The sequence below is a fragment of the Candidatus Binatia bacterium genome, assembly GCA_029243485.1.
GTDB lineage: Bacteria > Desulfobacterota > Binatia > UBA12015 > UBA12015 > VGTG01.
Window position 1 is genome coordinate 171,703 of the sequence record JAQWRY010000086.1, and the last position, 57,671, is coordinate 229,373.

Sequence of the window (57,671 nt, forward strand, 5' to 3'; positions counted from 1 at the left end):
ATTGATGAACAGGGTCGGCGTGGACTCGACGCCGGCGTCGAGACCGTCTCGAACGTCTTTCTTCACCGACGCCATGGCGTCGGGCGACGCGACGCACTTGTCGTAGGCGGCCATGTCAAGGCCCGCCTGCTGGGCGAAGGAACTCAAGTCGGCTGTCGCAAGGTCGTCCTGGTTCGTAAAGGCCAGGTAACTGAACGCGGCGTCCTTGCCCTGCCGGCTGGCACACTCGGAGGCCACAGCCACCTGGCACGCCACCACGTGGTTGCGGGATTCGATCGCGGGATTGCAGTCGGCATTCAGCGGGAAGTTCCGGTGAATCACACGCACGTCACCCGGACCCTCTGCGATCACGCTACTCAGGTCGAGAAAGGCTCGCCGGCAATAAGGACACTGGTAATCCGAGAACTCCACGATCGTGATGGGAACCGGAGCCACCGAGGCATGTCGCTCGTCGATTGGAGGGTCCACGACGGGCTGAGAAATGTAGTACGCGTAGAAACGGGGATCGTCCCTCTTGATCCCTTCGACCGTCACCGGCCCCGACGAGGAACCGCCCCCCTGAGCCACCGCAAGCAGGGCGATCCCGACAGCCGTGCCGGCAGCCGCAATGCCCAGGAAGCGTCCGGCCGCGAAACCGCTGCGGTCGCCCGTAGCGAGGATCCGGAAGAGGGCCAGCGCACCGCCGAACAGTGCGAGGCTCACGACATCCAACGAAAGGCACATCGGGCAGAACACCCCGATGGCGAACGTGGAGACTGCGAAGAAGTAGAGCGATACGGCGAGAATCGAGCCGGTCAATGCCAGCAGCGCCGTCGCGGCGGGGAGTCGATCCTTGGCGGGCGACCGCATCACGTAAACGGAAACGGCGGCCGTGCCGAGATAGGCCAGGAGCGCCCAGGCGCCCACCGGGGCCCCGAGGAAATTCGCGTACGAACTCCCCAGAACCATGTCGCAGGACATCCCCTCGGAGATGTCGCAGAAACTGGTGTAGTCGCCCTGGCTTGCTGCCAGTTGTTGGTGGATATAGAGCACCACCGACCCGAGAATCATGCCCACGATCGAGAGGACCAAGGCAAGGGCGGGCAGGGCTCCGGTGGCTGGCGTCGCGGACGAGGAACTAGAGGTGCGACGGGCGTCTGACATGACCTGTGCCGATCGTAGCCACGCCCCAGCTGAGATTCAACGCATCCCCTCCGGGCGGCGCGGCCTGAGTCTGCTGCTGGTTGGAATCGTCCTTCTGGTGGCGGTGCCGCCGGCGAGCGCCCGAGACCTCATCGTCAACGGCGGATTGACCGCCGGGACCAACGACCAGCCCAATGCCTGGAAGCCGGATCTCTGGAGCCCCTCGAAGGGCACCGCGTTCGAGTGGAAGAAGGGCGAGGGCACGCCGGGCATCCTCGTCGTCCGGAATCTCCGCCCGAACGACTCTCGCTGGGTCCAGGACGTCGCCGTCGAGCCCAACCGCTGGTACCGGCTCTCGGGCTTCATCCGGGCCGTAGGGGTCTCGGAGGAGGGCGTCGGCGCCAACCTGGCGCTGATGCGCGGGTTCGACCACAGCGAGGCGCTGAAGGGGGACACCGAATGGACCCCCGTCGGGCTGTGGTTCAAGACCAAAGGCGAGAGGAGCGTAAAGGTTGCCTGCCGCCTCGGCGGCTTCGGCCAGATCTCGGCGGGAGAGGCCTGGTGCACGGGCATCCGTCTCGAGCAGCAGGCCGGGCCTCCGCTGAACGCCAACTACGTCTACGGCCCGATCGAGGAATCCACGGCGCCCGTCGGTTTCCCCACGGCGCTCGGACTCTTTCTGCTGCTGCTCTACGGAATCGGTCATCACGGACGCGTGGGCACCCACGCACCGCGCGGGGAGCGCATGCTCTTCGCCGGGATCCTCTTGGTCGTTCTCGCCGCGAAGATCGCCGCAGCCCCGCACTTCCAATACAAGGTCGACGTCGGGACGTACTCCGCCTGGGCGATGCGGCTCGCCACCGAGGGCCCCGCGCGCTTCTACGCGCCGAACTACTTCGCCGACTACCCGCCGGGCTACATGTACGTCCTGTGGGGTGTCGGCCTGCTCGCGAAGACGCTCGGCATCCCGTCCGGCTCGGACGGCTTCATCATCCTGCTGAAACTCCCGGCCCTGCTTACCGATGCCGCGGTCTCCTGGCTGCTGTACGCGCGTCTGCGCGGGACGGAGAAGAAGCTCGCGTGGAGCGCGGCTCTCGCGTTCACTCTGAACCCCGCACTTCTCTTTAACTCGGCGGTGTGGGGACAAACCGACTCGGTCCTCGCACTCCTCGTGCTCCTCGCGGTCCTCGCGCAGGGCGAGCGGCGCTTCGAACTCTCATGGATCTTCGCGGCGCTTGCCGTGCTCACGAAGCCCCAGGCCCTTCTCCTCGTCCCCCTGCTGCTCTTCTGGCCCCGAGGTTGGTGGAAGAGTGGCCGGCCGCTGTCCTGCCTCCTCGCCGTTCTCGCAGTGGTGTTCACGATCGCGGACCCATTCCGAGGAGATCGGCCATGGATGTGGCTCGTCGACCTCTACTTCGGGACGACAGGGTACTACGCAGAGACCTCGGTCAACGCGATGAACCTCGCGGCGCTCCTCTTCGGGATGCGCCACAACGACGCCGAGATCACACTCGGGATTTCCGCGAACAACTGGGGCTTAGGGATCGGCCTCCTGATCGGCCTCGGATTCTTCGTCGCGTACCTCTTGCGACGCGATCGCCTACTCTACATCAACCTCTTCGCGTCCGCGACGCTCGTTTCCTTCCTGTGCCTCACGCGGATGCACGAACGCTACCTCTACCCGTTCTTCGTCTTCGGAGCGCTGGTCGGCGTGACCGGATCGGTCGGCGTTCTGTACTGGAGCCTGTCGGCGCTTTTCCTTGCCAACGAGCTGATCGTCTACCTGCACCAGCAGACCGCTACCGCCGGGCCGGACTGGCTCTGGCGAACGGTGGCGGCCTTGAACACGGCCTGCATGTTCGCGTGGCTCGGGGTCACGTGGCAGATGGCCCGTGGTCGGCTCACGGCCCCCGGACTCACGGCACTCGAGCAGGACGATGCCGCCTGGCTCCGCTCGCTCTCGATGGACGGTCCGACGAGTCCGATCAACGCACCATCCACGACGACCGAGAAGAAGGAGGGCATCCTCTCCCTTGCGTGGATCCGAGCTGAGTTGGTCTTCCTCCTCGGCCTCACCGCCGTAGCCTTCGGGCTGCGAACTTACGCCATCGATCAGCCCATCGATCTCGTGTTCGATGAGGTCTACTTCGTCGAACAAGCGCGGAACTACTTGAACGGGGTCGACTTCCTCGATCCGCATCCTCCGTTCGCCAAGCTCATGATCGGACTCGGCATCGGGACCGTAGGCGACACGCCGTTCGGCTGGCGCATCATGAACGCGATCGTCGGAACGGTGCTCGTCGTGCTGATGTACATCTTGGCCCGGGAGCTCTTTCAGCGTCGCGTGGCCGCGGCCATGGCCGCCCTGTTCGTCACCATCGACGGCCTCTGCATCGTGGATTCCCGGATCGCCGTCATCGACATCCACTACGTCACATGGGCCGTCGCCGCGTACATCCTGACGATCCGGTTGATTCGGCGGAAGCTGTACCAAGACGTTCCCCGCCTCCTCCTCATCGGGTTGGTGCTCGGGATCTCCGTCGGCTCCAAGCTTTACATCCCATTCTTCAGCTTCCTGTTGGTGCTCGGCGCGTTGACCGTCACGGGACGGAACGAGGCCCTACGACGCCAGGAGTCCGTGGTCCGCTTCCTCCTGAAGCCGGTCCTCATCGTGGGCTGGTTCGCCTTCGGCATCTACGTTCTGACCTACACACCCCACTACCTCTGGGGCTGGTGGCACTCCCCGATCGATCTCGTCAACTACATCTTGGTCGAAGTGCCGAACTACCAATCCGCCGTCGCCGACGCGGCGCACCCGTATTCGTCGAAGTGGTACACGTGGCCGCTTCTTCTCCGGCCTGTCTGGTATTTCTGGAAGGACCCGGGGCCGGCTCCCGGCATGGTCGTCGGGATCTGGGGCTCGGGAAATCCCGCCGTGTGGTGGGCCGCCGTACCGGCCTTGCTGTTCGCATCGTGGCACGCGGTCCGCGAGCGGCGCATGGCGCTCGGCTTCGTCGCCGCCGGCTGGCTCCTCCACCTCGCGCCGTGGGTCGGCATCGGCCGGACGCTCTTCCTGTACCACTACCTTCCCTCGCTCCTCTTCGCGTTCCTCGCGCTCGCGTGGCTTCTGGACCGGCTGTGGAACGGGGAGGGCTCGAAGGTCGAGCGCGGCCTCGCTGGCTCCGCCCTCCTCGCAAGTCTCTTCCCGGTCGTGACCGCGACCACCGGGACGCTCGGCACCATCGTCTTCCTCGCGCTGCTGGTGACCTACTACTTGTTGGTCAACTTAGGACGCGTCGACCCCATTCGGCTCGGTCGCGTCACCGTCGGTGTCTACTGCGTCGCGATTCTCGCGATTTCCTGGTACTTCCTGCCAATCTGGCTCGGGATTCCCGTGACCAAGCAGGCCTGGCAGGCCCGCATGTGGATCTCGGGATCCGGCATCATGAATTGGATCTGATGGGCATGCGAATCGCACTCCTCATTGCCGCGGCGCTTCTCCTCACAGGACTGTGTGCAGGCTCCGCTCACGCCACGCGAGAGTTGGTCCGCAACCCGCTGCTCAGCCAGGGCAAGGACGGCAAGCCGCTCCACTGGAAACCCGAAGGCTACCGCATGGAGCCCACCGTCACGGTCTTCGGTTGGAACGTCGACGACTCGAAGATCGGCGTGATCGAAATCGAGAACAAGGTCGCTAACGATGCACGCTACGTGCAGTCCGTGCCGGTCTCGCCCGACACCTGGTACCACGTGAGCGGCTGGGGCCGGGCCGAAAACGTCGGTGCGACGAGCATGGGGCTGTACCTCTCCGTCCTCGGGACGTTCCACAACTCGCGAGACCTTCGCGGCACACTCGGGTGGCAGCCTCTGAGTTTCTGGGTGAGGACCGGGGGCTTGGAGACGAAGTTGAAGATCTCGTGTCGACTCGGCGGCTACAGCTCGCTGAATACCGGCAAGGGATGGTGCACCGGGATCTCCGTCATGGCCGCCGGAAGTCCCGAGCCGAGCAGGTACGTGTACGGAAGCACAGCGGCCCAGCAGCTCAGCGGGGGCCCCTTCGGAATCCAGGCCATCGCGGTGCTCCTCGTGCTCGGTGCACTGCTGCTGATCTGGCGTTACGTGCTTCCACCGTCGAAGCAGATTCCCGAATGAGACTTGCGACACTCGTCGTGCTCACCTTGGTCGGGGGATGGCTTCGAATGTCGGCCCTCGACTTCGGCCTACCGGACAAGTTTCGTCCCGACGAAGAATACCTCGTCTCTCGCGCCACGGGCTTCCACCAGGACGCGAACCCACACTTCGCGGTGTACCCGGCCGCGCAGATGTACGTCCATCAAGGGGCACTTCGGCTCATCGCGTGGGCCGAAGGCCATCCGGGCGATTTCCGGGGCGCATTTCGCGACGACGGCTTCGCCCGTGTCCACCTCGTGGGACGTCAGCTCTCCGCCGGCTTCGGCACCGCGACGATCCCCGCCATCTACTGGGCGACGCTTCCCGCCTACGGCGGGCCTGCGGCTCTCGCGAGCGCAGCCCTCATGACCTTCGCCACGATTCACGTCCGAGAATCCAAGTACTCGACGACAGACGCGCCCGCCGTCTTCTGGCTGACGCTTTCAATCGGGATGCTCCTACGGGTCGTCGGGCGGGGTCGGCGCCTGGATTCGCTCCTGGCGGGGGTCGCGACCGGGCTGGCAATGGGAACGAAGTACCCGACGGGAGCAATCCTCGCCGGTATGGCACTCGCCCATATTGGTGCACGGCACCGGGAAGGCCGCTCCCTCTGGCGCGTCTTGCGCGACATCCGTCCCTACATCACGCTGGTCACGGCGTTGATCGTGTTCGTCTGCGTGACCCCGTACCTTCTGCTCGACTGGGAGCAGACCCTGAAGGACTTCGCGTATCAGCGAGGGTTCATCGAGAACGGTGTGGGCAACACCTTCTCCGGATGGGGATGGTCCTGGTTCCTCACAAAGGCGATGCCCGATGGAGTCGGCCCCATTCTGGCAGCGGCGCTCTTCGCGTCCGTACTCTGGGTGCTCGTCCGACCGCGCATCGGGACGTGGTCGTTGCTCGGCTTCCTGATCGTCGCGAGCGTCGGCATCACCTCGAGTCGCTACGCGTTCTACCGGTACATCCTCATCCCGCTGCCGGTCCTGATCGTGTTTCTCGGAATCGCGATCGGAGACGTACGCAAGCTCGTGGGACGACACCTGCCTCCTCGGTGGGCGACCGCCGCCGTGTCGGTTTGTGTGGCATTCCTGCTGGTCCCCGTCGGCATCCGCGACTACAAGCTCAACCGGCTCCTCGCGCGGAGGGACACCCGTACGATGGCGCGCGAGTGGATTACCGAGAACATTCCGGAGGGCGCGGCAATCGCGATGACGCACCAGAGGACGCCCTACGGGAAACCTCAGCTGCACGGTAAGTACCGGACGAAACCCTTCGGGAGCCCACAGCTCTCGCGACGACAAGGCGTGCGGTGGGTCCTCTCCGATTCCGACGTCCTCCCGTTCTATTCGCCCGGACCGAATGAGGCGCAACTCGCGGCGCTCGACCGGGAAGCGACGCTCGTGTTCGACGCGAACCCGGTGAAACCGAATACTCCGGAGCCGATCTTCGACCAGGGTGACGCGTTCTACGTGCCGCTTCGACACGCCTCGAGTGTGAAGCGTCCTGGGCCGCGAATCCGTATCTGGGAGATTCGCCCCGCCGCAAAGTAGCCTACTGCAGAACTTGCAGCTGGCCCTCGACGCGACGCCGCCGCGAATGGTGACGCACCGCGGTCTCTTCCGTTCGCTCGAGATAAGACTTGTACAGATCGCGCGCGAGCACCTTCGGACCGGTCACGCCGTCGACCAGGGCCCGCGTCGCGGGCGGTCGCGCAAGGAGCTGGCAGGTGAGCGCCCACGCCTCGGCGCCACCCTGTGTGCTCACGTCCAGCGCCACGAGCGCATCCGCGAGATCCACCAAGGGCGCCGGGTTGTGCGAGTCGAGGGCAACGGCCGCGGCGAGCGGCGGGGCCGCACTCGCCATTCGGCCCGCCTGAAACTCGAGCCGCCCGAGGAGTCGCCACGGCTCAGCATCACATGCGTCGACGATCACCGCATCGCGGAGCAGGCGGCTCGCCCGCTCGTCGGCGAAGGCGCGGCTCTCGTGCAGAGCGACCCGACTCAATCGCCGAACCGTGTCTCGCTGCCAACGCCTGAGGCGGTGTCGTCCCGCCTCCTCGAGCGACTCCGCCAGAGGGCGCCCGAGACACCGGAAACTATCCACTTCGGTCCACCGACCGGCCGGAGAGAGGCGCAGCATACGCCCGGTTCGAGTCGGTTCTGCGAGTCCGGCCGGGGGAAACTCGGTCTCCCAAGACTCGACGAGCTCATCCCGATACGTCTCGTAGCGTGACTCACCGGCGATCTTGGGAGCACACAGGAAACGAGGTCGCTTCTCCGCGAGCCACCAACCGCAGGTCATCGACTCCTTCTCACCATCGAGTTCCGCCAGGATGGCCGGCTCGCCACGCATGGTGTGGACCACCAACGCCTTGCGCGCTGTCATCGGACCCGACACGAAGTCGTGCCGACCGAGGAGCACGCCCGGCTTCTGGGTCACGTCCACCAGCGCCAAGAGAGCGCCGTCGCGCCCCTCACCGAGGGCGATCGGCACGAGTGCCATGAGGTACGGCGAGGCCTCCCCGACCTCGATGAAGACCGCCTCTGAGCCGGGGGGGAGTGCGGCGCGGGCACGGGCGCGACGCACGCTCGGGTCGCGGGGAGGTGGCTTTGGCGCCGACGTGGGGGACGGCGGCCGCTGGGAAACGGCCCGGCCCATTCGCGCGGCTCGTGCCTTCGCCTCGATCGTCGTCGGCGACGCCGTCGGTGCGCAGGCGGCGCAACCGAGGGCCAGCGCGAGGGCAGCGAGGCGGACGAACACTCAGACAGTATACGTCACCGGCGGCTGACTCCGACCCGACCACCGCCGGAACTCCCACCACGCGATCCACCACTGAAACTACGGCTTCCACCCAAACTGGAGCGGCCACCGCTTCGCGCGGTCGAACGGCCCGGCCCCGATGCCGAGCGACCGCTGGACGAGAACGACGACCGCGAGCCACTCGACACGGCGCGCCTGTTGCCCCCGGAGGATCCCCGAGATTGCGTTGTGGAGGCCCCCCGGGGGGGCCTCCGACCGGAGCTCGCGACGCGCGGCGGGGGCGCGGGCCGGGTCGCGCGAGCGGACGAACCCGACCGGGTCACGCGGGGAGACGTCGCCTTGCGGCTCACACGGGCAGGCGAGGCGGACCGACTCACACGGGGAGACACCGACGGCCGCGTTCCCGCACGACCCACAGTATTCGTCCGGGCTCCAGAGCGACCGGCACTGGCGCGTGGCTTCGAGGCCCTCGCCCGTGTCACGGCCTCACGCCCCCCGCCCGACTGGCGTCGGGAAACCGGGGGCCGGCCGATCCCCGAACGTGCTGAGGATGCTCTCGTGGCCCCGGCGCCACTCACCGCCGCGCGCTCGGGTCCGCGGGAGGCACCACGCGACCGGCGCGCGCGGGAAGCGCCGACCGGATTACGCTCCGAGCTTTCCGGAGAGAACGCCGGCCGGCTCGCGACGTAGGGCTCGCTCCGACGGGCAAACCGGCGCGGCGCCGATGGCGGGGCCGCTCGGGCCGCTCGGGTCGTGCGGGCCGGCGGACGCGGCGCGACGCTTGCGCGACCGCCGGCCCGCGTATCCACGCGTGCAGTCGGTGCGCGAGAACGGGAGGGGCGAGAGGACGTCGCCGCAGAACGCACCGATGAGCGACCGGTCTGTCCGCGCGCCGCGAGCTGCGCGCGTTCGTCTTGGCTGCCACTCCGGGTTCGACTCGCGTTCCGCTGCACCCGCGGGGTGCCCCGTGCGCCAGATGACCCCGTGAGTCCCGCGCGCCTCACGCCGGAGCGTTCGCGGCCACTGGGCGGCCTCGCCCCACGCCCCACGGCTTCTCTCGAGGGCTGGACGGCACGTCGGCTCGATCGGTCCGGCGTCACGCCGACCCGACCGCTCACCGCACGAAGACCCCGGCGATCGCGTTCGCCAAGAGGAGCCCTGCGACCACCGCGGCCGAATCCTCCACGCTCCGTTCCCGTGAAGCCACCGGGGTGATGACGATTCACGTGACGAACGTCCTTCACGCGGACGTTGTAGATATTTTTTTGCTTGATAATGACGTTATTGACGACCCGCGGCCCGCCCCATCCACCCCACCAGGCAGAACCGACGCGGACCCCCCCGAAGCCTCCCCACCACGGGTAACAGGGCTCACCCCAACCGAGGGGGACCCAGCCGACGTAGCCGGCGCCGATCCCCACGGACACGGACGCGCCGTAGCCGTACCCGCCGCCGTAGCCGTAGAAGGCGACGAGAGCTGGCGAGTACGCCGGGCGCGCGATCACGGTCCCCGGGGCCCAATACCAGTAGCTGTTCTGCCGTACCCAGCGACCGTAGTGGAACGGCGCCCAGCCCCACGCGGCGTAATCCATCCACGTCCATCCCCACGGCTCCACAAAGACCCAGCGCCCATCACGATACGGCGCCCAACCCGCACTCACGTTGGTGGGGCGCCACATCTGACCGTAGCCACGCTGGTACTCCCAAACCCCGTTCTCATCGAGGTCCTCTACGCCGTAGATGTCCGCGCTGACATGCTGGTAGCTCTGGGACGCGTCGACGCGGTCGTCGCGCGAACGTTCCCACCTGTCGAAGTCGTCTTCCGCGGCATTCGCGATCGGGCGGTAGCGTGCCGGACCGTCCGATGCGCCGACGACCGCGCTCGCGTGAGCGAACAACTCGAAGCGGTCATCGCCCACGTGAGCGATCGCCTCACCACGTCCGACGCGAACCGTCGTGCGTCCGTCGGCCTCGACGTCGACCCGATAGCTCCCCGCGCGCTTCAAGACGATGGCGGCGCCCGGCGTATCGATCTCGACGTGTCTCTGGTTCGGGTCGCTTCGCAGACGGACGATGACGCGCCCCACGCGAACACCCACTTGCGTGGCATCCGCGGCCACCTCCAACAGATCGAGCTGGGTGTCGGCGCCAAGGCGCGCGTACGTGCCCGGAGCCAACTGAATCTCGGCGCGCGCGCCCGCCCCCGAATAAAAGGCGTCCCCGGTGACGAGTGGTGCGTTCACGGCGACGCCGGTCCAATCCTCGCCATCGTGGAGTCGGTACGACGCGGGGCCATCGATCAGGCTGATACGGGCGACCCCTGGGGGATCATCGGCGGCCACGGCCAATGAGGGCGAAAAAAGCGTGAGCGCGAAGGCTGCGAGCAATCCGATCTTTCGACAAGCCAAGGTGATGCCTCCCTGAGTTCGAGCCGTGAAGACTCGCTACCACCTACCCAACACAGCCGTCGGGCGAAGGACTCGAAAGTCACCGAAATACCTAATAAGAAAGGCGTTTCTTCAATTTCCCCGTCTTGACCAGTTCGGGGGGGGGGGGGGGGCGAGTCCTACACGAGCCAGACCACCTGAGCCCGCGCCCGCAACTCACCCGCTATCAGCTCCGCCGGCGCACCCGCACCGGCGAACAGGTCGATCCGTGTGCGACCTCGGATTGCGGCACCCTGGTCCATCGCAACGACGACACGTCGCAAGATGGAACCGTCGGGCATCGGCGCCGTGAGAAACCCGACGGACCCCATTGGCGTCACCTCCGGATCGGTCGCGACGGACCGGAACGGAACGAGGGCCACGCCCATCGCCCCGACCGGGCCACGTTCCGGCGGCGCGTCGACCTCTCGAAAGAAGATGTAGCGGGGATTGGTGTGAAGGATCTCGAAGAGACGGCCTCGATGCTCGCGCAGCCACTTCTTGATCGCCGGAGCCGTCGCCTGCTTCGCAAAGAACTCGCCGCGAGCGACGAGTTCCTTCCCGATCGAATGATACGAGCGGCCATTGTTGGCTGCGTAACCGACACGAGCCGTTTCGCCGTTTCCCAGATCCAACCGGCCGGAGCCCTGCACGTGCAGGAAGAAGCTCTCGACCGGGTCGTCCAGCCAGAACAGCTCGAGGCCCGCGCCCGAAAGCGCTCCCTGGTCGATGTCGCGTCGGGATGCCCTGCGATGCGCATCGTTTCCCGGTGCTCGAAAGAGCGGATACCGGAACCGCGGGCTCCGCTCGCGCCGCGCCGGCAGCACCGGCTCGTAGTAGCCGGTGAGAAGGACGTCCACCGGCTCCGAGCGCGCGCGTTGCGCGAAGACGCTATCGACGGAGCCACCCGCGGCTAATCGACCGATGGCTTCGTCGAGAAGCCGGCAGCGAGCCGAGTCCTCCTGCAGACCGGTGCGCGCCAGTTCCAGCGACGCCAACAGGGATTCGCGATCTCCATCATCCCGAAACGGAGTGCCCGCGTGTGCCACCACGACGACACAGAGCAGCGCAAAGACCGCTGCCAACCCCCTCCGTCCCGTCATCGCGGGCCGAGCGTACCGCCGATGATCAGCCGGCGCGAGGAGCGAAGAACAAGGTGGCAAGACGCGGCATCGGGAAGAACCTCGAGGCGAAAACCTCGAGGTCGACCCGGGGCTGAAGCTGTGGCCACGTCCCGTCGACCTGGAACGGAATCGCCAGTTGGCGGTTCTCATTCAAGAGCTTGCCCGAGACCGGTGCGATCGCCACGAGTTCGGCAGACATCTCGGCGGAAACCACCAGGGTTCCGGTGAAATCGACGACGCCCGTGCTCTCCAAAGAACCAGCTCCGACGATTTCGAAACCTTGTCCGTACGCATGCAGGTCTCGCGCTGAAAGGCCCGATCGGCGAACCGAAACCGCAGTTCGGATCTCGTCAAAAGGAGTATCCGCGGCGGCCAGAACCATGCCCAGATGGGTCGGTGCATCGCCGTCCCCGATCCAGGGCCGAATCGTGTCGGCGATCAGGTTCTTGCCGACGAGCGCGCCCGAGACCACCTGCATCTTGCCGGCACCCGAGACGTTCGAAGCGATCTGATCCCAACCATTGCCTACGGTCCGAAGAGTCCCGTCGTAGGACAACCCGCCGCGAATGGCGCTGCGTGCCGAAGCGAGTGCGCGCAGCGGTACGGCGTCGAGATCGACTTCGCTGAAGCGATACTGCGGCGGCGTACCACCACCCCAGGGGCCGACGGTTCCGACGAGCCCTAGATTCTGTTCCGTGGACTCGATACCCGCGCGTGCGCGGAGAGTCGCCGGGGCGGTCTCGCTGAGACCCTCCAGCACAGCGTCGACGTCGGCCATACGCACTTCGCGCGGACCACCGGCCGCCCGATCTATGATTCGAATGATGCCGTCGGTCACGCGGACCGAGCGAACCGAGTTCTTGGCGGCATCTGCCAGAAGCCCGCTCAACCGCTCCGAGGTCGGCAGAAGCGAGTCGATGTTCACGTCACCGGATGTGCTACGCGTAACGTTGATGACGGGTCGATCGAGCTCGAGATCGCCTCCGAATTCGCCGTCTCGCACAGAAGCGAGGTCCACGACGAACTTGGCGGACGGGGCGGCGATCAACGGATCGCCTCCCGCCGGATCGTCGATGATCAGCCCATCCAGTTCGATTTGAGGACCACCTAGGAACGAGACCGAGACGGCGTTGACCGAAGCCCTGCCGCCCAGGCCGGCTTCGAGACCAGCGAGCATCGAACCTTCGAGGTAGTTCCCGGCACTGCGTCCGGCCAGCAGGGCAGCTATCAGGCCGCCCATCGCAAGCGCCACGCCTGCGGCGATCTTCCAGTAGGACGAAGCCTCTTTGCGGCGTTCACCGTCGACGACGCGCGTCGACAACACGAGTTCCTCGGCGCAATCGGAGCACATGGCGACGTGGCTCTCGAACGCAGCCTCTTCGGAATCACTGAGGAGGTGTTCGATGTAGTTCGCCAACTGGAACTCGTTCGGATGCTCCTCGTAGATCGCGGGGTCCTGGCCGAACTCCGAGGACGTGTCCAGGAACGCATCGCGAACCATGCTGCGAATGGCCGCCAGGCCGGGATCGCCGGTGCGGGCCATCAGAATTCTCCCTCGAAGTGAGCGGTAACCAGTTTCCGAAGCTTCTGGTGCAGTCTCATCTTCCGCACGTATGCGGCATTGGTCGTAATGCCGATCGTGGTAGCGACCTCATCGATTGGAAGTCCCTGGAAGTAGAATAGCTGCACGAACATTTGGTCCTTGGGCGGGAGCTGCGTGACGAGTTCACGCACCTTGGCCGCTCTTTCTGCCGCTTCGACTTGTGGTTCTGGCCCGGGCCGGGAATCCGGCCGGGCTTCTCGGACCCGCCAACTCTCGCCACTTTCCGGATCGTCCAGCGAGATCGTTCGCCCCTCCCGCCGAAGGCGGTCGATGGTGAACCGATTTGCTACTACCCGGAGCCAACTTGCGAGAGAACAGCCGTTCCGCCCCTGATACTGTCTCAACTTGCGAGAATCTTTATCGAATAGGGCCAGAAAGACGTCCTGGCTGAGGTCTTCGATTTCCTCTTTCCTATATGGACGACCGAACTGCTGAAAAATAACGGTTACACCGTAGGAAACGATGCCCGAGTACTTTTCGACCAGCGTAGTGCGCGCATCGGCATCGCCACCGATGCACCCCGCTAGGAGTTCAGCAGTGGAGTCAGCGCTTTTGGCCTTAGGGAGCGCCACGACGCGGTCGTCACATGAGGCTGAGCCACGCATGACCGTGGCGGAAGTTGTAGGCGGACTGCGGGGAAAGGGCAAGGTCAGGTTGTCCTCGTTTTGGATTAGCGCGCCTTTTCGCAGGACTACGACCGGCCAGCTGTTCGAGGGATTCCCGGGTCCGGATTGGATAATCGGCTCTATTCTCGCTAAAAATGCCATGGACGGTTGGGGGCGCCGGGTCTCTTCCGGCTCGTGGCGAACAAGAAGCGGGGACCCTCCGTAAGTATGGACGAAGGGAAGCGTCCGTTTTCGACACTGTGAGCACCATCGCATTCATCTTCTTGGGAATCTGCGGCACGGCCAGCCTGATGGCGGCCGTCTGGATCGTGGCGTACCGCGTCGGCTTCGACGAGGGGCGTCTGACGATCCCGCTCCGGATGATTTCCGCTCTAGCCGAGCACCGCGTAACGTGTCTCGAGGAAGATCCCGCCCGAACCGCACGGGACTTGTCCCAACATCTGGGGCTTCCCGAGGACGAAGCGCGACGGCTGACCGATCGTGCCGAGCAGGCCGGAGCGATGCCCTCGAGCACCCTGCGCTCGGCCTGAGCGCCGACCTCGCCCCGAGCCGTTCCGAAACGGAACAGTCCGGGCCCGCTTGAGGTTCAAGCCCGACCGGCCGAGAAACAGAGCCGTGAAGAAGAACAGGACCTCCCCCCAGACCACCCGTCGCAAGCGATCCCGGCCCGCGAAGAACGCCCCGGAGCCGCCCCCAGGCGACTTCGATGAGCCGAGCCCACCGCGACGAGGAGAGGTCCCCGTCGGGATGGATGCCGAAGGGCCCGCGAGGACGCGGCGTGCCGATGAGCCGCGATCCCGTGAGGACATTGTCCAAGACATCGCAACCGACATCGCCGAGACCGCCCAGAAACTCGTGACGGATCGCACCAGCGTCGCCGACATGAAGCTGATCCACTCGTCTCTGAAGGAATTGCGAAGAGCCTTCCGCGTATTCTCGCATTACGAGGGGATGCGAAAGGTCTCGACGTTCGGTTCGGCCCGCACCCCTCCCGGGTCACCCCAGTACGAGCAAGCCCGCGAGTTCTCACGCCGGATCGCGGACGCCGGCTTCATGGTGATCACCGGCGCCGGCCCCGGAATCATGCGAGCGTGCAACGAAGGGCCGGGGCGCGACCGCAGCTTCGGGATCAACATCCGGCTCCCGTTTGAGCAGTCGGCGAACGACATCATCGACAATGATCCCAAGCTCATCACCTTCAAGTACTTCTTCACGCGCAAACTGATGTTCGTGAAGGAAGCGGACGCGATCGCGCTCTTCCCGGGCGGCTTCGGCACGCACGACGAGGGATTCGAATCGCTGACGCTGCTTCAGACCGGCAAAGCGAGGCCGCTTCCGGTCGTCTTCATCGATGCGCCGGGCGGTACGTACTGGAAGACCTGGAAGCGTTACATCGAACGACACCTCCTGAAGGAGGGGCTGATCTCGAAAGCCGACATGCGCCTGTTCCTCGTGACCGACGACCTCGATGTCGCGATCGAAGAGATCGAACACTTCTATAGCCGCTACCACTCCTCGCGCTTCGTCGGAGATCGATTGGTACTTCGGCTCACCAGCCCACTCTCGAGGGAAACCATCGCCGATCTGAACGACGAGTACGGCGACATTCTCGCGCACGGAAAGATCCACCAGACGAATGCGCTGCCCGAGGAAGCCGCAGAACGCGAGCTCGCAGAACTACCGCGACTCGTCTTTCATTCGGCGAGGCGACACTTCGGCAGGCTCCGGATGCTGATCGACGACGTGAACGACGCTGACTAGGAGCCTGACCCCAGGTCGGTCGCGGCGATCCGGGCGGCGTCAGCTCGTCGTGAGCCAGCTTGGGGCAGGTTCGTAGTTCACTTCCGTCGACCGAGCATCCCACCGGGTACGATCAGCTCGATGATGTTGCCGTCGGGGTCGCGCACGAAGAGTTGGCCGACCTCTTCGCCGAGCCCGAACGCTTCAACCCCGCTTTCGGTCACCGCATCGAGCGTGGCCTGGTAGTCGTCGATCTGGAAGGCCAGATGCGTCGCCGCGGGCGACAGGCTCTTCGGAGGCGTGCTTCGGTCCATCCCCGGAATCTCGCCTATCAAGTGCACCTGGACGTCGCCGAGCTGGTACCAGACTCCCGGGAAGCCGAAGTCGGGACGCTCGGTCTCCTCAAAACCGAGAACGCCTTCGTAGAACGCGCGGGAGCGCTCCAAGTCTGTGATCTGGACGCTCACGTGATGAGCTCGCTTTACAATCGCCATACTCAGTCTCCTGGCCCCTTCGGTGACACCTCGCCGCCCACCCACCACGCGGCGAGCCGCTCGTCCTTCTGGTCCCATGGGTAGAGCCCTTCTTGCAAGTCGGGCGGACGCTCGAACACCCGGGGCGTCTCGCCGCCGAGGCGAGACAGCGAACGAGGCGAGGCAACGATCAAACCACGACCCCCGGCGGCAAACCGCGTGACGTCCGAGACTACTCCAAGTACCGGCAGGGGCTCGGGCGCGTCCAGATAGAACGGGAACAGCGACGGAGCGTGCCGAACGAAGGCCACGCGCCCCGCGTCCAGATCCGCCGACGCGCCGCGCAGTGCCAGCGCGAAAGGTCGCTCCGTGCGGAATCGGTCGAGGAGGGGAGCTTGCAGCGCGAAGTACCCACCCAGCACCACCACCGACAAAGCGGTGGGACAAACCACCCCGGGCGGAAGGCCGAGCTTGAGGGCCCTGCAACTCGCGATCGTATCCGCTCGCACCCAGATCAGACGCGCAAATGCGGCGAGCATCAGCGTCACCATCACCAGTGCAGGCGGAACCGAGACGCCGTAAACGGAACCCAAAACCGGAGCGAGCAAGGCCACCGCAAGCTCCGCTCCCATCACAGCCGCGAGCGCGATCGCCGTCCAACGAAGCGCGCGTTCGACGAAGCGCCCGCGCGCTTCCCCATCCAAGACCGCGGCGACGAGCAGCGCGCAGAACGGCACGATGGGAAGGATGTAGTATGAGCGCCTCGAACCGGCAGCGGTGAACACCGCGAAGATGAGGCCGATCGAGATTAGTACCCAGCGGGTCTCCGGCTCGAGGCGTACCCACTCCCGCGCGCAATCGAGGAGCGCGGCGATCCACACCAGCGCCCATGGCAGGAGCAAGACCGGCAGCGCAAAGAGGTACGTGGTGATCGGTCCCTGGTGGTCGTGCGGGGCGTAGAAGCGCCGGACGTTCTCCTGGAAGACCATGTACAAGCCGCTGCGCGTGTCGCCCGAGACCAGCGCGTCGACCGAATCCAGATCCGGTCGCGCGATATCCGCCGCGATGAAGGGCGCGAAGTAGACGATCACGGCCACGGCGGCAGCCACGAGAACGGAAGGGCTGAGATGCGCGCGCCACTGACCGTGACGCGCGAGATGCGGGAACAACACGAGCGCCGGGAGTACGATGGCCGCCAGCCCTTTGGCGTGGGCGCCGACCACGCAGATCAACACGAACACCAGGTAGAACGCCATCGTCAGACGATCCTCGCGACAACGGAACCATGTCACCGCGAGAATCACGGCGGCCAGATTCTCCATGTCGGCCGCCGCCGTCCGTGACCAGAGAAGAAAACCGTACGACCCGAGCAGAACCCACCCGGCCGTGCGACCGACGATTGGGTTCCACAGCTCTCGGCCCAGCCGAACCGTCGCCCACAGCGCCAGAAGTCCAGCCAGAACGCTCGGCAGTCGCGCCGCGAGTTCATCGAGAGTGCCGAGGACCCGGCTCGCCCCGGCGATCGCCCAGTAGCTCGCGAGGGGCTTATGGAAGTGCGGCTCCCCGTTCAGGGTCGGATGGAAGTAGTCACCGCTTAGGATCATCTCTCGAGTGATCTCGGCGAAGCGATCCTCGGAGCCACGCAAGCTCGGGGACCCGAGACCGACCAAGAGAAGAAGCGTCGCCACCGTCCAGAAGAACGGCGCGGCGAGACGGCCAGACGAGTTCACCTCTCTCCGCATCCGAAGGCCAGAGCAGACCTGGAGGCGCGACTCAAATCCCCTATTCCGGCACCGCTGCGAGGGCCGTCGTTCCTTGCGATTCCAGGCCACACCAGGTACCCGGAAGGTGCGCACGGCTCCGTGTGCATCCGACCCATTTCGCAATGTCCGAAGGTGCAGCATACCGCGCGCACATCGCAATCATCGGCGGTGCAACCGCAGGTGCCGAGGCGGCAGATCGACTCGCCGCCGAGGGCGCGCTCTGCGTCGTCTTTGAGCAGAACGACCGCCCCTACGGCAAGGTCGAGGATGGACTCCCCGCCTGGCACAAGGCGCTGCGCGAGAAGGAATACGGGCTGATCGACTCGAAGCTCACGCGTGACGGCGTGCACTTCATCCCGCGCACCGGCATCGGACGCGAAGTCTCGTTCGACCAGCTCTTGCGGGAATGGGGCTTCGACCTCGTGATCCTGGCCAACGGCGCCTGGCGGGATCGTGGCCTGCCGGTCTCGGGAGCAGATTCCTACATCAACCGCGGCCTCGTGTACCAGAACCCTTTCATCTACTGGTTCAACCACTACCGCGAAACCGGCTACGACGGCCCCTCCTACGAGATCCACGACGGGACGGCCGTCGTCGGTGGCGGACTTGCCTCGATCGACGTCGCGAAGGTCCTCCAACTCGAGAGCACGGCGCGCAAGCTCGCCGAGCGCGGCATCCAGCAAGACCTCTTCGAGATGGAGGTCGACGGCATTACCGAGACTTTGGCCTCCCACAATCTCAAGTGGGAAGACCTGGGGCTCAAAGGCTGCACGCTCTACTACCGGCGCCGCGTCGAAGACATGCCTCTCGCCGAGGCACCGCCGAACGCAACGTCCGAGCAGCTGACGAAGGTCGAGTCCGTGCGACGCCGCATCCTCCAGAAGGCCCAGCGCAAGTACCTGTTTCGGGTCGATCCGCTCTGGAGCCCCATCGGTCTGCTCACGCACGGCGACATGCTCGACGGATTGCGCTTCGCTCGCACGAAACTCGGCGACGACGGCAAAGCAGTCATCGTCCCCGGCGACATTCAAAATGTCGAAGCACCCATGGTGATCTCGTCGATCGGCTCGATCCCGATGCCGATCAAGGGCCTGCCGATGGATGGAGAGTTCCTCCGGCTCGACGACAAAGAGCACGGCCGCGTCACCACGTTCGAGAACGTCTTCGGCTGCGGCAACGTCATCACCGGCAAGGGCAACCTCGTCGCCTCGCGCAAGCACAGCCGCAAGATCGCCGAGTTCCTCGTCGAGCACATCGGTGCGGATGCGAAGCCCCGAACCGACGTCGACGCTCTGATGGCCCACGTCCGCGAGCAGCAGGCCGCCGTCGGCTACGACGGCAAGTACCACAAATGGATCGGCCGCGTGACGGTCGCGGCCCATAGCGCCTCGCCGCAATGACCGATCGCCCCGGCCGTATCGTCCAGGGCAACATGATCGGCCTGTCGATGCCGGACATCGACAAATGGAGCGACCGCGTCGAGACGGTCCTCGGGCAGAACCCGGGACCCTTCACCGGGCCCGGAACGAATACGTACATCGTCGGGACTTCCCGCCGCCCGCTGATCCTCGACACCGGACAGGGCATGGAGAGCTATATACCCCTGCTCGAGAAGACCCTCGACGGCCGTACGCCGGCCGAGATCGTCCTGACACACGCCCATGCCGACCACATTGGTGGATGTCCGCAGATTCGCGAAAAGTTCGGCCCGATGCCTGTGAAGAAGCGGCTCTGGGAAGGAATGGACGGCAAGGCCGGAGACGACATCGTCGCGATCGACGACGGCGAAGTCATCGAGACCGAAGGCGCGACGCTCGAGGCCATCCACACGCCGGGGCACGCGGAAGATCATCTCTGCTATCTGCTGCGCGAGGAGCGCGCGATCTTCACGGGTGACGTCGTCCTCGGTGCCGGCACGACGGTGATCCCCGAACACGGCGGCGACCTCCTGGACTACATGCAGTCTCTCCAACACCTTCTCGAGTTGGAGCCTGCGGTGCTCTATCCCGCGCACGGGCCGGCGATTCACGATGCCAGCGGAAAGATCCGCCAGTACATCGCCCACCGCGAGCTACGCGAAGACCAGATCGTCGAGCTCTTGAAGCAAGGCGTTTCCGACGTCGGAGAGATGGTCGTCCAGATGTACGCCGACGTGCCGAAGTTCCTGCATCCCGCTGCCGGCACGTCCGTCCGCTCTCACCTACGGAAGCTCGAGCGCGAACAACGGGCCTCTCTCGACGGAGAAAGCTGGACCCCGCGGTAGGAGCCTGGCCCCAGAGGGCTCACGACGACCTACCGCCAATCCATCTTGGGTCAGGCTCCTAGCCCGCTGTCGCGGCGCGGGCCTTTCTCTCGTCCGCGGCTTCCGCGGGCTGCGCCGATCCGCTTCCCGCGGCTCGCACAAAGCAGCGCTTCTGCAGAATCTGTTCGAACTGGCGCGCGGAGCTCTCCCACGAGCGCTCGGCCAGAGCGGCCGCTGCGTTCTCGGCCAGACGACACCGGAGATCATCGTCATCGACCAGGCGAACCAGAGCCTCCGTCACCTCAGGCCCGGACGGTTTCGCAAGAAGGCAGGTGTCGCTTTGGACCATCTCCCGAACGCCCGGGACGTCGGCCTCCACGACCGCACATCCGCAGGCCATCGCCTGGAGCGGGACCCAAGACACGTTCGCGGACAAGGAGAAGCAGAGCAGGATGTGCGCTTCGTTCATTACACGGGCGAGTTCGTAGTGACCGAGAACTCCGAGGTTGGTGAACGGGAACCGCACGCCTCGTAGCTCTTCGTCCTCGGCGCCAAACATGCAGATCTCAACCTCAGGACGCTCGCGCGCGAAGCGTTCGAGCGCTTCGACCCCAAGATCGAACCCACGCCGTTTGATCCCCGGACGCGCGAAGAAGAGCACACGGGTAGGTCCGGAACGGTCGGCGGCACGCACCTGGGTTCGGAAGATCTCCGTGTCGACTGCGAAGTCGATGCGTTCGGTAGGACGTCCCGTGAGCCGCCCGAGTCGCGCCGCCAAAGAACGGCCTATGCACACGTGCTGCAGAGGCAAGTCGTACGTTCGCTCCGCCTCGCGATATAGTGGATCGCGGTCGGAGTAGAACTCCGGCTCGAAGTCCTGAACGAAGTAGAACCGGAAGAGGCTGTCCTGCTGCCCGGCGACCGTGTACGCGGTGGGCCAGTTCGTTGCGATGGTCGCATCGGCGGGAAGGATCCGATCGTGCCCCACGACGGTCTGAACGCGCAGCGGACCGAAGTTCTCTTCGAGGAACTGTTCGATCTCCTCGTGGGACTTCCCCTCGAGGTGCGCGATCGGCTCGATGTACACGCGTACTCGGTGCCCGGCGGCCCCGAGGAAATTCGCGAGCCGGAAGATTGTCCAATATCCCCCGCCGGTACCGGCGATGGGCGCGCGCAGAATCCAGTTGATCGTAAGCGGCCGTCCCTCGGTAGACGGCGCGAAAGAGCGAACCGTCTCGAGGGCATGAACCGCCTGACTCGCGGTTGTGTGCTTTGCGAGCACGCAGTCCCGGGCGCTCTCGCCCATCTCGCGGGCCGCATCCGGAGACTCGATGAGATGCCCGAGTGCCTCGCGCCACTCCGCCGGCGTCTCTGCGAGCCAGCCCGTGACCTTTTGGTCGATCGCGCGGCGGAAGTCCGGCATGGGCGACGCAATGGTAGGGACGCCGACGAGCGCCGCTTCCAAGAATTTGAGCGCACTCTTTGACGCAGTGAAGGGGTTGCCCGGTTCGAGGGGCGCCAGATTCACGTCGATCCGAGCGAGGGTGTCCGCCAGACGCTGCCACGGCATGAGCGGCATGTGCTGGAATCGCTCGCCGAAACGGCCGAAGCGGTCGGAGACGTCAATGTGTCCGACTGTCAGCAACCGGACGGACGGATACGTATCGAGGGCCCACTCGATCGCTTCCTCCGCGACGGCAAAGTCCTTGCGATGGGTCGGAGTCCCGCTCAGATAGCCCAACGTGACGCTCGTGCCGACGCCGCCCATGCGTCGGGAAGTCGTCCCCGCGCGGGCTGCCGTGGCGAGTTGCATCATCTCTCCGCTCACGACGTTCGGGAGCGTGCGTACATCCTTCTGAAGACCGGACGCGAGTTCGAATAGGGCGTCGGTCGACACGACCATCCCGTGTGAGCGCGCAATCGTCTCGCGGTAGCGCTCGAGCCCGGTACGGTAAAGCTTCTGGTCGCGCTCGCTCATCCCGGCGGTATCGATGTAACGATACGCCTCCGGATCGAAGACCCAATCGTCGGTGTCGAACAAGACCACCGCGCCGCGCTCACTCGCCTTGCGAAGGAACCAGTCGATGTTTCGATCGTACGCAACGCGATGGAGAACGAAGATCGAAAAGCAGTCGAGCGCGTCCGTCAGATCGATCTCGCCTTGCGTGGCCGATTCGGTACTCACCCCGAGCGATTCGAGCTGCTCCGAAAGATGGTCACAACGATAGCGCTTCGCATCGCCCGGGCATCCCGAGAGAAGCAATGCCGCCTTCGATAAGACACCCGCGAGCTGGCGCTTGGCGCCCGGATTAATCCTCGAGGGATCGGGCAGCCCGAGGACACTCCGCAGCCGCTGAGCAACGGTTCGAAGAGGCGACCCGAGCCGCCAAGTGTGAGAGGAGAAGACCTTGCGCAGCGTCTCACTCAGAACCTGGAACTCTTTGTGCTGCATGAGGATGAGCGCTTCGTCGCGTTGCGCGCGCGCCGTCGCCTCATCAATTCGTTCACGAAGCTCACGACACTGCTGCTCGAGACGCCCCCGCTCGTCATCGATCCGGTCGCGCTCACGACGCAGATCTTCGAGGAGGACGTCGAAATCTCGCTCCTCGTCGGGCCGCACCGGACGGACGGGTGCTGCCTTTAGGAGGGTCGGATTCTTCGGTCGCCTGTCGCTCGTAATTCCCTCCGGGCAGGGCCACCCCAGGCTGCGGGCGGACTCCACAGCGGGGTACCACGAGTGCCCGAGCACCGCCATCGACAAAGCGGTTGGGGCGCTCTGCGCCGCGTGCGAAACTGCGTCGCCTTGAGAGGTGAGGAGGAAAAGGCTGCGGGCCTGTGCGCGTCGTGCCGGCACGTCCGGCGAATCGAATCCGGCAGCGGGAGCGTGTTTTGGCTCTGCGGGCTCGCAGCCGACGACCCGGCATACCCCCGCTACCCACCCATACCCGTTGGCGAATGCGAGGGTTGGGCCGCCGAATCCTCCTGACGCCGGTTCTCTCTAACCTACAGCATCGGGCTTGCGGGCAGGGTGGTTTCGCCCATCAGGAACTCGTCGACTCCACGCGCCGCTTCACGGCCCTCCCAGATTGCCCACACGACCAGGGACTGGCCCCGCCGAGCGTCACCGCAAGCGAACACGCCCGGGACGCTGGTCGCGTAACTGGGGTTCGCGACGATGTTCCCCCGCCCGTCCAGGTCCGTGCCGAGGCCTTCCAGAAGGGGCTTGTCCGGGCCGAGGAAACCGAGCGCGAAGAGCACCAGATCGGCCTCGATCTCAAACTCGCTTCCCGGGATCTCGATCATCTTGGGACGACCGCCGTCTTCGGGCTTCTCCCACTCGAGTCGCACGCCGTGCAGCTTGCGAACACGTCCTTCCTGGTCGCCACTGAAGCTCTTGGTGTTGATGCACCAGTCTCGCTCCACTCCCTCTTCGTGGGACGACGAAGTGCGCAGAATCATCGGCCATTGAGGCCAAGCGGCGACGCCGCCGGCGCTTCGCTCATCCGGCGGCTTCGGGAGGAGTTCGAACTGGTGAACGGACACGGCGCCCTGACGATTCGAGGTGCCCAGACAATCCGAACCCGTATCGCCACCACCCAAGATGACGACTTTCTTGCCGGTCGCCGTGATCTGACCGTCGACGGTGTCCCCCGCCACGACCTTGTTCTGCTGCGGGAGGAAGTCCATCGCCAGATGAACGCCGTCGAGGTCGCGGCCCGGAACGGGCAGGTCACGCGCGTGCGTGGCGCCGGTCGAGAGCACCACCGCATCGAAGTCGTTCTTCAGCTGATCAACGGTGACGTCGACACCCACGTTGACTCCGGTGCGGAACGTCACACCCTCGGCCGCCATCTGTTCCATGCGCCGATCGATGAGGTGCTTCTCCATCTTGAAGTCAGGGATGCCGTAGCGCATCAGACCGCCGATGCGATCGGCACGCTCGAAGAGCGTGACGTCGTGGCCGGCGCGCGCAAGCTGTTGCGCGCAAGCCATGCCCGCGGGCCCCGAGCCGATCACGGCGACCTTCTTGCCCGTCTTCTTGTCGGCAATCTGTGGCTTGACCCAGCCCTCTTTGAAAGCGCGATCGATGATCTGCTTCTCGATCTGCTTGATGGTGACCGGGCTCTCATTGATGTTGAGCACGCACGCTTCTTCACACGGCGCGGGACAGACGCGGCCGGTGAACTCCGGGAAGTTGTTGGTCGAGTGCAGACGCTCGATCCCTTCTTCCCAACGGCCCCGGAAGATGAAGTCGTTCCAGTCGGGAATGATGTTCCCGAGCGGGCAGCCCTTGTGGCAGAAGGGGATTCCGCAATCCATGCAACGCGCACCCTGCTCCGAGAGCGCCTCGTCGCTGTGCTTCCCTTCGAGCTCGTTCCAGTCCTTCAGACGGTCCGCTACCGGCCGACGCTTCGGCAGCTCCCGTTCGAACTCCATAAACCCAGTGATCTTTCCCACAGTACGTCTCCTGTCCGGTCTCGCTCGCCGGACCTAACGGCTTGCGGCTGCGCGCTGCGCGAGCACACGCCGGTACTCGACCGGCATCACCTTGCGAAAATTTCCGACGAGCTGCTTCCAGCCCGAGAGGATCCGCCAAGCAACTTGGCTTTGGGTGTAATCGTAATGGCGACGAACGAGGTCGTGTACCGTCGCGTCATCTTCGTCCGACAGTGGCTCGAGCTCCACCATTCCGGGGTTCAGATTCTGCTCGGTGGTGTTCTCGGGATCGTAGATGTAGGCAATGCCGCCACTCATCCCTGCTGCGAAGTTTCGGCCGGTCTCGCCGAGGACCACGACAGTGCCTCCGGTCATGTACTCACAACCGTGATCGCCGACGCCTTCGACGACGGCGGCGACACCGCTGTTCCTCACACAGAACCGCTCGCCCGCCATCCCCCGCAAGAAGACCTCGCCCCCCGTCGCGCCATAGAGCGAGACGTTTCCGACGATGATGTTCTCTTCGGGAACGAAGGTGGAAGCCTCCGATGGGTGGACGACAATCCGGCCGGCCGACATTCCCTTGCCGAAGTAATCGTTCGCATCGCCTTCGAGGCGTATCGAGATTCCGCTCGCGAGAAAGGCGCCGAAACTGTTCCCGGCAGAGCCACGGAAGTGGATCTTAATCGTCTCGGGCGGCAGTCCCGGCTGCCCATGCCGGCGTGAGATCTCCGCAGAGAGCATCGTACAGACCGTCCGGTTCACGTTCCTGATCGGGAGCGCGAACTCGACGGGCTTCTTGTTCTCGAGGGCGTCGTTCGACAGCTCGATGATCTGATTGTCGAGCGCCTTGTCGAGCCCGTGATCCTGCGGCTCGACCCAGTGGATCGCGACGCCCGACGGAACCTCCGGCTTATGAAGGATCTGGGTGAGATCGATTCCCTTGGCCTTCCAGTGACCAACGGCATCGACCGAATCGAGCATGTCGACGCGGCCCACCATCTGCTCGATCGTCCGGAAGCCGAGCTCCGCCATGATCTCGCGCACTTCCTCCGCGATGTACGTGAGGTAGTTCACCACGTGCTCCGGCTTGCCGGTAAAGCGCTCCCGGAGCTTCGGATCCTGCGTCGCGATGCCGACCGGACAGGTGTTCAGATGACACACGCGCATCATGATGCAGCCCGATGCGATGAGGGCCGAGCTCGCAAACCCGTACTCCTCAGCGCCGAGCATCGTCGCAATCGCAACGTCGCGACCCGTCTTCAACTGTCCGTCGGTCTCGACCTTGATGCGCCCCCGGAGGTCGTTCATCACGAGAACCTGTTGGGTCTCGGCAAGACCCAATTCCCAGGGGAGACCCGCGTGCTTGATCGAGGTGAGCGGCGAGGCACCCGTGCCCCCCTCGTACCCACTGATGAGAACAACGTCCGCCTTGCCCTTCGAGACACCGGCCGCGACCGTCCCGACACCGACCTCGGAAACCAGCTTCACGCAGACGCGCGCCTGGTTGTTCGAGTTCTTCAAATCGTGGATCAACTGAGAAAGATCCTCGATCGAGTAGATGTCGTGATGCGGCGGCGGCGAGATGAGACCGACACCCGGCGTCGAGTAGCGGATCTTGGCGATGTACTCGTCGACCTTGTGACCCGGAAGCTGTCCACCCTCGCCTGGCTTGGCACCCTGAGCCATCTTGATCTGCAGCTCGTCGGCGTTGACGAGGTAGTGGCTCGTGACCCCGAAGCGGCCGGACGCCACCTGCTTGATCGAGCTCCGGCGCGAGTCGCCGTTCTCGTCGAGCGTGTAGCGAACCGGATCTTCGCCGCCTTCGCCGGTATTCGACTTGCCGCCGAGGCGGTTCATCGCGATCGCCAGGTTCTCGTGCGCTTCCCGACTGATCGAACCGAGTGACATCGCACCGGTCTTGAACCGCTTTACGATTTCGGAAGTGGGCTCCACCTCGTCGATCGGAATCGAGCGACCCTTCTTGAATTCGAGCAGCCCTCGCAGCGTACAGCGCTGCTTGCTCTCGTCGTTGACGAGGGCGGTGTACTCCTTGAACTGCGGATAGCTGCCGTTGCGCACCGAGTGCTGCAGGCGCGCGATCGTGTCCGGATTGTAAGCGTGGTGCTCACCGCGCCGACGCCACTGATACTGACCGCCCGGATTGAGCTCCTCGTCCTTCGCCGTGATCGAGTCGAACGCATCCTGGTGCCGCATCGCGCATTCCTGCGCGAGAACGTCGAGCCCGACGCCTTCTACCTGCGACGCGGTCCAGGTGAAGTACTTGTCGATGACGGAGTGGTTGAGACCGACAGCCTCGTAGATCTGCGCGCCCCGGTAGCTCTGGAGCGTCGAGATCCCCATCTTGCTCATGACCTTGAAGAGGCCCTTGCCGACCGCCTTGATGTAGTGCTCAGCGGCCTCCGCCGGGTCGACGTCCTTTAGAACGCCTTCGCGGATCTGCTGACTGAGGGACTCGAGCGCGACGTACGGGTTCACAGCGCCGGCGCCGTAACCCGAGAGCAGCGCGAAGTGCTGCACCTCGCGGGGCTCTCCGGACTCGACGATGATGCCGCACCGGGTGCGCGTCCCCTCGCGAATGAGGTGATGGTGCACGGCCGCCGTCGCGAGCAAACTCGGAATCGCGGCGTTCGCCTCGTCGACCTGACGATCGCAGAGAACCAGGGTCGTTGCGCCTCCCGCCACCGCAGCCGAAGCCTGAGCACACAGCTCGTCGAGAGCCGACGCGAGGGCGCTCGCGCCGTCTGCCACGCGGTACAGCGTCTGCAGCGTCACCGCTTTGAAACCGGGCTTCGACAGCTTCTTGATCCGCGCCAGCGCCTCGTTCGTCAGAACCGGCTGCTCGAGTTCGAGCTGACGGCAGTGCTGCGGGCTCTCGCCGAACAGGTTCTCTTCCGAACCGAGAGTCGTCTTCAACGACATCACGAGTTCCTCGCGGATCGGATCGATCGGCGGGTTCGTGACCTGCGCGAAGAGCTGCTTGAAATAATTGAACAGAAGCTGGGGTTTGTCGGACAACGCCGCGAGCGGCGTGTCGTTCCCCATCGACCCGATGCCCTCCATGCCGTTCTGGGCCATGGGGGTCATCAGGATCCTGACGTCTTCGCGCGAGTAGCCGAACGCCTTTTGCAGCGTCAGGAGACGCTCCTGGCCGTGATCCGATACGACCTCACTCGGATCGGCGGCAGGGAGATCCTCGAAGCGAATCAGGTTCTCGCCAATCCACTCGCCCCACGGCTTGCGGTCGGCCATCTGGTTCTTGATTTCTTCGTCGTCGATGATCCGCCCCTGGGCGGTGTCGACGAGAAACATGCGTCCCGGCTGAAGACGGTTCTTGGCGATGACGTCTTCGTCGGGGATGTCGAGAACGCCGACTTCCGACGCCATGACGACGAGGCCATCCTTCGTCACCACGTAGCGCGACGGGCGAAGACCGTTCCGGTCGAGGACCGCTCCGATCATCGATCCGTCCGTGAAAGCGATCGAGGCGGGACCGTCCCACGGCTCCATGAGACACGCATGGTACTCGTAGAAGTCGCGCTTCCCCTGGCTCATGGCTTCGTGCTTCTGCCAGGCCTCGGGAATCATCATCATCACCGCGTGCGGCAACGAACGCCCGGTGTGCGAGAGCAGCTCGAGGGCGTTGTCAAACCCGGCGGAGTCACTGCCGTCGGGCTGGATCACCGGCAGAATCTTCTCGACGTCCTCACCAAACGCCTCGGAGATGAACATCTTCTGCCGGGCGCGCATCCAGTTGACGTTCCCGCGCAGGGTATTGATCTCGCCGTTGTGAGCCACCATCCGGTAGGGATGAGCGCGATCCCACGACGGAAGTGTGTTGGTGCTAAAGCGCTGGTGAACCAGGGAGATCGCACTCACGAGCGCGGGGTCACGCAGGTCCTTGAAGAACGCAGGGATCTGCTCGGGAAGAAGGAGCCCCTTGTAGACCAAGGTCCGCGACGAGAGACTCGGGACGTAGAACGACTCGGAGTCCTTCAAGTCGGAGTTCCGGACGTCGGCTTCGACCCGCTTGCGAATGACGTACAGCTTGCGCTCGAGTGCCGCCGCGTCGTCTGCCCCACGCCCAGCGCCGATGAAGACCTGGCGGATCTCGGGCATCGAGGAGCGAGCGAGCGGGCCCGCCGCGCTCTCGTCGACCGGCACGACACGCCATCCGAGGAATTTCTGCCCTTCTTCGTGGATCACCTTCTCGAACGTCTCGAGGCACGCGTTGCGCTCGAAGACGTCGCGCGGGAGAAAAACCGTGCCGACGCCGTAGCCCCCCTCGTCGGGGAGCTCGAAGCCGATCTCGCGGCACTCCCGAGCGAGGAAATCGTGCGGAATCTGCATCAACATCCCGGCGCCGTCGCCCGTGAGCGGATCACAGCCGCAGGCACCACGGTGAGTCAGGTTCTCGAGGATCCGGAGGCCCTTCTCGATGATGTCGTGCGATCGCTTGCCGTGCATGTTGACGACGAAGCCAACACCACATGCGTCGTGCTCCTGCTCGGAGCGGTACAGCCCACCGCTCTCCGCCTCGCGCTGAAGGCGTCGTAGCTCGGCAAATTCCGTTTCGTTCTTCATTTCCAGCCTCTCGTAAGGTGTGGGACCCGGACCCTCATGACGCGGCAGCGACGGGCTTGTTCCCCGTCGCCCGCGAACGGCGTCTCGGTGACGAGTTCTGCGTCTGGGTGGGCTCACCCGGCAGCGGAACCTGAGAGCGTTCGATGTGCGTGGACAGGACCACCATGGTCTCGGTCCGGGCCACGCCGGGAATGTTCCGGATCTGGCTGATCAGGCTTTCGAGTGAGGACGTGTTTTCGGTCTTGGCCTTGAGCAAGAACGTGTGCTGTCCCGTGACGTGGTGACACTCGAGCACGCCTTCGAGTGCGCCGACGAGGTTTTCGAACTCGGTGACGTCGGCCAACTGGCCATGTTCGACCCCGATGAAGGCCGTGACGTCGAGTCCCAACTCCTGAGAATCGAGCGCCGCATGATAGCCGGTGATGACCCCAGCGCTCTCGAGCTTCTTGATCCGATCGATGACCGAGGGCGCCGAAAGTCCGACCTGCTCACCCACCCGAGCGAGCGGGATCTTGCAGTCCGCCTGTACCGTCTCGAGGATCTTCAAATCGATCGCGTCGAGAACGTGTTCGTTCCTATTACCTAATTTCATAAGGTCCCCAGGGGGGTAAGCCTTACGCCTAGCCAAGAAAGAGCCCGGGCGTCAACGATTTCCTCCGCACAGGCGTCGAACGAGATTCGCCGCAATTTCGCCTTCAATCGACGTATCCGAGCGAGCGAAGCATGTCCTGGAGCCGGGGGTCGACGTCGGCCGGAGGCGTCCGGTCGACCCCGATGTGGAGGTTTTGCTCGCTCTCCCAGACTGCCAGCAGGGCGCGGAGCCGCGCCTGTTCCGCGGGGTGCTCGGCGGAGAGATCCGCGGCTTCTCCGGGGTCGGCGTCGATGTCGTAGAGACGGAAGCTCTCTTCGGTGGCGTAGTCGGACTTCCAAGGGTCCTCGGGCCGTATCTGGGCCGGCGGCGGCGGCGTGTGCACGAGCTTCCAGCGCCCCAGCCGGACGGCGGACATGCCGCTCAGCAGCGTGGACGCCGTGAAGACCGGCCCCTCTCGCATCGGGATCGAGCGGCTCGCGGAGAGCGCACCCGAGAGGTCGCGACCGTCCATCGAATCGGGGATGGGGAGCCCCAAACCACCGAGAACCGTCGGCGTCACGTCGACCAGACTGACGGGCGACTCGAGCTTCACACCCGCCCCGACCCGGCCGGGGAGCCGGAACGCCAATGGGATGGCGACGGAACCTTCGAACGGGAACCAGCCATGCTGGAAGAAGTAGTCGTGATCCCCCAACCCCTCACCGTGGTCCGCGGTGAGTACGATCAGGGTATCGCCCGCAAGCCCGAGTTCCTCGAGAGTCGTAAGCAGCCGCCCTGCCTGCGCATCGCTGTGGTGCACCTCTCCCCGATACCGCCAACGGTAGACGGAGGCGCGATTCGTCCGCTGGATCTTCTGGTACTTCGGGATCACGCCCAGACCCGTGTTCTTCTTGCTCATCTCGAGGACTGTCTCGGGCCGCGGATCCTCGCGTGCGACCTTCTCGCGCGCCTCGGGCGGCGCCGAATCATACGGGCCGTGCGGGTCCATCAGATGAACCCACAAGAACCAGGGCTCGGGGGGCGCGTTCGCGAGCCAGTCGCGCGCGCGATCGACACCCACTTCGTCCTTGGAGAACCCACGGCCGCGGAACTTCGCGAAGGAATCGTAGAGTTCGAAGCCGCGGCCGAAGCCGTACTCGGCGGCGAGGATCCCGTTGCCGAAGAACGCCGCGGTCCGGTACCCCGCCGCCCCGAGGAGTTCAGCGAGAACGGGAGACCGCTTGCCCAAAGACCATCCGTTGCCGCGAACCCCGTGGCCGCCCCGGTACGCACCGGTCAGCAGGGCGGCCGTCGCGGCGCGGGTTGTCGGCGCCGGCGTGCTCGCCGCCAGGAAGGCGGTGCCGGCGTTCGTCAGCGCATCCAGGGACGGCGTCAGGTCGTTCGGACCGCTTTCCACGTACCCCAGGTGATCGGCACGAAGCGTATCGATCGTCAGCAGCAGAATGTTCGGGAACCGACCATCCGACAGACGCAGCGGCGGCGCGTGCGGTGGCGTAGGCCAGACCGCCCACGCCACCGCCAGCAGAGTGATTCCCAGAGCGACGAAGCGCAGCATCATGCCTCCTCGCAACGCCGCCGGGCGACCCAAATCAGAGACGCTCGATGATGGTACCGGTGCCGAGCCCACCGCCACAACACATCGAGATGAGACCGTATTTGCCGCCGGTCCGCTCGAGCTCGTGGAGAGCCGTCGTCAGAAGGCGTGCGCCCGTGCATCCCGTCGGGTGACCGAGAGCGATCGCACCGCCGTTCGGGTTCACGCGCTCGGGGTTGGGCTTCAGCTCCTTCTGCCAGGCCAGCACGACCGCGGCGAAGGCCTCGTTCACCTCGAAGGTGTCGATCTGATCGATCGACAGGCCGCTTTGCTTCAGGACCTTATGCGAAGCCGGGATCGGGCCCTTTAACATCGTCACCGGGTCGCAACCCACGAGGGTCGTGGCGGTGATACGAGCGCGCGGCTTCAATCCGAGCGCCTTCGCCTTCGCCGGCGACGCCAGCAGGACCGCCGACGCACCGTCGGAGACCTGCGAGGACGTGCCCGCAGTATGGACACCCCCCTCTTGTACCGCCTTCAGAGTGCCGAGCTTCTCGAGCGAAGTCTCACGAAGCCCCTCGTCGCGTGTAACCTCGTGCATGGCAGCGGTAGGATTCTTCTCGTCATCGAGGACCGGCGCGGTGATCGGCGCGATCTCCCGATCAAAGCGGCCTTCTCCCCAGGCCTCGGCGGCATGCTGCTGGCTGAGCAAGCCGAAGCGATCGGTATCCTCGCGGGTGATGCCGTACTCCTCGACGATCATCTCCGCGCCCTGGAACTGAGACGTCGGCGCGAAGTGCTCGACGTAAGCCGGCGTCATCGGAAAGCCGCCCTTCATGTTCGAGCCGAGCGGGACGCGCGTCATCATCTCGACGCCACAAGCCAGAACGACGTCCTCGATGCCCGAGCCGATCAAGCCGGCCGCGACTGACGTCGCCTGCTGAGACGAACCGCACTGGCTGTCGATCGTGGTCGAAGCGACCTCGAGCGGGAGCCCGGCCGCGAGCCAAGCGACGCGCGCGATGTTGAAGGACTGCTCGCCCACTTGCGAGACGCAGCCGCCGACGACCTGGCCCACCTGATCCGGATCGATGCCGGAACGCTCGACCGCCGCCTTTTGGACGGCACCGAGCAGGTCGGCAGGCATGACTCCGGAAAGCGCGCCTTTGCGGCGACCAATCGGACTACGGACGGCTTCGACGATCCAGACTTCTTCCATGACGGGCTCCCTTTTCCTGTGGTGTCTCCGGGCCTAGCTAGCGAAGCGCGCCGGTCTCGTCCATCAGGGGGCGCAGGAGTCAGGGGCTACTCATCCATCCGGATCAGGCCCTGCTCGACGGCGTCGTATACGGCCTCGCTGCGGGAATTCACCTCGAGCTTCTCGTAGATGCGCCGAACGTGGGAGGTCACGGTGTGGGCCGAGATCGACAGCAGGGATGCGATCTCCGCCAAGCTGAAACACTTCGTGATGAGCCGGAGAATCTCCGTTCCGCGACCGGTGAGCGTCGCCCGTGCCCTGGGAGCCTCCGCCCACCATTCCAAAGTCTCGAAACTCAGCGTATGCCGAGCGCCCACCAAAACGCATCCCCTCATCAGGGGATCTCCGGGGAGCCACCCTCGATCTCGGCCCGCGCCTTCGCCACGACCGCCTCCACCAGGGCACGAAGCTCGTCGCGACGGGCTTCACTCCCCGCTTCGAAGCGGAGGACCAGGGCGGGCTGAGTGTTCGACGCCCGCACGAGGCCCCAGCCGTCGCCGAAGTCGGCGCGCACCCCGTCGATGTCGTTCACCGGCCAGTCGGCGCGCAGAAGTTCGGTCACCCGAGCGGCCACGGCGAACTTCGTCGTGTCGGAACAGTCCACCCGAAGCTCAGGCGTGGCGTGCGCCTCAGGGAGACCCGCGAGTAGGTCCACCAGCTTGCCGTCGGTGCTGGCGAGGATTTCGATGAGGCGCGCCGCGGCGTAAACGGCATCGTCGTAGCCGAAGAACCGATCCCCGAAGAACAGGTGTCCGCTCATCTCCGCGCCCACCACGGCGTCGGTCTCCTTCATCTTAGCCTTGATCAGGGAGTGGCCGGCCTTCCACATGATCGGCCGACCTCCGAGCCGCGTGACCTCGTCGAAGAGCCGCCGCGAGCACTTCACCTCGCTGATGACGACGCTGCCGGGACGGCGCGCCAGGATCTCCCGGGCGAAGATCACCAGCAGTTCGTCTCCCCACAGAATCTTCCCGCCCGGCGCGACGACACCCAATCGGTCGGCATCTCCGTCGAACGCGACGCCCAGGTCTGCGCCTTCCGCGGCGACGGTGCGGATGAGGTCTTCGAGGTTCTCCTCGACCGTGGGGTCCGGATGGTGGTTCGGGAACCGGCCGTCGGGTTCGCAGTGCAGAGCGATCACCTCACACCCGAGGTTCTCCAGAACCCTTGGTCCCACAGGGCCGCCAACACCGTTGCCCGCATCGGCGACTACCTTGAGGCGACGCGGCAGCGTTCCGAACTGCTTTTTGCAGTAGTCGAGGTAGGGCTCGAGGATCTCGGCCGTCTCGACGCAACCCTCTCCGTCGACGAAGTTCCGCGCCTCGATCTCGCCGCGCAGCGAGGTGATGGCCTCGCCGTGCATCGAGTCTCGCCCGAGGCACATCTTGAAGCCGTTGTAATCGGCCGCATTGTGGCTCGCGGTCACCTCGACGCCTCCATCGACCGAGTAGTGGAAGAGGGAGAAGTACAGCAGCGGGGTCGGGCACTGTCCGATGTCCAGGACCTGCACACCACACTCGACGAGCCCTCGGATCAGCGCATTCGCGTACTCGTCCGACGTGAGCCGACAGTCGCGCCCGACCGCCACCAACACCTCCCGCTCGGGATGAAGCCGCCGGACGCGCGACCCGAAGGCGCGGCCGAGGGCCCATGCGAAACTAGCGTCGAACTCCTCCCCGGCGACGCCGCGAATGTCGTACTCGCGGAAGATCGTGGGTGTCATTCTCATGCGTGACCGTGGAGCGGTCAGTCCTACCGCCGATGCGCTGGCGCGAGTTCGAGAGCGAGTTCCAACGCAGCTCGCATGCTGCTCGGGTCGGCACGCCCTTTCCCCGCGAGATCGTAGGCTGTGCCATGATCGGGTGAGGTCCGCACGAACGGCAGGCCGAGCGTCACGTTCACCGCACGGTGGACGTCGCGCTGCTTGATCGGGACGAGCCCCTGGTCGTGGTACATCGCGATGATCGCGTCGGCAGGCGGTCCGAGGGCGGAAAAGAGGGTGTCGGCCGGGTAGGGCCCCGTCGCCGCGATGCCCCGCCGGCGCGCACGGCGGAGCGCCGGCGCAATGATCCGAGCCTCCTCGTCTCCATAGATGCCGCCATCGCCCGCGTGGGGGTTGAGCGCCGCGACGGCGATACGAGGGCGACGGATCCCCCACCAGCGACGCAGGTGCTCGGCCGTCATCTCGATCGTGTCGGCGATACCATCCACGTCGAGGGCACGTGCGACGCCGCGAAGCGGAAGATGGATCGTCGCGAGCACCACCCGCAGATCGTCCACCGCCATCATCATTCGAACGTCGTCAACGCCGCACTCTTTGCCGAGGATCTCGGTATGTCCGGTCCGGGCGACGCCGGCGCGCGCGAACCACTCCTTACTGACCGGCGCCGTGCAAAGGGCGCCCACGACACCCAGCTTCGCAAGATGCACCGAGGTGCGAATCGCCTCGAAGGCAACCTTCGCTCCCGCGCGACCGGGCTTTCCCGGCCTGCGCTGCGTGGCCCGCAGAGGCGGCAGTGGGCTCTTCACTCCGGGAGGGACGAGAGCCACCGAGCTGCCCGAAGGCACCCCCTCGCGAACCACATCCTCCAGAGACATCGGCACGACCCTGAGCGGCGACTTCAGCCGACGTATGCAGGCCTGCGTGGCAGCGACGTCGCCCACCAGAAGGGCGCGGGCCTTCAGCCGGCGCGGCGCGACCAGCGCGCGGAGAGCAACCTCCGGGCCGATCCCGGCGGGATCACCCAGCGTGATCGCTAGAGCTGGAAGCTTCTGCTCCGCCATCAGATTCCGACGGCTCCTCGGCCGTCGTCGCGCCCGGCGCGGCGACGCTCGCCGGATCGAGACGACGCACGATCGAGTGGCCCTGCGTCAGGTCCGACTCGACGTAGTCCTGGAAACGCTCTTCGACCGCCTCCCCGTAGAGGCGCTCCGTGATCTGCGCTTCCACGTCGGCGAGCGGCACGTATTCACTGGCCTTCGTATCGTCCACCGTGAGGATGTGGACGCCGGCCCCGGTTCGCACGGGCGGGCCAACCTCTCCTTTGCGCAGCGAGAACGCGATCTGTTCGAGCTGCGGGATCATCTGGCCCTTCTCCATCCAGCCGAGACTTCCCCCGTCTGCCGCTTCAGGGCCCTGCGAGTACTTCTTCGCGACGGCCGGGAAGGGCCGCCCGGCCTGGAGCTCTTGGACCACCCGTTGGGCCACCATCGCGACCTGCTGCTGCTCTTGCTCCGAGGCCTGCGGGGACAAGACGAAGAAGATCTGGCGAATGTGCACCGACCCGGTCTTCGCAAACATCTCCTTGTTGTCGACGTAGAACTTCTGAACGTCGCCCGACGTTACCTGAACCTTGTCGCGGATCTGGCGCATGATGAGCTGGTTCTTCAGGAGCTCCTTCGCGACCTGAACCTTGTAGGTCTCCACCGTGAACCCCTGTTGGGCGAGCGCCTCGGTGAGGGTCGACTCGTCGAGATTGTTCCCGCGCTTGATCTCCTCGATGTAGAGATCGACGTCCTGCTGCGAGACCCCCAGGCCCAGCCGACGGCTCTCGAGCCGAACGAGCGTTTCGCCGATCAGCATCTCGAGGGCCTTGGCGCGGTCTTGCTTGGTCACCGAGTTGGGGTCGACGCCCCCATTCAGGCGGATGAACCGCTCCAGCTCGAACTGTGTGATGGGCGAACCGTCCACGGTTGCGACAATCCGATCGACCACCATCGCCCCCGCCTCGGGGAGACGACCGAGGGACAGCACACAGGCCGCCATCACCAGCCCAACCACGAAGGCACGAGTCATCTCTCCCCTGTACTGGAAAGACCCCCGCCTGGCCATGCGGAGTGGCGAGGCCCGAGGCCGCATGCGAAGCCACAGACATGGACCTCCCCCGCCGCCCACAGGACGTCATTTTCGACATGGACGGCGTCCTCCTCGACACCGAGCGGATCTACACCGAGGTCACGCAGGCCATCGTCGGCCGGTGGGGCAAGACCTTCGACTGGTCGATCAAGAGCCAGATGGTCGGCCGCCCCTCGATCGAATCGGCTCGCTACCTCGTTACGACACTCGATCTTCCCATCACCGCCGAGCAGTACCTCGAGGAGCGCGAAGTCGTCTTCCAGACCCGCATGCCCGAGGCCGACCCCATGCCGGGCGCCGTGGATCTCGTTCGGTCTTTATCCGAGCGCGGCGTCCCGATGGCCGTTGCCACCAGCTCGCAACGCGACGTGTTCGACCTAAAGACGAGGCGGCACGGCGACTGGTTCGAGCTGTTCGATCAGATCGTCCTCGGCGACGATCCCCGAATCCAACGCGGGAAGCCCGCTCCGGACATCTTCCTGCTCGCCGCCGCCGGACTCGGAGCCGACCCGACCACCTGCCTGGTCTTCGAGGATGCCCCGGCCGGCGTCGAGGCCGCGCTCGCAGCCGGGATGATGGTCGTCGGCGTCCCCGACCCGGGCATGGACGCGAGGCTGCTCGGGAAGGCCCATCACATCACAAAATCCCTGAACGATATCCCGGTGACCTCGATCGGCCCGAGCGAGAAGGGGTAGCCCATGGCGTCGAAGACGATGGACGCCGCAACGGTCGTGCTCGTTCGCGATGGCGCCGAGGGACTCGAACTCCTCATGGTCCGCCGCGATTCGCGGATCGCTTTCGCCGGAGGCCATTGGGTCTTCCCCGGCGGGCGCGTCGACGACGATGACCGCACCGGGTCGGCAGGCGAGATCCAGACCGCCCGCCGCACCGCCGTCCGCGAAGCTAAGGAAGAAGCCGGTCTCACGTTGGACGAGAACGCCCTCGTCCCGTTCTCCCATTGGACGCCGCCCGAGATCGCGCCCAAGCGCTACATCACCTGGTTCTTCCTCGCCGCCGCGACGACGGATGCCGTCCTGATCGACGACCACGAGATCCGCGACCACGCCTGGATGCGGCCCGCCGACGCCCTGGAGCGTCGCAACAGGGGCGAGATCGAACTCAGCCCGCCCACGTGGATTACGCTCGAACAACTCGCGCCGCTGGCCGACGTCGAGGATACCCTGCGCTGGGCGAGGCAGAACGAGCCGCAGCGCTTCGCGACTCACGTCGCCATGACCGAAGGCGGAGCGGTGGCCCTGTACCACGGAGACGCCGGGTACGAGACGTCCGACGCCGATGCGCCCGGCCCGCGGCACCGCCTCTGGATGGTAGCCGACGGCTGGCGCTACGAACGAAGCTAAGGGACGCCCGAGCCGCGAAGCTAAGGGCGCGGCGGCGGGTCAGTCCATCTCTTCGGCGTGGCGCTTGCGGGCGATCGTGAGACCGTCGCCCACCGGAAGCATGACAGTCTCGAGCCGCGGGTCGTCCCGAACCTGGTCGTTCAAGGCGCGGATCGCTTTCGTGCCATCCTGCGTGTTCGTAACGTCGATGATGCTTCCACCCCAGAGGACGTTGTCGAACAGCATCAATCCGCCCGGCCGCAGCCGCGGCAGCAGATCCTCGTAGTAGGCCGAGTAGTTCGTCTTGTCGGCGTCGATGAAGGCGAGGTCGAACTGTTCCGAGCGATCCATCTGGTCCAGGGTCTCGAGCGCCGGTCCGATCCGAAGCTCGATCTTGTCGGTGAGGCCCGCAAGCTCGAAGTACTTCCGGGCGATCGCTGTCCATTCCTCACTGGAATCGCAGCACAGGAGGGTGCCGTCCGCCGGGAGTCCGCGCGCGATCGACAGCGCGCTGTAGCCGGTGAAGGTACCGATCTCGATCGCATTCCGGGTGCCGGAGATCCGCGTGAGCAGCGACAGCAAGGCACCCTGGTCGGGCGCAATCTGCATCATCGAAATGGGCCCGAGACCCTTCGTCTCCTCCACCAGCTTCGCCAGGAGAGGATCCCGATCGCTCCGATGGCCGGACATGTAGGCGTACAGATCGTTAGTCAGCGTTGTGAACTTCGCCATGGCTGGTCTTGACCGATACCATTGGGCGAATGAGAGCAAGTCGCCGGCGCCGCTGCGGTCGTGCGCAGTTCACGGCCGCGGCGACCCTCGCGGTTCTCGCGTGCCGGACTCCGTTCGCGGGTGCCGGCTCGGACGAGCCGGAACCGACTCACGGCGTGTGCGCGACCTATGGCCGCCCGACCAGCGTCGGCAAGGTTCCCGACGAACTCGAAGAACTCTCCGGGCGCGGTTCCCCCTGCACGGCGAGGCGATGGTCGTCGATCCGAAGACGGGCGTGATCTTCGTGTGGACCAAGGAGCCGCGCTCGCTGGGCGTCGTGCATCGGCTGGAGGACCTTCGCACGGGCGGCGTCGGCCGAGCGGTCGCGATCAAGCAGATTCACCCCCCTACGGGGAACGCCGGCCTCCCCACCGGCGTCGAGGACATCCTCGAAGCTACGCCCGTCCAGGTTCCGGCCCGCATCCAGCGTCAGTCCGAGGCCATCAGCTACACGCACGACGGCCGCGGATACGTCTTGGGCACCGAAGGAGCCTCCGGGCCGATCTACGCGGTAGGCTGCGACGACGCAGCGGACGGCAGCTCGCGCTCGTCTTCCTGAAGCTCACTCAGTACCCACGCCGCGGTGTCCTCTGGCAGGTCGGGAATGCGCGACAGGAAGTCCTCGAGGTCTTCCCCGACGACGCTCGGCGAGAGGTTCGCGGCCAGCATCTCATGGTAGTGCCCGGCCACACGGTCGCTCAGGAGCCCGCAGCGACGCAGCGTCGGAATCACGAAGCCCTGCACCGGTCCCAGGCGGCGCTTCTTGTTCTGCTTCGCCAGTATGCCCGGGATCTCCTTGCCGGCCGATTCGAGCAGTGCCGCTGCGTCGAGACCCGCGTTCGTCCAGATCTCGAGAACCGAGGCGAACAGCGTCGACGATTTCCGCGCGTCGATCAGCGTGCTCGCAGCATCCAACGCGAAGTCTTCGAGTTCCTCAAGCCGGCTCGCGCTCAGCTGCGGAACGCAGCGCTCTACGTACTGCACTCCGTACGCGTGGTGACGGGCCTCGTCCCGCGCGACATACGTGAGCAGGTCCTTCAGGAGCGGCTCCTTGGTGAGGTTGCGCATCTCACGGAAGCTGAAGAGCGCGAGGCCTTCGACGACGATCTGCATGCCGACGAGCTTCTTCAGCCAGTCGCCGGTCGAAAGCGTGTCATCCAGCACCTTCTTGAGCGACCCGGCGATCGGCTGAATCTCGTCGAGCTTTTCGATGTACTTTGCGAACACCTCGACGTGACGCGCCTCGTCCATCGTCTGCGTGGCGGCGTAGAACTTCGCGTCGGTGTGCGGCACGGCGTTCACGAGCTGCGATGCGACCATGAGCGCGCCCTGCTCGCCGTGCAGAAAGTTGCTCAGGCGAAACGCCGCCGTCTTCTTGGTGATTTCCCGGCGCTTCTCGTCGGGGAGACCCTTCCAATACGAGGTCTCCTGAACGGGCAGTCCGAGGCCGAGAGGCGTGCTCTCGAACAGGCCCATGTCGATGTCGCGGTCCCAATCGAGATCACGCTCGGAGACCCACTGCGCCTCGGCCGCCTTCACGTAAAGGCGCCGGAGCTCCTCCACCTCGGGGTCATAGTTCCACTGGTAGATGACCTCGGTCTCGGTCTTGAAGGGGGGCTCTTGGGTCTCGGTCGTGACTCGGAAATCGCTCATCGGGAAATGCCTCCGTTTTCGGCGTTGTGCGCGTCGTGCAGCACCGCCTCGTAGATCTGTCGGATGATGCCCTGCAGCTCGCGCACGGCGGTTCCTCGATCACCGGTCTCGATCGCCTTCAGGCAGGCGTCGATCGTCGGGAGAAGCCGGGCCGGGTCGCGGCCGTAGCGGCGGCGCGCTCCGGCCATCGGCGGGGCTTCGAGGAAGCTGCGCATCCGGCGGGCCAACATCTGCCAAACGGTGTTTCGGGTCATGTCGGACAGGAGGACCACGATCTCGCGGAGGACCTCGTGTCGATCCGCCGGATCGCCCGCGAGCTGGTCCCGCAGACGGCGAAGCTCGTCGAGCTGTTCGGGCGTGTGACGCTCGATGGCGAGCCGCCCCATCTCGAGCAGCAAAGGCGACATCACCTCCACCAACTCCGTGAGGAGCGAGAGGTGGATGTGGTCTCCATGGAAGATCATCGAAGGCAACGCGTCGAACGAGGCTTCCGTGCGCGGCCGCACCGTGACCCCGTCTCCCTGCCGAACCGCCACGAGCCCCAAGCCCTCGAGGACCTTGATCGCCTCGCGAACCGAGGTCCGATTTACCTGGAACTCCTCCGCCAGCTCGCGCTCCGGAGGGAGCTTCTCGCCGGCCACGAAGCGGCCGTCGAAGATCGCATCCCGGAGCTGATCGGCGACGTCCTCGTGGAGGCGTCGGCGGGCGGGCGGCTTGAAGGACACTACCTTCGGCGCGGTCTCGTTATTTGCTGGTCCCGTGCCCAAGATTGATCCAGTGTCTCATTGGTCCAACCAATTGTCAACATCCGATCGTGGGAAACGGTGCCCGTTCGACGTCGAACCTGCCCCTGTATCTGTGAAAGCGATCAGGCTCAGCGCAGGCCGAGGCGACGGAAGACCTTGGCGCACACGGTCGGCCGGTCAGTCATGATCCCGTCGACGCCCAGGCCGAGCAGGCGCTCGATCTCATCCACCTCATCGATCGTCCAGACGTGGACCTCGACGCTCGCGGCGTGCGCCACCTCGACGAACTCCTTGGTGACGAGCGGTTGATCGAGGAAGGTGGGCGGCACCTGGAACGCGATTCCGCGGGGCTGGTAGTCGCCGAGCCGGCCTTTGGCCCACAGGTCGAGGAACTCCGCCCCATCCTCCAGGGAGGTCCCGCTGCACACGTCGGGTGCCGCGACCCGGATCCGCTCCATGATCACGCCGTGCTCCGCTGCGAGCAGAACCTGCTTTCGAGCGGAAAAACGGTCGATCACGGCGAGGACCTCCGCTTCGATCTGCGGCTCGTCCTGCTTGATCTCGATATTGAGCGGCACGCCCGGAAAGGCCTCGAACACTTCGGCCAGCGTCGGAATCCGAACGCCCCGGCCCGCGAACGACGCCGTGCCATCGCCCGCTCGGAACTGCGCCCCGGCGTCCAACTCCCGGACCTCTGCGAGGGTCTTGGAACGAACCGGGCCGGTGCCGTCGGTGGTCCGGTCGACCGTCTCGTCGTGCAGCACCACGACCTCGCCGCCTGCGGTCGCGTGTACGTCCAGTTCCAGGCGATCGGCGCCTGCCGTCATCCCCGCGGTAAACGCCTCGATCGTGTTTTCCGGCGCCTCGAGAGCGCCGCCCCGATGCGCAAAAAAGCGCGGCTTCGGTCCATCGACGTAGTCCATGAACGACGCCTTAGCCCAGTGCGGGGGAGCAGTCGATTCAGGAGCGCTGGGTGTGCCAAAACCAGACTCCCCAGGCGTTCACGAGCACGCTCAGGGTCACCAGGCTCGGGAAGAGCCACCGGTTCGAACCCTCCCTGGGATCGTTGCGCAGGGTGAGCGCGACGATCAGGAACGGCAGGTAGTCCAGGGTGTAGCGGCTGCCGAACTGCCGCCAACCGTCCCAGAAGTAGACCATGTAGAGCCCTTGGACGAGCACGCAGCCGGCGATGGCGAGCCACCCCAGAAGCCGGGCATCGGGGGCACGATCACTCCAGCCTCGCCGCAACAGCAGCAACGTCGCGGGCGTCGTCGCGAGGAGCGACAAGCCGTGGTCGTCGACCGTCGCGAAGGGCCAGGTCGCCTGGAACGACGGCAGCCGCCCGAAGTACTGGTGCAGATTCCTGCCGATGTACCGCCAGCTAAACGAGCCATGCTCGGGGTTCAGCAGGGCCTGATTCGCGTGCAGGTAGCCGTTGTCGAGCAGGTCGCCGAACCGACCGTAGTTGTAGGCGGCGAGAACCAGGGCCGTCAGCGCCAGCGGCAGACCGAACTCGAAGAGGGTCGAGAAGCGAGGCCGGCGGCGCAACGCGAGGAAGAGAAAGATAGGAGTGCCGAGGAGGGCGGGTCCGCGGCTCGTTGCGGCAAGTGCACAGAACACGCCCAGCAGGAACGGATTCGCATCCCGTGCGGACTCGAGCCAGGCCAGCGTCAGTGCGGTGACGGCCAGGAGGTGACCCAGCATCCACGTGTTCCCATACTGAGCGGCGAAGAAGTGGACCGTACCCACGCCGAAGAGAACGGCGCCCCAATTGGCCGTGCTGCGGGCCACGCCCAGCTGGCCCAGAACGAGGCGAATCAGACCAACATTGACGGCGCCGAGCCCGATCGACACTCTGGCTAGATTCGCGTCGAGTCCCCATGCCCACGCGAAGGGCAGCAGGAACACCGCGGGGAAGGGATCGAAATAGACGTAGGGCTTGCCGTTCGCGAACGCGAACTCCGTCAGCCAGGATGGGGGATTGGCGATGTACAGCCGACCCTCGAGGAACGAGACAGCGAGATGCAGGTGGTAGTTGAAGAACACGAACGAGCCGTCGTTGGCGACGTGGTAGGCCCCGTAGGCCAGAGCCGTCACCACGACCGCGTCGACGAGCGTTCGGCCGTGTCGTCCTGTTTCGGCGCTGTCCAGCTTCATCACCCGGGGGCCATCCGTTGAACTCCGTCTCCACACGGCTTCCGAGCCTCTCAGCCTCATTTCCTGCGCACAACGAGGAAGACAACGTCGAGAGGATGATCGGGAGCCTTCTTGCCGCTTTACCGGAACTCGCGGATCGCTTCGAGATCATCGCGGTCGACGATGGCTCGAAAGACAAGACCTTCGAGCGCGCCTCGGCGATGGCGAAGGCCGATCCCCGGATCCGTGTCGTGCGACACGAGGTCAATCGGGGCTACGGAGCCGCCGTCTGGACCGGCCTCACCAGCGGCACCATGGAGTACGCGTTCTTCACCGACGGAGACCGCCAGTTCGACGTCGCTCAACTCGCGGAACTGATCCCGCTCATCGCGCAGAGCGACGCCGCCGTCGGGTACCGCGTGAATCGCCAAGACAATGCGATTCGGATCATGAACGCGCATGCCTGGAACTGGCTCATTCGCACGCTCCTGAAAGTGCCCGTGCGCGACGTCGACTGTGCCTTCAAGCTCTTCCGTCGCGACGCCCTCGAAGACCTCCAGATCAAGTCGGGTGGGGCGATGTTCTCGGCCGAGCTGCTGGCGCGCCTAGTCGCGGCCGGGGCAAAGATCGTCGAGAACCCGGTCCGCCATCTGCCCCGGGAGAGCGGCGCCTCGTCGGGAGGCAATCCACGGGTGATCGCACGTGCATTCCGGGAGCTGTTCCAGCTCTACGACGAGCTGCGCGGCTCCAGCTGAGCCCCGCTTCGGCTCCGGAGAGTCTAGGAGTTGCCGAGCTCAGGATCGATGACGGCCTTGAAGGCCTCGAGCGGCTGAGCGCCCGAGAGCCGACGACCGTTGATGAAGAACGTCGGCGTCGAGTTCACGCTGAGTTCTTCCGCTTCCTCGAGGGTCGCGGAGATGATCGCAGCGGTCTCCGCGGCCTCGAAGCAAGCCGTGACCTTCGCGACGTCACCGCCGGCCTCGCCAGCGATGGCTAGGAGCTGCTCGGTGGCGGTCGCGACTTCGACGTCGCTTTGCCGCGCGAACACCTCACGGTGGTACTTCCAATAGACGTCGTTGCCGCCCTCACGGAAGACGCACAGCCCGATCTCCGAGGCAGGCTGTGCCCAGGGATGGATCGAGACGAGCGGCATCTGCTTGTAGACGAACCTGACCTTGTCGCCATACTCCCTCAGTACGTCGTCCTTCACGATCGTCTCGGCACGAGCGCAGAACGGGCATTGGAAGTCGGAGTACTCGACGATCGTCACCTCCGCGTCTTTGCCGCCGAGATACGGGTCGTCCGGCCCGATCGTAATCGAGTCGATCACCTGGGCGATCGGGTCGACCGTGAGATCGACCGGCGCGACCCGCAGGAACCAGCGACCATCGGCCGAGACCAGGAAGTCGAGTTCCTGCTCCTGGTCGTCCTTCCAGAGCCGCAGCACGCCTCGCTGGAGCTCTCCGATTTCGGCGTCCTCGACCCGCAGAAGCTCCATGTTCACGTCGCCCGGGATCTGCCCGCTCGACTCGAAGTGACGGCGGATCCGCGAGACGAGAACGTCGCGATCGATCGCGGCCGCCTCCTCCGCGGCCGCCTCCTCCGCGGCTGGCTCGGCGGGCGCGACCGGCGAGCGCGTGGGCTCCGAACTCGGGGTGCACGCAGCGAAAAACACGAGAGCCAGGATCCATGCCGGGGTCCGGCTCATCTGGGGTTCCTCACTTCGGGCGGTCCTTATGGGTGAGCCCGCGCACGGTCAACCGCGCCTGCCGCATCTGCCTGGATTCACTCGGAATCGACCCGGTAGACGCTTCCGTCGATCGAAACGACGTACATCTCGCCATCCGCGTCCTCGCCGAAAGAAGCTAGTCCACCAATGATCCCGTCGGGGTCGAGGTCGTCGGTGATCTCGTGGTGCTCGAGCACTTCACCGGCCTCCCACCGCATGGCCCAGACCCGGTTGCTGCAAAAGTCCCCGTACAGATACCAGCCGTCCAAGCCGGCCACCGCGTCGCCTCGGTAGACGTAGCCGCCGGTGACGGAGCAACCGAGATCTCGACCGTACTCGACCGCGGGCAGGAGGAGGCCGCTCATGTCGCAATCCTCGACGGGATCGAAGCAGTGGAAGCCCTCCATGATGTTCCAGCCGTAGTTGCCGCTCCCGGCTCCCGCGGCGGCGACGTGGACTTCCTCGAACAGGTTCTGTCCGACGTCGGCGATGTAGAGGTCGCCGGTCATGCGGTCGAAGCTGTACCGCCACGGGTTTCTCAGGCCGATCGCCCACACGTCGGGATCCGCTCCGGCCAGGTTGCCGTCGGGGGGCTCGGGGTGGGTGTCGACGTCGATCCGAAGCATCGCACCCAACTTCGTCTGGGAATTCTGGCCGGAATCGAGCGGGTCCGCGGCGGCACCCCCATCCCCGAGACCCACGTAGAGCATCCCATCGGGCCCGAACACGACCATGCCGCCGTTGTGGTTTCCAAAGGGCTGCTCGATCACGAGGAAGCGATGAACCTCGTCCGGCGCCGCGCGGTCGGGGTCGTCCTCAGACCGCGCGTACTCGGCGATGACCGTGTCGCCCTCTGCGTTGGTGTAGTTCACGACGAACCGTCCGCTGGACTCGTAATCGGGGAGGAACGCGATCCCGAGGAGGCCGCGCTCACCACAACAGCCGACGATGTCGGTGAGATCGAGGAAGGGCTCGTCCCGCAGGGCGCCGTCGACCAGCACCCGAACGGCGCCCGCCTGTTCCAGGATGAAGAGCCGGGGGTCGTCCGGAGGCGAGACCGCATACAGCGGTTGCGAGAGCCCCGACGCGATCTCAGTCAGGCGGAGCGCCGGCGGACCGGCCGGCGCCGGAGTCTCGGTGGGCTGCGGAGCCGCAGTCGGCTCCGCTGTCGGTGCCGGGGTGGGCCGTGCGCCCCCTCCACCGTCGTTCGAGGAGTCGCCCCCGCTGGATCCACAGGCGGCTACGAACGCCGCCAGAAGGAACGCCAATGACAGCCGCTCCACGCCCGAAAAAGTGTGTCTCGTCACCCTTCGTTCCTCCCCCGTCCGAACGCGATTCGCAACTCGGGCGCGCTTGCATTCGACCCCGGTGACTGATCTCCCCACACGATTCGCACCTACGAACAGAACCTGCACGTCTCCCACGCCGACGTCGACTTCCTCGGGGAGTTCAAGGTGTCGGCACTGCTCGGGTTTCTCGAGCAAGCCGCCGTCGAGGCCTCGGCCGATGGCGGGTTCGACCCCGCCCGCTACACGGCAGACGGCCGCGTCTGGCTCGTCCGCCGGACCCGCCTGGAGCGGCTGCGGCCCGTCGGGGGCGGCGACTCCCTGGCGCTCTCCACCCACGTTTCCGACTTCCGTCGGGCGCGGTCGCTGCGCCGGTACGAGGTGAACCGCACCGGTGGGCACGCGGGGTCCGACGATGCCCCAGTCGTGCGGGCCAGTACGGATTGGGTCTACTGCGACGTCGCGAGCGGCCGACCGGTGTCGGTCCCCGACGAAATGAAGATCGGGCTCTTCGGCACGACCGACGCCCCGTCGCAGGACCGCGCCCCCCGCGTGAACCCGCCGAGCGAGCCCCCGGCTGGGGTCTTCACGATCACCGTCCGGCCGAGCCACCTCGACCACATGCGACACGTGAACAACGCGGTCTGGGCCGATTTCCTCGAAGATGCGGCGCTCGCTCTGTTCGCTGAGCGCGGGTACGGCCTGGGCGAAATGCTGGAAGAGGGCGGTGCACTCCGAATCCGCTCGCTCGACATCGAGTACCTGGGGGACGCCCGTCTGGGGCAGGCCCTCGAGGTCCAGACCTGGCTCCCGGACGACCCGGGTCTCCCCGGAAAAAGCCCGACGGTGGTCCAGACCATCGCAAGGAGTGACGGCCAGCGCCTCCTGCGTGCTCGGAGCGCGTGGTCGTGGCGCACCCGGCCACATGTACTCGGAGGCATACCTGGGGCCTCCTGTTGATAGGTTCTCTCGTAATGGTATAGCGACTTTCCCCAATGGCCCGTCCTTCGTTCCCCAATAGCGGGACCGGAACCGGCCTCAAGGCTAGCACCGACTTCGCTCCTCCCCTCCTCTCGAGCCTGGTTGCCGCGTTACCGGGACCGCTTCTCGTGCTCGACCGAGCAGATCGAGTCGCGCTCGCCAGTCCAGCGGCAGAGGAGATCTTCGGCTACGAGCCGGGCACCCTCGCCGCGCAGGATTTGCGGACGCTGTTCCCCCGGGGAATCGCGGAGTCACCCGCGCAGGCCGCCCGCGGTGACGACCAGACGCGCCGGATCGCGATCTCGCGCCGCGAGATGAGCCACGAGGGCGGTTCGCTGACGTTGCTCTGGCTCGAGGACGTGACCGAGCAGCGGCAGTCCGAGGAGAGCCTGAAGCGCAACGTCCAGGACCTCCAGCAGGCCACGAGGGCGAAATCGGAATTCGTGGCGAGCATGAGCCACGAGATTCGGACCCCCATGAACGCCGTCCTCGGCATGACGGACATCCTGCTGGAGAGCGATCTCGACGAGGAGCAGCGAGAGCTGGCCGAGCGCGTTCGGCGCGCCGGGGCAAACCTCCTCACGACCCTGAACGGCGTGCTCGACCTCTCGAAGGTCGAGGCGGGCCATCTGCCGTTCGAGCCGACGTTGTTCGGACTGCGCAACTGGCTTCACGAGGCCCTCGAGCTCTTCCACACTCAGGCCGCCGCGAAGAACCTGACCCTCGATGGCATCGTCGAGGACGACGTGCCCCAGATGGTCCACGGAGACGCTCCACGCTTGCGCCAGGTCCTCGTGAATCTCATTGGAAACGCAGTGAAATTCACACCGTCGGGCCGGGTGAGCGTCCGTGTCGCAGCCATCCCCGAGACCAACACTCTGCGCTTCTCGGTCCGCGATACCGGGGTCGGAATCGAGCCGGAGCACCTGAACCGCCTGTTCGAAGCGTGGTCTCAGGCCGGCCCGTCGATGCCGGGGGAGTGTGACGGCACCGGGCTCGGGCTGGCCATCGCCCGTCGCTTCGTAGAGCGCATGGGCGGTACCATCGAGGCCTCCAGCCTCCCGGGCTGCGGCTCGGAGTTCCGCTTCTCGGTCCCCATGGAGCCGAAGAAGTCGTCCCACCGGGAGCCGGGGCCCATCCCACTCCATCCGGAGCACCTGCAGCGACCGCACCGACGAGCGTAGAGAACAGCCCGACCCGGCTGGAATGGAGGACGCGGGCGAGCTAGACGCAGCCCGTGCGATTTTCGTCTCTATTCGCCCCGACGCTGAAGGACGCTCCCACCGACGCGGAGGTCGTGAGCCACAAGCTTCTGGTGCGGGCCGGCATGATCCGTCAGGTCGCCCGGGGCATCTACGACTACCTGCCGCTCGGTCTGCGCGTGCTGCGAAACGTCGAGAACATCGTCCGCGAGGAGATGAATCGGGCCGGTGGCCAGGAACTCTTGATGCCGGCGGTCTGCCCCGCGGAGCTCTGGAAGGAGAGCAAACGCTGGGACCTCTACGGCAAACAGCTACTGCGCATCAAAGACCGCCACGAGCGCGAGTTCTGCCTCGGCCCGACGCACGAGGAAGTGATTACCGACATCGTGCGCAGCGGCGTGCGCTCGTACCGCGACCTCCCGCTGAACCTCTACCAGGTGCAGATGAAGTTCCGTGACGAGATCCGTCCTCGCTTCGGCCTGATGCGCGGTCGCGAATTCCTGATGAAGGACGCGTACTCGTTCCACACGGACAAAGAGGACTGCGAGCGTGAGTACCGCCACATGTACGAGGCCTACGAGCGGATCTTCAACCGCTGCGGCCTCGAATTCCGTGCGGTCGAAGCCGACACCGGCGCGATCGGCGGCACCCTCAGCCACGAATTCCAGGTCCTCGCTGAGTCCGGCGAGGATGCGATCGCTGCATGCGGCAACTGCACTTATGCCGCCAACGTCGAGCTCGCAGCGCTGGGAGAGGGTCCCGGGGATACACTCACCGAAGAGGCGAGCGCCGAGCTTCAGCGGGTCGCCACGCCGAACAAGCGAACGGTCGAGGATGTCTCGTCGTACCTGGAGATTAACGTCGATCGGTTCATCAAGACGCTGATCTTCGAAAAAGATGATGGCACCGCGGTCGCCGCGCTCGTCCGTGGGGATCAGAGCCTGTCCGAGGCCAAGCTCCGGGCCGCGCTCGGCTGCGACTGGATTCGCCTGGCGGACACGCGAACGGTCGAGAAGGTCACAGGCGCCTCCGTCGGCTTCGCCGGTCCAGTCGGACTCGACGCGCCCATCATCGCCGACCATTCCCTTCACGGCATCCGGGGGGCAGCGAGCGGCGCCAACAGCGACGACGAGCATCTCGTCGGCGTCGAGCACGGGCGCGACTTCGGACCCGGCGTGAGGTTCGCCGACCTGCGCGAAGCGACCCAGGGCGACCGTTGCCCGCGCTGCGGCGAGGGAACCTACACGATCCACCGCGGAATCGAGGTCGGGCAGGTCTTCTATCTCGGCACGAAGTACAGCGATGCACTCGGCGCGACCTTCCTCGATTCGCAGGGCAAGGCTTCGTCCATCGAGATGGGCTGCTACGGCATCGGCATCTCGCGCACCCTGGCCGCCGCGGTCGAGCAGAGCCACGACGAGAACGGCATCATCTGGCCGCAGCCGCTCTCGCCGTACCCGGTCGAGATCGTCCCCGTCTCCCTCACCGACGCCGCCGTGGTCGAGACCGCCGAGAAGATCGACGGCGCGCTGCGCGAGAAGGGCTTCGAAGCTCTCGTCGACGACCGCGATGAGCGAGCGGGTGTGAAGTTCAAGGACGCCGACCTCATCGGAATCCCCCTGCGGGTCACCGTCGGGAAGAAGGGGCTCGAGAAGGGAATCGTCGAGCTGAAGCATCGCGCCGACGGAACCGTCGAGGAAATCCCCATCGATGAGGCGCCCGCGCGCCTCGCGGAGAAAATCGGTTGAAGAAAGTCTCGTCGACGCGACCCAGTCCACTCGAGCGCGCCCGTGAGCGCCTCATTTTTCCACTGGACGTCCCGAGCACCGCAGAAGCCGAGGAACTGATCGACGCGCTCTGCGGCGAAGTCGGCATTTTCAAGGTCGGCAAGCAGCTCTTCCTACACGCCGGCCCGAACATCGTGCGCCACTTGCGGGAACGGGGCCAGAACGTCTTCCTCGACCTGAAGTTCCACGACATCCCGCGCACCGTGGCCCGCGCGTCCCTCGAAGCCACCCGCCTGGGGGTGAAGATGTTCACGCTCCACGCCTCAGGATCCTTCGAGATGATGCGCATGACGGCGCAGCAGGTCCACCAGACGTGCCGGCGCGAAGGTCTCGAACGGCCGACGATCCTCGCGGTCACTGTCCTCACCAGCCTCTCCGGCGAGGACCTGAAGATGGTCGGTGTCCGCTCGGGAGTCATGCCTCAGGTCACGCGTCTCGCGAAGCTCGCGCAGGAGGCCGGGATGAACGGAGTCGTGGCGTCCCCACTCGAGATCGAAGCGATCCGCAGAGAATGCGGAAAGCGGCTGACGATCGTCACGCCCGGCATTCGCCCGCTGGACTCCGACGCAGAAGACCAAAAGCGGGTCACGACGCCCGGCGACGCGATCCGCTCCGGGTCGGACTACCTCGTCGTCGGCTCACCTATCCGGAACGCCGACGACCCCATCGTCGCCGCTCGCGAGATCGTCGAAGAAATTGCAGACGCCATGCGTCGTGGGAGAGCCCGCCGATGATTCCTTTCGCCGTCCTGCTCCTGCTCATCGCCTCGCCATCGCTCGGAGCGATGACGTACGGCGAGCAGGTCGTGGAGCGAACCCTCGACAACGGCTTCGAGATGATCCTGCTCGAAGATCACAAGGCACCCGTCGCCGTGATCCAGGTCTGGTACCGGGTCGGCGCCCGCAACGAGCTCCCCGGCACGACCGGGCTGTCCCACATGCTGGAACACATGATGTTCAAGGGGACGACGAAGAACGGACCGGGTGAGTACTCGCGCATCATCTCCCGCAACGGCGGCGACGAAAACGCGTTCACCTCCGACGACGGCACGACCTACTACGCAAAGATCGCGTCCGACCGAATCGACGTCGAACTCGAGCTCGAAGCCGACCGGATGCGGAACCTCATCTTGAACGAGGAGCTGTTCGAACCGGAGCGAAAGGTCGTCATGGAAGAGCGCCGCATGCGCGTCGACGACCAGCCGATCTCCTATCTCTTCGAGACGCTCAGCGCCCTCACGTTCCTGGAGCACCCCTATCGCCAGCCGGTCATCGGCTGGGGGTCCGACATCGAAGGCTGGCGACTCGCCGACCTCCAACGCCAATACGATCAGTACTACCAGCCCAACAACGCGTTCCTCGTCGCCGTCGGCGACTTCGACGCCAAGGAGCTGGGTGACCGCGCCGCCGCGCTCTTCGGACCGATCCCCAGGGGCGCCGACGCCCCCGAGGTTCGCGCCCACGAGCAGCAGCCGCGCGGCGCCGCGCGGGTCACGGTGCGCCGTCCCGCGAAGCTGCCGTTCATCGCGGTCAACTACCGCGTCCCGAACCTGAACCACCCCGACAGCTCGGCGCTCGAGGTGCTCGAAGTCGTACTCAGCGCCGGCAAGAGCTCGCGCCTGTACCGCGACCTCGTCGAAGAGGGGCGCCTCGCTCTCGACGCCGGAGCCAGCTACTCGCGCACCGCGATCGACGACAAGACCTTCACGCTAACCGCACAGGCGCAGCCCGAGATCACGCCCGAGCGGCTCGAGGCGGCACTCCTCTCCCAGGTCGACACCGTCCAGAAGGCCCCGCCGACCGCCGAAGAACTGGCGCGCGCCAAGGCCCAGATCGAGTCGTCCTTCATCTTCTCGCAGGACTCGATGTTCTACCGAGCACTGATCCTCGGGACCTACGAGCTCTCGGGCAACTGGCGCAAGGCCGACGATTACCTGCCCGGTATCCGAAAGGTTTCGGCCGAGGACGTCCAGCGCGTGGCTCAGACGTGGCTCACAGAGAAGAACCGGACGACCGGCACGCTGCTGCCAGCAGCGCCGTCTGCGCCGCCCCAAGCGGCAGAATCGGCGGAGGCGGAAGCGAAATGAACGCACGGAGCACAATTGCCACGTTGACCGTGGCCTCGATTCTCGGCGCCCCCGGCTTCTCCCTCGGAGCCGGCCCCAAGGTCACCCGGATTTCGCTCGACAACGGCATCCGTCTGGTCCTTTCCGAACAACCGGCCGTACCCATCGTCACGATCGACTGCCTGGTCGACGGCGGCACGCGGGTCGACCCGCGCTCCCGACCCGGTCTGGCGGCCCTCACGGGAGCCCTTCTCGAGGAGGGCACCAAGGGACGGTCGGGGCAGGACATCTCCAAGCAGATCGACTCCCTCGGGGGCTCGTTCTCGACCGGGACGGCGAGCGACTGGGTGAGTGTCGGAGCTAGCGTCCTGGCCCGGGATTTCGAAACGGGCCTCGATCTCGTGGCGCGGAGCCTCGAGGAGCCAACGTTCCCCGAGGAAGCCGTCGAACGACTGCGCACCGAGACACTGGGCGAACTCCAGGCGTCGCAAGAGCACCCGGGCTACATCGCGAGCCGCGGCTTCCGCAAAGCCCTGTTCGGCAACGCACCCTACGGACACCCCGCCCACGGAACCGCGGAATCCGTGAAGGCGATCAAGCGTAGCGAGATCGTCGCGTACCACCAGAATTGGATCGTCCCCGAGCGAACGATCTGCGCGATCGTGGGCGACGTGAAACCAGATCGAATGGAACAGCTTGCGCGAAAGAAGCTGGGCTCATGGAAGGGCGGCAAGTCCCCAGCGGAACCCGCCCCGGCCAAGGCCCCACCGGCGACCGACGTGCTCCTCGATATGCCGACGACCCAGGCGAACATCGTAATCGGGCAGATGGGCGTCGACCGCAAGAACCCCGACTTCTTCTCGATTCGACTGATGAATCACATTCTGGGTGGCGGCGGCTTCCAGTCCCGGCTGATGGACACGGTTCGCGACGAGAACGGGCTAGCCTACTCAGTCAGCAGCCGCTTTGGGTCGAACCGGTTTCCGGGCGCGTTTCAGGTGGTGCTTCAGACGAAGGTCCAGAGCGCGAAGGCGGCGATCGATCTCGTGCGCGAAGAGATCCAGAAGATCCATGAGAGCGGCGTCACCGCAGAGGAACTCGAGGCCGCGCGGGACTATCTGACCGGCAACTTCCCGCTGAACCTCGACTCGACGTCCAAGCTGACCGGCTTTCTCGCCCAGATCGAGTACTTCGACCTCGGCGACGACTACATCGAGACGTACGGGGACCGCATCCGAGGCGTCACCGCCAAGGACGTCGGCGACGCAGCGCAGAAATATCTTCATCCCGACGCGCTGGTCCAGATCGTCGTGGGGCCAGAGGCCGATTTGGCGAGCCAGGGACTCGAAACGGCGCCTTGACTGTCTCAAGCAATGGCGCTCGACAGCCGAGAACCCTTACGAAGTGAGTCGCTTGACCTTGACTCCCCTTCCCCCGGCAATTACCGAAGCCCCATCCGGGCCTTGGTGCCTTCGGAGGTAGTAGGAATGTCAACCGCGAGCGTGTCCTGAAGGTCCAGCCCAGGGTGCAAAAACGTCGCAGAAAAGCCCCCGCCCGACCGGCGAAGAAGAAGGCCGCCGCCAAGAAGGCGCCTTTGAAAGCGAAGACTAAGTCTTCTGCCGCCGCGAAGAAGAGTAGCGCGCGAAAAGCCGCGCCGAAGAAGGCAAGTGCGTCGACGCGCACATCTGCCAAGGTAGCGAGCAAAACCGGGAAAGACGACGCCTCGAAGAAGAAGAAGAAGACTTCTTCGAAAGCCTCAGGTCAGGTCGCGCTCGTCTCCGTCGACAAGCGAGACGATCCAAAGCTCAAGAAGCTGATCGATCTGGGCAAGGAACGCGGGTTCCTCACGTCCAATGAGCTCAGCGAAGGGCTGCCGAAGCAGCTCGCGTCGCCCGACGAGATCGACGGCGTGATGTCGATGCTCGGAGAGATGGACATCGAGGTCGTCGAGAGCACCGACGCCGAGGGCGGTGTCGACTTCGCGGCCGACGACAAAGAAGAGACCACCGAGTGGACGGCCGAAGAGCCTGAGACTCCCGAAGCGACGACTCCGGCCAAGCGCACCACGAAGGCCGCGACCGCCACGACCGGGACGACGGCCGACACCTCCGACCCGGTGCGCATGTACCTGCAGGAAATGGGCGGCGTTCCTCTGCTGTCGCGCGAAGAAGAAGTCACGATCGCTAAGAAGATCGAGTCGGGCGAGAACGAGGTCAAAGAGACCATATTCTCGATTCCCCTCGCACTGCAGTACGTCGTGGTGCTGGCCCAGAAGCTCAAGGACGGCGAGCTCAACCCGAACGAAGCGTTCGGAGACGACGACGCCGCCGAAAAGAAGGACGACAGCGACGAGGCTTCAGGCGAGCCCGACGATCGCGACCAGAAGCGCATTGATGCGTTCCTGAAGCATCTCCCCGGACTGAAGAAGCTGGGAACCGAGCGCAGCCGCCTCGAGCTCGCCGGCCGCGGGCGCAAGACGCCCGCCGACACCGCCAAGCTCGACAAGAAGCAGGACGCCCTCGGCGAGAAGATCAAGGCAGCGCTCTACGCGATGCCGCTGAATCGCAAGCACATCGAGGCCGTCGCGGACAAGCTGAAGGAAGCCGTGGGGCTCGTAGAACGCCCGCGCGACCTGATGCGGAACGTGCGACGCCGCACCGGCAAGAGCGAAGAGGATCTCCAGAAACTCCTGCGAAAGGTGAAGACCACCGATCGCTCGAGCGCCACGGCCGTCAGTCGTTCCCTGCGGATCTCGGCCGACGACGTCATCGACCTGGCCGCCAATGTCCGCGAGGGCAAGCAGCACGCACAGCTCGTCGAGCGCGAGGTCGGCATGTCGACCGAGGCGCTGCGCCAGGCGGTGGACCGCCTGCGCCGCGGAGAGTGGAAGGCTTCCGAGGGCAAACGCGCTCTCATCGAGGCGAACCTCCGGCTCGTCGTCTCGATCGCCAAGCGATACACGAACCGCGGTCTCGGCTTCCTGGACCTCATCCAGGAAGGCAACATCGGACTGATGCGCGCGGTCGAGAAGTTCGAGTACCAGCGCGGCTACAAGTTCTCGACGTACGCCACCTGGTGGATCCGGCAGTCGGTCTCGCGCGCCATCGCCGACCAGGCCCGCACGATCCGCATCCCGGTGCACATGATCGAGACGATCAACAAGGTGCTCCGGACCTCGAGGTACCTCGTCCAGCAGCTCGGCCGTGAGCCGACGCCCGACGAAATCGCAACGCAGATGGAAATGCCGGTCGACAAGGTCCGCAAGGTCTTGAAGATCGTGAAGGAGCCGGTCTCTCTCGAAACGCCGATCGGCGACGACGAAGAAAGCGCACTCGGCGACTTCGTCGAGGATCGCCAAAGCGTGTCCCCCGCGGACGCCGCGATGGCGATCAGCCTCGAGGAACAAACCCGCAAAGTGCTTGCGACCCTGACGCCGCGCGAGGAGCAAATCCTACGCATGCGCTTCGGGATCGGCGAGCGATCCGACTTCACTCTGGAGGAAGTCGGACAGCGGTTCGCGGTTACCCGCGAGCGTATCCGGCAGATCGAAGCCAAGGCCCTGCGAAAACTTCGCAACCCGGCCAGGGCCCGATCACTTGAAACCTTTGCTGGATAGCGCATACCTGAAAGTAGGTTTCGGCGTGATCTCCCAGGACGCCCGACCGATGGGGTCGGACGTGGGTGTTGTGTGGTGGTGGCAGGAGGTGTCCCATGGAGAGCAGTCTGGAGAAGGATCTGAGAGAGTGGCGTGAGAACCGTGGCCGCGAGATGGACGCGATGGCCGTCTCACGCGAACAACTCTTCGCGCTCCCGCAGGTCCCGTCCTTCAACAAGGGCGGTCGTCGGGTGCACGTGAACGGACAAGAAGTCGTCGTCGTCAGCAAAGCACGACGACCCCTCCCGTCCTGAGTCGTACCCACCGGTGGCCCATGGGCCGCCGCAAAGAATTGCAGCCGTAGTGGAGCAGCCCCGGTTCCGACCGGAGGCCCCACGTACGGAATCTACCCGGGTCTACGGGTAGACTCGCTGATGCAGCGTCCAGCCGACGCCCGCACTGCCCACACTGCCCGGGCGACTTACAACTGAGTCGGCCGTGGCACACCAGTGTGCCTTGTGTGCCATTCGTGGCGCGCCGCCTGGCACAGTCCCGCCCGGTGTCCGGCCGACTCCACGAAAAGTTGAGCGTTTTCGGGCGCTGCAGGCCTGGCACGAGCCCTGCGATGACCTCTGTCGTCCCCCAAGACACCCCCTGGGCCCTGCCGGTCTCCCCCCTCCCGCCGGCGGGGCCCAACCCCCCTCTCCCCCTCGTTTGCCACTGCGCAGTGTGCCCAACGCCCCTGGAGAGCCAGGCCGCACCTAACCTCAGAATCACGCGTTGCGGGCCGACTAAAGCGTGCTAACGCTAATGGCTAGCTCTCGGATGATTAGGGCGACTCACGTATTAGCCTACCCATTGAGCTCGCCAAACTATTAGCCATGCACATCGAAACCCTGAAGGTCTTCTGCGACCTGGTCGACACCGGCAGTTTTTCGGTGGCGGCAGCACAAAACTTCGTCACCCAGTCGGCCGTCAGCCAGCAGATCCGTACCCTGGAGACGCGCTACGGCCGAAAGCTCGTCGAGCGGGCAAAGCGCCGCGTCCGGCCGACCCCGGCGGGCGAGATCTTCTACGAGATCAGCAAGGACATCGTCTCGCGGTACCACGATCTCGAAGGGCGACTTCAGGCCTTCGCCAACATCGTGGCCGGGACCGTGCGCGTGGCCACCGTTCACTCGGTGGGGCTCTACGAGTTCTCCGAAGAGCTGAAGCGGTACGTCAAAGCGTATCCGAACGTGAACGTCCGGCTCGAGTACAAGAAGTCCAACCAGATCTACGAGGACGTCCTCGCCGGCACTCTGGACGTCGGCGTCATCGCCTACCCGAGCAAGCGCCCGCAGGTGAAGCTGATTCCGTTCCGCGAGGATCGGCTCGTGATGATCTGCAATCCGTCGCACGCGCTAGCGAAGCATCGGTCCGTTTCGATCCGCAAGCTCGATGGGCAGAACTTCGTCGGCTTCGAGAAGGACATTCCGACCCACAAGGCGATCGAGCGCGCACTGCAGAAGCACAACATCCGCGTCCACTACGTGGCCGAGGTCGACAACATCGAAGTCATCAAGCGCATCGTCGAGGTCGGAACGGGCATCTCGATCGCACCGGAGCCGGCCGTTCGACCGGAAGTGCGCAACAAGTCGCTGGTTGCGGTGCCGTTCACCGATGAGCCGTTCGCTCGTCAGCTCGGCATCATTCACAAGGAAGGCCGCCACTTCTCGCCCGCAGCCGAGAAGTTCATCGAGATGCTGACGACGGAGCCCGAGGGCGCCGCACAGACCTGATCTCGCCTGGGGCTCCGTCCTCGACGACGCCCCGCAGGACCCGCAACTCCGCCTCCACATGGCCGAGTTCGCGAAGCCGCAGAAGCCGCGCCAGGGTGCCCTCACCGCCCGGCGAGCGGAGCAGAAGATCGCGGCGGCGCGCCTTGCGCTCGAGGGCCCGTCGCCACGGCCGCAGCTCGATTCGTTTGCCGTTCCGACGTGCGCGATCCACCGTGAACGCGAGATGGAGGCACAAGCTCCGTCGAAGAAGCCCTCCACCGGGCCGTGG

At 65.4% G+C, this 57,671-nt stretch carries 47 protein-coding genes (2 of these 47 only partly in view); 22 read left to right on the forward strand and 25 right to left on the reverse strand.

All coding sequences use genetic code 11. The features are described from left to right. On the reverse strand, positions 1-1,143 hold the 5' portion of the coding sequence (locus P8R42_25580; GenBank protein ID MDG2307964.1) for a thioredoxin domain-containing protein. It extends 108 nt beyond the left edge of the window; the window shows 1,143 of its 1,251 coding nt (coding positions 1-1,143); it begins with the start codon at positions 1,141-1,143; the stop codon falls past the left edge of the window. On the opposite strand from P8R42_25580, the gene P8R42_25585 reads away from it, so the two are divergent. From P8R42_25585 to P8R42_25595, 3 genes are read left to right on the forward strand one after another with little or no spacing between them, the layout of a single operon-like run. Then, the gene (locus tag P8R42_25585) at positions 1,124-4,582 is read left to right on the forward strand and encodes a phospholipid carrier-dependent glycosyltransferase (GenBank protein MDG2307965.1); all 3,459 of its coding nucleotides are present in this window, start codon (positions 1,124-1,126) and stop codon (positions 4,580-4,582) included. The two genes, P8R42_25580 and P8R42_25585, sit on opposite strands and share 20 nt — an antisense overlap. Before the next feature lie 5 nt (positions 4,583-4,587). Continuing rightward, positions 4,588-5,274, forward strand: coding sequence for a hypothetical protein (locus P8R42_25590; protein ID MDG2307966.1), 687 nt, complete (start codon positions 4,588-4,590; stop codon positions 5,272-5,274). Continuing rightward, positions 5,271-6,842, forward strand: coding sequence for a phospholipid carrier-dependent glycosyltransferase (locus tag P8R42_25595; GenBank protein MDG2307967.1), 1,572 nt, complete (start codon positions 5,271-5,273; stop codon positions 6,840-6,842). Before P8R42_25590 ends, P8R42_25595 begins: the two co-directional genes overlap by 4 nt. Position 6,843: 1 nt before the next feature. Here the strand turns inward: P8R42_25595 and P8R42_25600 are convergent, their stop codons facing one another. Next, positions 6,844-8,052 carry a hypothetical protein gene (locus P8R42_25600; GenBank protein MDG2307968.1) on the reverse strand — a complete coding sequence of 403 codons (1,209 nt, stop codon included), beginning with the start codon at positions 8,050-8,052 and terminating at the stop codon, positions 6,844-6,846. A gap of 1,754 nt (positions 8,053-9,806) precedes the next feature. Between P8R42_25600 and P8R42_25605 the strand changes: the two genes are divergently transcribed. Next, positions 9,807-10,403, forward strand: a complete 597-nt coding sequence (locus P8R42_25605; protein MDG2307969.1) for a hypothetical protein — start codon at positions 9,807-9,809, stop codon at positions 10,401-10,403. A gap of 215 nt (positions 10,404-10,618) precedes the next feature. Here the strand turns inward: P8R42_25605 and P8R42_25610 are convergent, their stop codons facing one another. Genes P8R42_25610 through P8R42_25620 form a run of 3 tightly spaced genes read right to left on the reverse strand, consistent with a single transcriptional unit; the run spans position 10,619 to position 13,777 of the window. After that, entirely contained in the window at positions 10,619-11,563 is a 945-nt protein-coding gene (locus P8R42_25610) for an MltA domain-containing protein (GenBank protein MDG2307970.1), read from the reverse strand. Between the two features lie 43 nt (positions 11,564-11,606). Then, entirely contained in the window at positions 11,607-13,145 is a 1,539-nt protein-coding gene (locus tag P8R42_25615; GenBank protein ID MDG2307971.1) for an AsmA-like C-terminal region-containing protein, read from the reverse strand. Next, on the reverse strand, positions 13,145-13,777 hold the full coding sequence (locus P8R42_25620; GenBank protein ID MDG2307972.1) for a sigma-70 family RNA polymerase sigma factor: 633 nt from the start codon (positions 13,775-13,777) through the stop codon (positions 13,145-13,147). The genes P8R42_25615 and P8R42_25620 overlap by 1 nt, the downstream gene beginning before the upstream one ends. 293 nt (positions 13,778-14,070) lie before the next feature. On the opposite strand from P8R42_25620, the gene P8R42_25625 reads away from it, so the two are divergent. After that, positions 14,071-14,361 carry a hypothetical protein gene (locus tag P8R42_25625; GenBank protein ID MDG2307973.1) on the forward strand — a complete coding sequence of 97 codons (291 nt, stop codon included), beginning with the start codon at positions 14,071-14,073 and terminating at the stop codon, positions 14,359-14,361. 85 nt (positions 14,362-14,446) lie between these two features. Further along, positions 14,447-15,592 (forward strand): LOG family protein, encoded by a 1,146-nt coding sequence (locus tag P8R42_25630; GenBank protein MDG2307974.1) that lies wholly within the window; start codon positions 14,447-14,449, stop codon positions 15,590-15,592. 77 nt (positions 15,593-15,669) lie between these two features. On the opposite strand, the gene P8R42_25635 is transcribed toward P8R42_25630, so the two are convergent. Continuing rightward, complete coding sequence (locus P8R42_25635; protein ID MDG2307975.1) at positions 15,670-16,065, reverse strand: VOC family protein; 396 nt, start codon at positions 16,063-16,065, stop codon at positions 15,670-15,672. A gap of 2 nt (positions 16,066-16,067) precedes the next feature. Next, positions 16,068-17,774, reverse strand: a complete 1,707-nt coding sequence (locus P8R42_25640; protein ID MDG2307976.1) for a glycosyltransferase family 39 protein — start codon at positions 17,772-17,774, stop codon at positions 16,068-16,070. 155 nt (positions 17,775-17,929) lie between these two features. On the opposite strand from P8R42_25640, the gene P8R42_25645 reads away from it, so the two are divergent. Continuing rightward, complete coding sequence (locus P8R42_25645; protein ID MDG2307977.1) at positions 17,930-19,207, forward strand: hypothetical protein; 1,278 nt, start codon at positions 17,930-17,932, stop codon at positions 19,205-19,207. Beyond that, a complete protein-coding gene (locus P8R42_25650) occupies positions 19,204-20,070 on the forward strand; it encodes a beta-lactamase-like protein 2 (protein MDG2307978.1) in 867 nt (288 codons plus the stop codon). Before P8R42_25645 ends, P8R42_25650 begins: the two co-directional genes overlap by 4 nt. A 58-nt stretch (positions 20,071-20,128) precedes the next feature. On the opposite strand, the gene P8R42_25655 is transcribed toward P8R42_25650, so the two are convergent. After that, on the reverse strand, positions 20,129-22,501 hold the full coding sequence (locus P8R42_25655; GenBank protein MDG2307979.1) for a glycosyltransferase: 2,373 nt from the start codon (positions 22,499-22,501) through the stop codon (positions 20,129-20,131). On the opposite strand from P8R42_25655, the gene P8R42_25660 reads away from it, so the two are divergent. Next, positions 22,493-22,693, forward strand: a complete 201-nt coding sequence (locus P8R42_25660) for a hypothetical protein (GenBank protein ID MDG2307980.1) — start codon at positions 22,493-22,495, stop codon at positions 22,691-22,693. The two genes, P8R42_25655 and P8R42_25660, sit on opposite strands and share 9 nt — an antisense overlap. A 359-nt stretch (positions 22,694-23,052) precedes the next feature. Here P8R42_25660 and P8R42_25665 read toward each other — a convergent pair whose 3' ends face one another. The 9 genes from P8R42_25665 to P8R42_25705 all read right to left on the reverse strand — a co-directional run bounded on the left by P8R42_25665 (position 23,053) and on the right by P8R42_25705 (position 36,271). Further along, positions 23,053-24,507 (reverse strand): glutamate synthase subunit beta, encoded by a 1,455-nt coding sequence (locus P8R42_25665; GenBank protein ID MDG2307981.1) that lies wholly within the window; start codon positions 24,505-24,507, stop codon positions 23,053-23,055. A 33-nt stretch (positions 24,508-24,540) separates the two neighbouring features. After that, positions 24,541-29,091 carry a glutamate synthase large subunit gene (gene gltB, locus P8R42_25670; protein MDG2307982.1) on the reverse strand — a complete coding sequence of 1,517 codons (4,551 nt, stop codon included), beginning with the start codon at positions 29,089-29,091 and terminating at the stop codon, positions 24,541-24,543. Positions 29,092-29,125: 34 nt separating this feature from the next. Next, positions 29,126-29,683 (reverse strand): Lrp/AsnC family transcriptional regulator, encoded by a 558-nt coding sequence (locus P8R42_25675; protein ID MDG2307983.1) that lies wholly within the window; start codon positions 29,681-29,683, stop codon positions 29,126-29,128. Between the two features lie 103 nt (positions 29,684-29,786). Then, entirely contained in the window at positions 29,787-31,238 is a 1,452-nt protein-coding gene (locus P8R42_25680; GenBank protein ID MDG2307984.1) for a sulfatase-like hydrolase/transferase, read from the reverse strand. Positions 31,239-31,272: 34 nt separating this feature from the next. Continuing rightward, on the reverse strand, positions 31,273-32,436 hold the full coding sequence (locus P8R42_25685; protein MDG2307985.1) for a steroid 3-ketoacyl-CoA thiolase: 1,164 nt from the start codon (positions 32,434-32,436) through the stop codon (positions 31,273-31,275). Positions 32,437-32,522: 86 nt separating this feature from the next. After that, the gene (locus tag P8R42_25690; protein MDG2307986.1) at positions 32,523-32,810 is read right to left on the reverse strand and encodes a LuxR C-terminal-related transcriptional regulator; all 288 of its coding nucleotides are present in this window, start codon (positions 32,808-32,810) and stop codon (positions 32,523-32,525) included. Further along, entirely contained in the window at positions 32,810-34,198 is a 1,389-nt protein-coding gene (locus tag P8R42_25695; protein ID MDG2307987.1) for a phosphomannomutase/phosphoglucomutase, read from the reverse strand. The genes P8R42_25690 and P8R42_25695 overlap by 1 nt, the downstream gene beginning before the upstream one ends. Before the next feature lie 29 nt (positions 34,199-34,227). Then, positions 34,228-35,259 (reverse strand): 4-hydroxythreonine-4-phosphate dehydrogenase PdxA, encoded by a 1,032-nt coding sequence (pdxA, locus tag P8R42_25700; GenBank protein MDG2307988.1) that lies wholly within the window; start codon positions 35,257-35,259, stop codon positions 34,228-34,230. Further along, complete coding sequence (locus tag P8R42_25705; GenBank protein ID MDG2307989.1) at positions 35,216-36,271, reverse strand: peptidylprolyl isomerase; 1,056 nt, start codon at positions 36,269-36,271, stop codon at positions 35,216-35,218. Before P8R42_25705 ends, pdxA begins: the two co-directional genes overlap by 44 nt. A 77-nt stretch (positions 36,272-36,348) precedes the next feature. Between P8R42_25705 and P8R42_25710 the strand changes: the two genes are divergently transcribed. Together P8R42_25710 and P8R42_25715 are read left to right on the forward strand one after the other, a co-directional pair. Then, a complete protein-coding gene (locus P8R42_25710) occupies positions 36,349-37,026 on the forward strand; it encodes an HAD-IA family hydrolase (protein ID MDG2307990.1) in 678 nt (225 codons plus the stop codon). A gap of 3 nt (positions 37,027-37,029) precedes the next feature. Beyond that, positions 37,030-37,692 carry an NUDIX hydrolase gene (locus tag P8R42_25715; GenBank protein ID MDG2307991.1) on the forward strand — a complete coding sequence of 221 codons (663 nt, stop codon included), beginning with the start codon at positions 37,030-37,032 and terminating at the stop codon, positions 37,690-37,692. Positions 37,693-37,731: 39 nt separating this feature from the next. Here P8R42_25715 and P8R42_25720 read toward each other — a convergent pair whose 3' ends face one another. Further along, on the reverse strand, positions 37,732-38,403 hold the full coding sequence (locus tag P8R42_25720) for a class I SAM-dependent methyltransferase (GenBank protein ID MDG2307992.1): 672 nt from the start codon (positions 38,401-38,403) through the stop codon (positions 37,732-37,734). Between the two features lie 250 nt (positions 38,404-38,653). Between P8R42_25720 and P8R42_25725 the strand changes: the two genes are divergently transcribed. Continuing rightward, positions 38,654-39,001, forward strand: coding sequence for a hypothetical protein (locus P8R42_25725; protein MDG2307993.1), 348 nt, complete (start codon positions 38,654-38,656; stop codon positions 38,999-39,001). Here the strand turns inward: P8R42_25725 and P8R42_25730 are convergent. The 4 genes from P8R42_25730 to P8R42_25745 all read right to left on the reverse strand — a co-directional run bounded on the left by P8R42_25730 (position 38,947) and on the right by P8R42_25745 (position 42,998). Further along, complete coding sequence (locus P8R42_25730) at positions 38,947-40,095, reverse strand: ferritin-like domain-containing protein (GenBank protein MDG2307994.1); 1,149 nt, start codon at positions 40,093-40,095, stop codon at positions 38,947-38,949. The genes P8R42_25725 and P8R42_25730 overlap by 55 nt on opposite strands. Beyond that, positions 40,092-40,862, reverse strand: a complete 771-nt coding sequence (locus tag P8R42_25735; GenBank protein MDG2307995.1) for a FadR/GntR family transcriptional regulator — start codon at positions 40,860-40,862, stop codon at positions 40,092-40,094. Before P8R42_25735 ends, P8R42_25730 begins: the two co-directional genes overlap by 4 nt. 107 nt (positions 40,863-40,969) lie before the next feature. Continuing rightward, a complete protein-coding gene (locus P8R42_25740; GenBank protein MDG2307996.1) occupies positions 40,970-41,764 on the reverse strand; it encodes a glycerophosphodiester phosphodiesterase in 795 nt (264 codons plus the stop codon). Between the two features lie 37 nt (positions 41,765-41,801). Further along, positions 41,802-42,998, reverse strand: a complete 1,197-nt coding sequence (locus P8R42_25745; protein MDG2307997.1) for a hypothetical protein — start codon at positions 42,996-42,998, stop codon at positions 41,802-41,804. 17 nt (positions 42,999-43,015) lie between these two features. On the opposite strand from P8R42_25745, the gene P8R42_25750 reads away from it, so the two are divergent. Beyond that, positions 43,016-43,732: a glycosyltransferase family 2 protein gene (locus P8R42_25750; GenBank protein ID MDG2307998.1), complete on the forward strand. Its 717-nt coding sequence runs from the start codon at positions 43,016-43,018 to the stop codon at positions 43,730-43,732. 23 nt (positions 43,733-43,755) lie between these two features. Here P8R42_25750 and P8R42_25755 read toward each other — a convergent pair whose 3' ends face one another. Both P8R42_25755 and P8R42_25760 read right to left on the reverse strand, forming a co-directional pair. After that, positions 43,756-44,685, reverse strand: coding sequence for a thioredoxin domain-containing protein (locus P8R42_25755; protein ID MDG2307999.1), 930 nt, complete (start codon positions 44,683-44,685; stop codon positions 43,756-43,758). Between the two features lie 77 nt (positions 44,686-44,762). Beyond that, positions 44,763-46,013, reverse strand: a complete 1,251-nt coding sequence (locus tag P8R42_25760) for a PQQ-dependent sugar dehydrogenase (protein MDG2308000.1) — start codon at positions 46,011-46,013, stop codon at positions 44,763-44,765. Between the two features lie 81 nt (positions 46,014-46,094). Here P8R42_25760 and P8R42_25765 point away from each other — a divergent pair, with 81 nt between their 5' ends. The 9 genes from P8R42_25765 (at position 46,095) to P8R42_25805 (ending at position 57,403) form a co-directional block, all read left to right on the forward strand. Further along, on the forward strand, positions 46,095-46,952 hold the full coding sequence (locus P8R42_25765) for a thioesterase (GenBank protein ID MDG2308001.1): 858 nt from the start codon (positions 46,095-46,097) through the stop codon (positions 46,950-46,952). 35 nt (positions 46,953-46,987) lie between these two features. After that, a complete protein-coding gene (locus P8R42_25770) occupies positions 46,988-48,157 on the forward strand; it encodes an ATP-binding protein (GenBank protein ID MDG2308002.1) in 1,170 nt (389 codons plus the stop codon). Between the two features lie 53 nt (positions 48,158-48,210). Further along, positions 48,211-49,923 carry a proline--tRNA ligase gene (locus P8R42_25775; GenBank protein MDG2308003.1) on the forward strand — a complete coding sequence of 571 codons (1,713 nt, stop codon included), beginning with the start codon at positions 48,211-48,213 and terminating at the stop codon, positions 49,921-49,923. Beyond that, on the forward strand, positions 49,920-50,696 hold the full coding sequence (gene pyrF, locus P8R42_25780; protein ID MDG2308004.1) for an orotidine-5'-phosphate decarboxylase: 777 nt from the start codon (positions 49,920-49,922) through the stop codon (positions 50,694-50,696). The genes P8R42_25775 and pyrF overlap by 4 nt, the downstream gene beginning before the upstream one ends. Then, positions 50,693-52,048, forward strand: coding sequence for a pitrilysin family protein (locus tag P8R42_25785; protein ID MDG2308005.1), 1,356 nt, complete (start codon positions 50,693-50,695; stop codon positions 52,046-52,048). Before pyrF ends, P8R42_25785 begins: the two co-directional genes overlap by 4 nt. Then, entirely contained in the window at positions 52,045-53,388 is a 1,344-nt protein-coding gene (locus P8R42_25790; GenBank protein MDG2308006.1) for a pitrilysin family protein, read from the forward strand. Before P8R42_25785 ends, P8R42_25790 begins: the two co-directional genes overlap by 4 nt. Positions 53,389-53,621: 233 nt before the next feature. Beyond that, a complete protein-coding gene (rpoD, locus tag P8R42_25795; protein MDG2308007.1) occupies positions 53,622-55,643 on the forward strand; it encodes an RNA polymerase sigma factor RpoD in 2,022 nt (673 codons plus the stop codon). Between the two features lie 95 nt (positions 55,644-55,738). Then, a complete protein-coding gene (locus P8R42_25800) occupies positions 55,739-55,936 on the forward strand; it encodes a hypothetical protein (GenBank protein MDG2308008.1) in 198 nt (65 codons plus the stop codon). A gap of 567 nt (positions 55,937-56,503) precedes the next feature. Next, on the forward strand, positions 56,504-57,403 hold the full coding sequence (locus P8R42_25805; GenBank protein MDG2308009.1) for a LysR family transcriptional regulator: 900 nt from the start codon (positions 56,504-56,506) through the stop codon (positions 57,401-57,403). Here P8R42_25805 and P8R42_25810 read toward each other — a convergent pair. Then, positions 57,357-57,671: the 3' portion of a PadR family transcriptional regulator gene (locus P8R42_25810; GenBank protein ID MDG2308010.1), read on the reverse strand. Its footprint extends 255 nt past the window's final position; the window shows 315 of its 570 coding nt (coding positions 256-570); its start codon lies off the right edge, out of view — the gene reads right to left on this strand; it ends in the stop codon at positions 57,357-57,359. The genes P8R42_25805 and P8R42_25810 overlap by 47 nt on opposite strands.

Excerpts from the sequence above, each read along its gene's own strand:
- P8R42_25755 (MDG2307999.1), bottom strand. The coding sequence starts at position 44,685 with ATGAGCCGGACCCCGGCATGGATCCTGGCTCTCGTGTTTTTCGCTGCG.
- P8R42_25635 (MDG2307975.1), bottom strand. The coding sequence starts at position 16,065 with ATGGCGATTGTAAAGCGAGCTCATCACGTGAGCGTCCAGATCACAGAC.
- P8R42_25680 (MDG2307984.1), bottom strand. The coding sequence starts at position 31,238 with ATGCTGCGCTTCGTCGCTCTGGGAATCACTCTGCTGGCGGTGGCGTGG.
- P8R42_25740 (MDG2307996.1), bottom strand. The coding sequence starts at position 41,764 with ATGGACTACGTCGATGGACCGAAGCCGCGCTTTTTTGCGCATCGGGGC.
- P8R42_25710 (MDG2307990.1), top strand. The coding sequence starts at position 36,349 with ATGGACCTCCCCCGCCGCCCACAGGACGTCATTTTCGACATGGACGGC.
- P8R42_25785 (MDG2308005.1), top strand. The coding sequence starts at position 50,693 with ATGATTCCTTTCGCCGTCCTGCTCCTGCTCATCGCCTCGCCATCGCTC.
- P8R42_25705 (MDG2307989.1), bottom strand. The coding sequence starts at position 36,271 with ATGACTCGTGCCTTCGTGGTTGGGCTGGTGATGGCGGCCTGTGTGCTG.
- P8R42_25720 (MDG2307992.1), bottom strand. The coding sequence starts at position 38,403 with ATGGCGAAGTTCACAACGCTGACTAACGATCTGTACGCCTACATGTCC.
- pdxA (MDG2307988.1), bottom strand. The coding sequence starts at position 35,259 with ATGGCGGAGCAGAAGCTTCCAGCTCTAGCGATCACGCTGGGTGATCCC.
- P8R42_25800 (MDG2308008.1), top strand. The coding sequence starts at position 55,739 with ATGGAGAGCAGTCTGGAGAAGGATCTGAGAGAGTGGCGTGAGAACCGT.
- P8R42_25605 (MDG2307969.1), top strand. The coding sequence starts at position 9,807 with ATGCTGGTAGCTCTGGGACGCGTCGACGCGGTCGTCGCGCGAACGTTC.
- P8R42_25770 (MDG2308002.1), top strand. The coding sequence starts at position 46,988 with ATGGCCCGTCCTTCGTTCCCCAATAGCGGGACCGGAACCGGCCTCAAG.
- P8R42_25730 (MDG2307994.1), bottom strand. The coding sequence starts at position 40,095 with ATGAGCGATTTCCGAGTCACGACCGAGACCCAAGAGCCCCCCTTCAAG.
- P8R42_25725 (MDG2307993.1), top strand. The coding sequence starts at position 38,654 with ATGGTCGTCGATCCGAAGACGGGCGTGATCTTCGTGTGGACCAAGGAG.
- gltB (MDG2307982.1), bottom strand. The coding sequence starts at position 29,091 with ATGAAGAACGAAACGGAATTTGCCGAGCTACGACGCCTTCAGCGCGAG.
- P8R42_25645 (MDG2307977.1), top strand. The coding sequence starts at position 17,930 with ATGTCCGAAGGTGCAGCATACCGCGCGCACATCGCAATCATCGGCGGT.
- P8R42_25715 (MDG2307991.1), top strand. The coding sequence starts at position 37,030 with ATGGCGTCGAAGACGATGGACGCCGCAACGGTCGTGCTCGTTCGCGAT.
- P8R42_25805 (MDG2308009.1), top strand. The coding sequence starts at position 56,504 with ATGCACATCGAAACCCTGAAGGTCTTCTGCGACCTGGTCGACACCGGC.
- P8R42_25595 (MDG2307967.1), top strand. The coding sequence starts at position 5,271 with ATGAGACTTGCGACACTCGTCGTGCTCACCTTGGTCGGGGGATGGCTT.
- P8R42_25675 (MDG2307983.1), bottom strand. The coding sequence starts at position 29,683 with ATGAAATTAGGTAATAGGAACGAACACGTTCTCGACGCGATCGATTTG.
- P8R42_25695 (MDG2307987.1), bottom strand. The coding sequence starts at position 34,198 with ATGACACCCACGATCTTCCGCGAGTACGACATTCGCGGCGTCGCCGGG.
- P8R42_25685 (MDG2307985.1), bottom strand. The coding sequence starts at position 32,436 with ATGGAAGAAGTCTGGATCGTCGAAGCCGTCCGTAGTCCGATTGGTCGC.
- P8R42_25690 (MDG2307986.1), bottom strand. The coding sequence starts at position 32,810 with ATGAGGGGATGCGTTTTGGTGGGCGCTCGGCATACGCTGAGTTTCGAG.
- P8R42_25745 (MDG2307997.1), bottom strand. The coding sequence starts at position 42,998 with ATGAAGCTGGACAGCGCCGAAACAGGACGACACGGCCGAACGCTCGTC.
- P8R42_25655 (MDG2307979.1), bottom strand. The coding sequence starts at position 22,501 with ATGCAGCACAAAGAGTTCCAGGTTCTGAGTGAGACGCTGCGCAAGGTC.
- P8R42_25790 (MDG2308006.1), top strand. The coding sequence starts at position 52,045 with ATGAACGCACGGAGCACAATTGCCACGTTGACCGTGGCCTCGATTCTC.
- P8R42_25650 (MDG2307978.1), top strand. The coding sequence starts at position 19,204 with ATGACCGATCGCCCCGGCCGTATCGTCCAGGGCAACATGATCGGCCTG.
- P8R42_25590 (MDG2307966.1), top strand. The coding sequence starts at position 4,588 with ATGCGAATCGCACTCCTCATTGCCGCGGCGCTTCTCCTCACAGGACTG.
- P8R42_25615 (MDG2307971.1), bottom strand. The coding sequence starts at position 13,145 with ATGGCCCGCACCGGCGATCCCGGCCTGGCGGCCATTCGCAGCATGGTT.